Annotated in this window: 48 protein-coding genes and 3 tRNA genes (2 of these 51 only partly in view); 28 read left to right on the top strand and 23 right to left on the bottom strand. The window is 46.6% G+C overall.

Going from position 1 to position 57,671, the window contains the following annotated elements; all coding sequences use genetic code 11:
- From OP864_RS11585 to tatC, 3 genes are all read left to right on the top strand, one after another.
- A protein-coding gene (locus tag OP864_RS11585) for an OmpA family protein (protein WP_270098340.1) crosses the window boundary here: on the top strand, nucleotides 1–957 show its 3' portion. 201 nt of this gene lie to the left of the window's left edge; 957 of the gene's 1,158 nt are visible here — the last part of the coding sequence; its start codon lies beyond the left edge, outside the window; its stop codon occupies nucleotides 955–957.
- 60 nt (nucleotides 958–1,017) lie between these two features.
- Complete coding sequence (locus tag OP864_RS11580) at nucleotides 1,018–1,455, top strand: hypothetical protein (protein WP_270098339.1); 438 nt, start codon at nucleotides 1,018–1,020, stop codon at nucleotides 1,453–1,455.
- Nucleotides 1,456–1,537: 82 nt separating this feature from the next.
- Nucleotides 1,538–2,419 carry a twin-arginine translocase subunit TatC gene (gene tatC, locus OP864_RS11575; RefSeq protein ID WP_270098337.1) on the top strand — a complete coding sequence of 294 codons (882 nt, stop codon included), beginning with the start codon at nucleotides 1,538–1,540 and terminating at the stop codon, nucleotides 2,417–2,419.
- 48 nt (nucleotides 2,420–2,467) lie between these two features.
- Here tatC and OP864_RS11570 read toward each other — a convergent pair whose 3' ends face one another.
- Nucleotides 2,468–2,941, bottom strand: coding sequence for an aminoacyl-tRNA deacylase (locus OP864_RS11570; protein WP_270098335.1), 474 nt, complete (start codon nucleotides 2,939–2,941; stop codon nucleotides 2,468–2,470).
- Between the two features lie 137 nt (nucleotides 2,942–3,078).
- On the opposite strand from OP864_RS11570, the gene OP864_RS11565 reads away from it, so the two are divergent.
- The 6 genes from OP864_RS11565 (at nucleotide 3,079) to OP864_RS11540 (ending at nucleotide 7,780) form a co-directional block, all read left to right on the top strand.
- Nucleotides 3,079–4,248 carry a GWxTD domain-containing protein gene (locus OP864_RS11565; protein ID WP_270098334.1) on the top strand — a complete coding sequence of 390 codons (1,170 nt, stop codon included), beginning with the start codon at nucleotides 3,079–3,081 and terminating at the stop codon, nucleotides 4,246–4,248.
- 188 nt (nucleotides 4,249–4,436) lie between these two features.
- Entirely contained in the window at nucleotides 4,437–5,108 is a 672-nt protein-coding gene (locus tag OP864_RS11560; protein ID WP_270098333.1) for a metal-dependent transcriptional regulator, read from the top strand.
- Between the two features lie 226 nt (nucleotides 5,109–5,334).
- The gene (smpB, locus tag OP864_RS11555) at nucleotides 5,335–5,793 is read left to right on the top strand and encodes an SsrA-binding protein SmpB (protein ID WP_015693213.1); all 459 of its coding nucleotides are present in this window, start codon (nucleotides 5,335–5,337) and stop codon (nucleotides 5,791–5,793) included.
- Complete coding sequence (locus tag OP864_RS11550) at nucleotides 5,786–6,562, top strand: M15 family metallopeptidase (protein ID WP_270098331.1); 777 nt, start codon at nucleotides 5,786–5,788, stop codon at nucleotides 6,560–6,562. Before smpB ends, OP864_RS11550 begins: the two co-directional genes overlap by 8 nt.
- A gap of 49 nt (nucleotides 6,563–6,611) precedes the next feature.
- Nucleotides 6,612–7,097 (top strand): hypothetical protein, encoded by a 486-nt coding sequence (locus OP864_RS11545; protein WP_270098330.1) that lies wholly within the window; start codon nucleotides 6,612–6,614, stop codon nucleotides 7,095–7,097.
- A gap of 17 nt (nucleotides 7,098–7,114) precedes the next feature.
- Nucleotides 7,115–7,780: a hypothetical protein gene (locus OP864_RS11540; RefSeq protein WP_015693210.1), complete on the top strand. Its 666-nt coding sequence runs from the start codon at nucleotides 7,115–7,117 to the stop codon at nucleotides 7,778–7,780.
- A 107-nt stretch (nucleotides 7,781–7,887) separates the two neighbouring features.
- Here the strand turns inward: OP864_RS11540 and OP864_RS11535 are convergent.
- Both OP864_RS11535 and OP864_RS11530 read right to left on the bottom strand, forming a co-directional pair.
- A tRNA-Cys gene (locus OP864_RS11535) sits at nucleotides 7,888–7,961 on the bottom strand.
- Nucleotides 7,962–8,036: 75 nt separating this feature from the next.
- On the bottom strand, nucleotides 8,037–8,708 hold the full coding sequence (locus tag OP864_RS11530) for a DUF6438 domain-containing protein (protein ID WP_270098329.1): 672 nt from the start codon (nucleotides 8,706–8,708) through the stop codon (nucleotides 8,037–8,039).
- 108 nt (nucleotides 8,709–8,816) lie between these two features.
- On the opposite strand from OP864_RS11530, the gene OP864_RS11525 reads away from it, so the two are divergent.
- Together OP864_RS11525 and OP864_RS11520 are read left to right on the top strand one after the other, a co-directional pair.
- A complete protein-coding gene (locus tag OP864_RS11525) occupies nucleotides 8,817–10,103 on the top strand; it encodes an HTTM domain-containing protein (protein ID WP_270098328.1) in 1,287 nt (428 codons plus the stop codon).
- A 204-nt stretch (nucleotides 10,104–10,307) separates the two neighbouring features.
- A complete protein-coding gene (locus OP864_RS11520; protein ID WP_270098327.1) occupies nucleotides 10,308–11,162 on the top strand; it encodes a mechanosensitive ion channel family protein in 855 nt (284 codons plus the stop codon).
- Here the strand turns inward: OP864_RS11520 and OP864_RS11515 are convergent.
- Nucleotides 11,141–12,499 (bottom strand): leucine-rich repeat domain-containing protein, encoded by a 1,359-nt coding sequence (locus OP864_RS11515; RefSeq protein ID WP_270098326.1) that lies wholly within the window; start codon nucleotides 12,497–12,499, stop codon nucleotides 11,141–11,143. The two genes, OP864_RS11520 and OP864_RS11515, sit on opposite strands and share 22 nt — an antisense overlap.
- Before the next feature lie 167 nt (nucleotides 12,500–12,666).
- Between OP864_RS11515 and OP864_RS11510 the strand changes: the two genes are divergently transcribed.
- Nucleotides 12,667–13,776 (top strand): TFIIB-type zinc ribbon-containing protein, encoded by a 1,110-nt coding sequence (locus OP864_RS11510; protein WP_270098325.1) that lies wholly within the window; start codon nucleotides 12,667–12,669, stop codon nucleotides 13,774–13,776.
- 255 nt (nucleotides 13,777–14,031) lie between these two features.
- Nucleotides 14,032–14,553 (top strand): asparaginase domain-containing protein, encoded by a 522-nt coding sequence (locus OP864_RS11505; RefSeq protein ID WP_270098323.1) that lies wholly within the window; start codon nucleotides 14,032–14,034, stop codon nucleotides 14,551–14,553.
- Nucleotides 14,554–14,722: 169 nt separating this feature from the next.
- Here the strand turns inward: OP864_RS11505 and OP864_RS11500 are convergent, their stop codons facing one another.
- From OP864_RS11500 to OP864_RS11455, 10 genes are all read right to left on the bottom strand, one after another.
- The gene (locus tag OP864_RS11500; RefSeq protein WP_270098322.1) at nucleotides 14,723–15,181 is read right to left on the bottom strand and encodes a hypothetical protein; all 459 of its coding nucleotides are present in this window, start codon (nucleotides 15,179–15,181) and stop codon (nucleotides 14,723–14,725) included.
- Between the two features lie 9 nt (nucleotides 15,182–15,190).
- Nucleotides 15,191–15,640: a DUF3592 domain-containing protein gene (locus tag OP864_RS11495; RefSeq protein ID WP_270098321.1), complete on the bottom strand. Its 450-nt coding sequence runs from the start codon at nucleotides 15,638–15,640 to the stop codon at nucleotides 15,191–15,193.
- Nucleotides 15,641–15,702: 62 nt separating this feature from the next.
- Nucleotides 15,703–16,734, bottom strand: a complete 1,032-nt coding sequence (locus OP864_RS11490; protein WP_270098319.1) for an AAA family ATPase — start codon at nucleotides 16,732–16,734, stop codon at nucleotides 15,703–15,705.
- Between the two features lie 58 nt (nucleotides 16,735–16,792).
- Nucleotides 16,793–18,163: a DUF4350 family protein gene (locus OP864_RS11485; RefSeq protein ID WP_270098318.1), complete on the bottom strand. Its 1,371-nt coding sequence runs from the start codon at nucleotides 18,161–18,163 to the stop codon at nucleotides 16,793–16,795.
- Nucleotides 18,163–18,885, bottom strand: a complete 723-nt coding sequence (locus tag OP864_RS11480) for a hypothetical protein (RefSeq protein WP_270098317.1) — start codon at nucleotides 18,883–18,885, stop codon at nucleotides 18,163–18,165. The genes OP864_RS11485 and OP864_RS11480 overlap by 1 nt, the downstream gene beginning before the upstream one ends.
- Nucleotides 18,866–20,740, bottom strand: coding sequence for a stage II sporulation protein M (locus tag OP864_RS11475; protein ID WP_270098316.1), 1,875 nt, complete (start codon nucleotides 20,738–20,740; stop codon nucleotides 18,866–18,868). Before OP864_RS11475 ends, OP864_RS11480 begins: the two co-directional genes overlap by 20 nt.
- A 141-nt stretch (nucleotides 20,741–20,881) precedes the next feature.
- Nucleotides 20,882–21,601: a toxin-antitoxin system YwqK family antitoxin gene (locus OP864_RS11470; RefSeq protein ID WP_270098315.1), complete on the bottom strand. Its 720-nt coding sequence runs from the start codon at nucleotides 21,599–21,601 to the stop codon at nucleotides 20,882–20,884.
- Between the two features lie 422 nt (nucleotides 21,602–22,023).
- A complete protein-coding gene (gene mtaB, locus OP864_RS11465; RefSeq protein WP_270098314.1) occupies nucleotides 22,024–23,370 on the bottom strand; it encodes a tRNA (N(6)-L-threonylcarbamoyladenosine(37)-C(2))-methylthiotransferase MtaB in 1,347 nt (448 codons plus the stop codon).
- 477 nt (nucleotides 23,371–23,847) lie between these two features.
- Complete coding sequence (locus OP864_RS11460) at nucleotides 23,848–24,726, bottom strand: ion transporter (RefSeq protein WP_270098313.1); 879 nt, start codon at nucleotides 24,724–24,726, stop codon at nucleotides 23,848–23,850.
- A gap of 102 nt (nucleotides 24,727–24,828) precedes the next feature.
- Nucleotides 24,829–26,454, bottom strand: coding sequence for an acyl-CoA carboxylase subunit beta (locus OP864_RS11455; protein ID WP_349294456.1), 1,626 nt, complete (start codon nucleotides 26,452–26,454; stop codon nucleotides 24,829–24,831).
- A 410-nt stretch (nucleotides 26,455–26,864) separates the two neighbouring features.
- Here OP864_RS11455 and OP864_RS11450 point away from each other — a divergent pair, with 410 nt between their 5' ends.
- The 7 genes from OP864_RS11450 to OP864_RS11420 all read left to right on the top strand — a co-directional run bounded on the left by OP864_RS11450 (nucleotide 26,865) and on the right by OP864_RS11420 (nucleotide 32,199).
- Nucleotides 26,865–27,332 (top strand): hypothetical protein, encoded by a 468-nt coding sequence (locus OP864_RS11450; protein ID WP_270098311.1) that lies wholly within the window; start codon nucleotides 26,865–26,867, stop codon nucleotides 27,330–27,332.
- 397 nt (nucleotides 27,333–27,729) lie between these two features.
- On the top strand, nucleotides 27,730–28,716 hold the full coding sequence (locus tag OP864_RS11445) for a hypothetical protein (protein ID WP_270098310.1): 987 nt from the start codon (nucleotides 27,730–27,732) through the stop codon (nucleotides 28,714–28,716).
- Complete coding sequence (locus OP864_RS11440; protein ID WP_270098309.1) at nucleotides 28,709–29,206, top strand: hypothetical protein; 498 nt, start codon at nucleotides 28,709–28,711, stop codon at nucleotides 29,204–29,206. Before OP864_RS11445 ends, OP864_RS11440 begins: the two co-directional genes overlap by 8 nt.
- A 26-nt stretch (nucleotides 29,207–29,232) precedes the next feature.
- Entirely contained in the window at nucleotides 29,233–29,796 is a 564-nt protein-coding gene (locus OP864_RS11435) for a hypothetical protein (protein ID WP_270098308.1), read from the top strand.
- Nucleotides 29,797–30,181: 385 nt separating this feature from the next.
- The gene (locus OP864_RS11430; protein WP_270098307.1) at nucleotides 30,182–30,802 is read left to right on the top strand and encodes a hypothetical protein; all 621 of its coding nucleotides are present in this window, start codon (nucleotides 30,182–30,184) and stop codon (nucleotides 30,800–30,802) included.
- Nucleotides 30,799–31,320 (top strand): hypothetical protein, encoded by a 522-nt coding sequence (locus OP864_RS11425; RefSeq protein WP_270098306.1) that lies wholly within the window; start codon nucleotides 30,799–30,801, stop codon nucleotides 31,318–31,320. Before OP864_RS11430 ends, OP864_RS11425 begins: the two co-directional genes overlap by 4 nt.
- A 522-nt stretch (nucleotides 31,321–31,842) precedes the next feature.
- A complete protein-coding gene (locus OP864_RS11420; protein WP_270098305.1) occupies nucleotides 31,843–32,199 on the top strand; it encodes a hypothetical protein in 357 nt (118 codons plus the stop codon).
- 278 nt (nucleotides 32,200–32,477) lie between these two features.
- On the opposite strand, the gene OP864_RS11415 is transcribed toward OP864_RS11420, so the two are convergent.
- The 6 genes from OP864_RS11415 to OP864_RS11390 all read right to left on the bottom strand — a co-directional run bounded on the left by OP864_RS11415 (nucleotide 32,478) and on the right by OP864_RS11390 (nucleotide 42,138).
- On the bottom strand, nucleotides 32,478–35,996 hold the full coding sequence (locus OP864_RS11415) for a protein O-mannosyl-transferase family (RefSeq protein WP_270098303.1): 3,519 nt from the start codon (nucleotides 35,994–35,996) through the stop codon (nucleotides 32,478–32,480).
- A gap of 271 nt (nucleotides 35,997–36,267) precedes the next feature.
- A complete protein-coding gene (locus OP864_RS11410) occupies nucleotides 36,268–37,479 on the bottom strand; it encodes a C1 family peptidase (RefSeq protein ID WP_015693179.1) in 1,212 nt (403 codons plus the stop codon).
- A gap of 468 nt (nucleotides 37,480–37,947) precedes the next feature.
- The gene (locus tag OP864_RS11405; protein ID WP_270098302.1) at nucleotides 37,948–38,490 is read right to left on the bottom strand and encodes a hypothetical protein; all 543 of its coding nucleotides are present in this window, start codon (nucleotides 38,488–38,490) and stop codon (nucleotides 37,948–37,950) included.
- Nucleotides 38,491–38,932: 442 nt separating this feature from the next.
- The gene (locus OP864_RS11400; protein ID WP_270098301.1) at nucleotides 38,933–40,840 is read right to left on the bottom strand and encodes a cation:proton antiporter; all 1,908 of its coding nucleotides are present in this window, start codon (nucleotides 40,838–40,840) and stop codon (nucleotides 38,933–38,935) included.
- A gap of 27 nt (nucleotides 40,841–40,867) precedes the next feature.
- Nucleotides 40,868–41,458, bottom strand: a complete 591-nt coding sequence (locus OP864_RS11395; RefSeq protein ID WP_270098300.1) for a DUF3109 family protein — start codon at nucleotides 41,456–41,458, stop codon at nucleotides 40,868–40,870.
- Nucleotides 41,458–42,138 carry a hypothetical protein gene (locus OP864_RS11390; protein WP_270098299.1) on the bottom strand — a complete coding sequence of 227 codons (681 nt, stop codon included), beginning with the start codon at nucleotides 42,136–42,138 and terminating at the stop codon, nucleotides 41,458–41,460. The genes OP864_RS11395 and OP864_RS11390 overlap by 1 nt, the downstream gene beginning before the upstream one ends.
- A gap of 529 nt (nucleotides 42,139–42,667) precedes the next feature.
- Here OP864_RS11390 and OP864_RS11385 point away from each other — a divergent pair.
- A complete protein-coding gene (locus OP864_RS11385; RefSeq protein ID WP_270098298.1) occupies nucleotides 42,668–43,801 on the top strand; it encodes a PorP/SprF family type IX secretion system membrane protein in 1,134 nt (377 codons plus the stop codon).
- Between the two features lie 78 nt (nucleotides 43,802–43,879).
- Nucleotides 43,880–43,953 (top strand) — tRNA-Met (locus OP864_RS11380).
- A gap of 115 nt (nucleotides 43,954–44,068) precedes the next feature.
- Here the strand turns inward: OP864_RS11380 and OP864_RS11375 are convergent.
- On the bottom strand, nucleotides 44,069–44,701 hold the full coding sequence (locus tag OP864_RS11375; protein WP_270098297.1) for an NAD(P)H-dependent oxidoreductase: 633 nt from the start codon (nucleotides 44,699–44,701) through the stop codon (nucleotides 44,069–44,071).
- A gap of 387 nt (nucleotides 44,702–45,088) precedes the next feature.
- Here OP864_RS11375 and OP864_RS11370 point away from each other — a divergent pair, with 387 nt between their 5' ends.
- The 6 genes from OP864_RS11370 to OP864_RS11345 all read left to right on the top strand — a co-directional run bounded on the left by OP864_RS11370 (nucleotide 45,089) and on the right by OP864_RS11345 (nucleotide 50,971).
- Nucleotides 45,089–45,808 carry a pyridoxine 5'-phosphate synthase gene (locus tag OP864_RS11370; protein WP_270098296.1) on the top strand — a complete coding sequence of 240 codons (720 nt, stop codon included), beginning with the start codon at nucleotides 45,089–45,091 and terminating at the stop codon, nucleotides 45,806–45,808.
- Between the two features lie 365 nt (nucleotides 45,809–46,173).
- Nucleotides 46,174–48,165, top strand: a complete 1,992-nt coding sequence (locus OP864_RS11365) for a peptidylprolyl isomerase (RefSeq protein ID WP_270098295.1) — start codon at nucleotides 46,174–46,176, stop codon at nucleotides 48,163–48,165.
- A 111-nt stretch (nucleotides 48,166–48,276) separates the two neighbouring features.
- Nucleotides 48,277–48,348: transfer RNA gene (locus tag OP864_RS11360), tRNA-Met, on the top strand.
- 104 nt (nucleotides 48,349–48,452) lie between these two features.
- Nucleotides 48,453–49,484, top strand: coding sequence for a hypothetical protein (locus OP864_RS11355; protein WP_270098294.1), 1,032 nt, complete (start codon nucleotides 48,453–48,455; stop codon nucleotides 49,482–49,484).
- A gap of 21 nt (nucleotides 49,485–49,505) precedes the next feature.
- Nucleotides 49,506–50,471 (top strand): hypothetical protein, encoded by a 966-nt coding sequence (locus OP864_RS11350; protein WP_270098293.1) that lies wholly within the window; start codon nucleotides 49,506–49,508, stop codon nucleotides 50,469–50,471.
- A gap of 23 nt (nucleotides 50,472–50,494) precedes the next feature.
- Nucleotides 50,495–50,971 carry a hypothetical protein gene (locus OP864_RS11345; RefSeq protein ID WP_270098292.1) on the top strand — a complete coding sequence of 159 codons (477 nt, stop codon included), beginning with the start codon at nucleotides 50,495–50,497 and terminating at the stop codon, nucleotides 50,969–50,971.
- A gap of 529 nt (nucleotides 50,972–51,500) precedes the next feature.
- On the opposite strand, the gene OP864_RS11340 is transcribed toward OP864_RS11345, so the two are convergent.
- Together OP864_RS11340 and OP864_RS11335 are read right to left on the bottom strand one after the other, a co-directional pair.
- Entirely contained in the window at nucleotides 51,501–55,400 is a 3,900-nt protein-coding gene (locus OP864_RS11340; protein WP_270098291.1) for a hypothetical protein, read from the bottom strand.
- Nucleotides 55,401–55,904: 504 nt separating this feature from the next.
- Nucleotides 55,905–57,671, bottom strand: the 3' portion of a protein-coding gene (locus tag OP864_RS11335) for a CHAT domain-containing protein (RefSeq protein WP_270098290.1). Its footprint extends 720 nt past the window's final position; the window shows 1,767 of its 2,487 coding nt (coding positions 721–2,487); its start codon lies beyond the right edge, outside the window — the gene reads right to left on this strand; its stop codon occupies nucleotides 55,905–55,907.

Below are 57,671 nucleotides of genomic sequence, written 5' to 3'. Positions count from 1 at the left end.
AGTAATGTAGCGGTGCCTCGGAACAAAATGGGGCGGACCAAGGCCAAGACGGGTCGGGGATATGCGGGAGTATATGCCTATACTAGTCGCTATAGTAAAAGAGATTATCGGGAATATGTTCAGGTCAAGCTCAAGCATCCGCTTAAGCGGGGCGAGACCTATTGCATCAAGGCGCAGCTCTATTTGGCCGAGGCCTCTAATCGGGCATTGGGGGCATTTGGGGCTGGGGCCAGTCGTTTTCCGATGGAGCAGGAAGACGAGGCTGTTTTGCAGAATGTAAAATTCACTTATTTATTCAATCAGGACCGTTCGCCCTTGGACCAGCGGCAGTGGGTAGAAGTGCAGGGAGACTATGTAGCAGAGGGGGGAGAAAACTTCTTGATTTTGGGGAATTTTCAGGATGATCGTTCGACCAAAGTGACAGGAGCGATAGAAGTGGATTCTTTTCGCAATCCGCATGTAGACTTTGCCTACTACTTTATAGATGATGTTTGTTTGACCAGTCAGAAGTCGAACTTTACATGTAATTGTGGGAGTTTTGAGATGCTCAATACGCAGCGGCGGGAAAAAATTGTTTTGGATGTTCGTTTGAACCGCAAAGAATACCGCCTCAATCAGGTAGATATTTTGGAGCAGGTTCAATTTGAGCGGGGCAATGCGATATTTTTGGAGGGGGCCAAAGAAGAGTTGGATAATTTGGCCAAGATCATGGAGATGAACCCCAGCTACGAAATTGAGATATCGGGGCACACCAGCAACAAAGGGGATCCCAGAGAAAATCATTTTTTGTCGAAGAAGCGGGCCAAGGCCGTATATGACTATTTGGTGGCCTCTGGGGTGCATCGCAGTCGCTTAAAATATCGGGGATATGGACAGGCGCGGCCCATTGCCTTGAATGATAGTTCGGCGGGTCGGGCGAAAAATGAGCGCATTCAAATTAAGCTGCTGAAAAAGTAGGCTATTTTTTGTAAGTTTGTGGCTTGAAATTATTCCAATCTTTAGAAAGAAGTTTACATCATGCGTAGAAACAACATGGATGATCCCCGCCTAAGAGAGGCGGCTATTCAGAAGCCGATTGAAGCGATTCGTCAAATGTACTTGGACCAAAATGGCTTTAGCGAGCCCATGGTCGATAAAATGAAGGCGCTTCGTCAAATGTACATTGAGTTAGAGCAGCCTACCTTGGTTAAGTCTGTTCGCTTAGTTTATGAATATGCCGAATCGAAAGATTGGACATTCAGCCTAGCGGCTTGGGAGGAAGAGAATGATATCTCTAGCCTAGAGTACTATCTAGACCTTTTGACCAACCCGGGCAATAAATACAACCGCGAAGAGATTCGCGAGCTCAACGACTACCTCAAAGCGACCTTAAAAGGGGAAGAGGTAGAGTTTCGTCCTGGCGCCGATGATGAAGAAGAGGAGGAAGCCACTGAAGAAAATACAGAAGAAGCCTAAACCTTTTTGGCCCAAGGGAGTCTTCTCCCTTGGGACTCTTTTTTCTTTAGGGGGTAGATTTGCCCCTGCTAACTACTAATTCATGGCCTTACTTTCTTTCATCAAGCGAAGGGCCCAGCGCCAACAAGAACAAGATGGCGAAGGGGCCGAAATGAGCTTTGTCGAGCATTTGGATGAGCTGCGGATGCACCTCATTCGCGCCTTTATCGGCATTAGTGCGGCGGCTATTGTGATGTTCTTTGCCACCGAGCTGGTCTTTAAATATGTCATTTTTGGTCCGCTAGACCCCAACTTTATTACCTATAAGTTATTTTGTGGCATCTCGGAACAGCTAGGGACCAAAGCTCTTTGCTACACGCCAGTTAACCCCGAGCTACAAACCTTTGATATGGGGGAAGCCTTTTTGCTCCACATCAAAGTCTGCTTAATTGGGGGATTGATTGTCTCTTTTCCTTATGTGCTTTATGAGTTCTGGAAATTTGTTCGTCCGGGCCTCTATAATAGCGAGGTGAGCGCCACTCGTGGCGTAGTGGGCGTGGGGAGTTTGCTCTTTTTGTTGGGGGTAGCTTTTGGCTACTTCATTTTATCGCCTTTTGCGATCAACTTTTTGGTGGGCTATCAGCTGCCTATGGTCAATGAGGGGCAAAGCATTATTAAGGCCAAGTCTTTTGTGAACTATATGATTATGTTCACCTTGCCTGCTGGCCTTATTTTCGAACTACCTATTATTGTGTATTATTTGGCCCGTATGGGGATTGTCACCGCTGCGGGAATGCGGCAATATCGTCGGCATTCTATTATTGGGATTCTTTTGCTTTCGGCAATGATTACGCCCCCAGATGTCATGACGCAAATTATTGTTTCTATTCCCGTTTACATTCTCTATGAGCTAAGCATTAACATTGCGAAAAAGCAAGAGAAAAAACGAAAAGAAGAATTGGGCATGCTTGAAGATCAGGCCTAAATGACAAAAGGGCAATCGGAGAATTCCGATTGCCCTTTTTCTATGGCCCTAGGCCTTAGAAAGCCGCAAGACTTCTATTTGCAAGAGCTCCTTAAGGGCCAAGGGGGAGAGTTCTAGCAAAATGCCTCTTTTGCCTGCATTGATGGCAAATAGGGGCAAATCTAGCGCCCTTTGGTCCATATAAATGGGTATAGGCTGCTTGAGGCCCAAGGGACTACAGCCTCCACGGATGTAGCCTGTTTTAGCTTGTAGCTGAGCTTGAGGTAAAAGCTCTAGTTGCTTAATGCCCAAACTTTTTTTGAGCCCTTTGAGGTCCAATTGCCGATCGCCAGGCACCAAAGCCATTAAGAGCTGCTTATTGCTGCCCTGCAGGACCAAACTTTTGTAAATCTGGGCCAAGGGCAATCCATTTTCTTCGGCAATTTTGGCCACATCTAGGTTCTCGCTATCGTACTGATATAAAATGCTTTTATAGGGAATTTTTGCCGCTGCTAATAGCCGCATGGCATTGGTCTTTTTCATTAGTTTTACTTTTTTTATTTGATGGGCTAAAGCCAAAATAGCACAAAAAGTTCAAATCGATGGCTTAGGCAAAAAGGCCAAAGCAGCAGCAAACACAGAGATATTTCTTAATTTTGATAGACAACAAATTCACAAATATGCGCCTCTCTCCCATTCTTTTTCTTCTCATTTTTGGTCTACAAGCCTGCGCCCCCAGCCATTATAGTCCCTTCTATAAACTAGAGTATCAGCAGTATGATAAAGCGATGGTTTTACGGACCGACTGCATCCAAAAAGGGCAGCATTTTTATCTGCGCTGGGAGCACCCAAAAAGCAACTACATCCTTGATGTTCAAGTCTATCCACATCAGAGCAAAGAGACGCTTTTGTATCATGAGGTCCTCGATTTTCAGGCCGTGGAGTTGGGGCAGGCCCAAAGCCTAAAGTTAGGCGATTTTAAGGTGGGGGGCCAGCCATTGGTCCTCAAACTACAAATTGCTTCGCCCCAAAAGAAGCTGCTGAGCACCCAACTGTTCTACCTCAATGGTCCAGAGCGACAAATTGGCCAAGAGATTTATCTAGAACATAGCGATGGCCGCCCCTTTCTGGGCAGCTACGCCAAAGCGGAGGAGGTCCTGCAATTGGCTAGCGCCGCCGACTCTATACAGCTTTTTTGTATCGATTTTTTTCCCAAGTCTCAAGCCCCCGCCCCTCCCCCATACAGCGATAATAGCGGCATCTTTTTGGGCCAAAACCAACGCCCAAAAGCCCGATTTTGGGTCAAAAAAGGCCAAGAGCTACGCCTCAGCCAAGAGGGGCTCTACTGGATTCGGAGCGATAGCAACGCCAGCCAGGGCATTTATCTCAACTACTTTGGCGAGGATTTCCCCAAAATTAACCGCATCAAAGACCTTATTCTCGGTAGCCGATATATCACGAAAAATATAGAGTATAACAAAATGAATGAGGCCGAAAATCCCAAAAAGGCCCTAGACGAATTTTGGCTGGCCCGAAGCCGAAAAGAAGCCGTGGCCCGAAAACTCATCAAAAGCTATTATGGCCGCATGGAGTACGCCAACCAGAGCTTTAGCAGCTATAAAGAAGGCTGGAAAACGGATAGAGGAATAATTTATACTATCTTTGGGCCGCCACAACTTATTCGACAAACCAATAAGGAATTGCACTGGTACTATGGCAGCAGCCGCGGCCGCTACCCCGTCCATTTTACCTTTAGTGCCTATGAGGGCCAATGGATACTCCAACGCAGCAGCCAATACCGCAGCGCCTGGAATGCCGAAGTCCTCAACTGGCGAAATGCCATACAATAGTGCCTAAAGGAGGAGCAGAAGTGTTTTTTTTAGGGGCTTCCCCTTCGCTTCGCTCCGGGTCGGGCTGTGCACTGTCTCGCTGTTCGCTCGGCCCTTCGGCGGCAAAGCCGCCTCGGTCTGGCCTGACGGCCAACAGTTACCATCCCTAAGCCAGCGGGCTGCGCCCGCTTCTAGACGCTACAAAATCTATGAATGAGCTAGACCTCTCCATCACAGAAGAAAACTACCTAAAGGCCATCTATAAATTGGCCGACCTAGCCCCTGGGCCAGTATCTACCAACGCCATTGCTCAGGAGGTGCAGATTTCTGCCGCCTCGGTCAGCGATATGCTCCGCCGCCTATCTGAAAAAGAGCTAATTGTTTATGAAAAATATAAGGGGGTCCGCCTCAACCCCCAAGGCAAGCAGCAGGCCTTGGCCCTTATCCGAAAGCACCGCCTTTGGGAAACCTTTTTGGTAGAAAAACTAGACTTTAGCTGGGATGAGGTCCACCCTCTAGCCGAACAGCTCGAGCATATTCGCTCTATAGAATTGGTGGACCGCCTAGATGCTTTTTTGGGCCACCCAAAAGTAGACCCACATGGCGACCCCATTCCAGATGCAGAGGGCAATTTTCATGTGCTAGAGCATATCATTTTGGCCGAGCTAAAAGAAGGGCAATGCGCTCGCATTGTGGGCGTAAAAGAGGATGATGCCGACTTTCTCCGCTATTTAGAAGAATTGGGCCTACAGCTGGGCGTAGAGCTACAGCTCATTAAGCACTTTAGCTTTGATGGCAGCTTGCTGGTCCAGAAAAAAGATGGCCCACAACTACAACTGAGCAAAAAATTGGGGCAGCACCTTTTTGTTCGCCTTTGCTAAAGTTGGAACTTTGCCGAAGGCAAAAAAGTTATGCCCCCGAAATCAAGAAAAAGGCTTTCTTCTGGGTTTTGCAGGCGGCGAAGCCGCCGCAGGCTTAGGGATGGACAGCAGTGGCCCGCAGGGCCAGACCTAGCCGCAAAAGGCGGCGCAGGGCCGAGCGAACAGCGAGCTGCGACACAGCCCGACCCGAGCGAAGCGAGGGGAAGCCCCAAAAAAATAACAACTCATGGAATTTAAGAATAAAATCGAAATCGTCAACCGCAAAGCGCGACATTTATATGAATTTGTGTACACCCTAGAAGTGGGGATTGTATTGCAAGGGACCGAAATTAAGTCTATTCGTCAGGGCAAAGTCAATATGGGCGATGCTTTTTGTCGGGTCGTTGAGGGAGAGCTTTTGTTGGAAAAGCTGCACATTTCGGTTTATGAGCTAGGGACCTACAACAATCATGAGCCTTTGCGGCCTCGTAAGCTCTTGGCCCACAAACAAGAAATTAAGAAATTGCTGGGTCGAGTAAAGGAAAAAGGATTTTCTATTGTACCTTATCGCCTTTATTTAAATGAGCGGGGGAAGGTTAAATTGGAAATTGCCTTGGCCCGTGGTAAAAAGAGTTTTGATAAGCGCGACAGTCTGAAGCAAAAGGACCTCAAGCGTGATATGGACCGCAATTTAAAATATGGATAAGTTTAGCCCTTTTTTACTGCTGAGTTTGCTTTTTTTGCTTGCCTGTCAAGGCGAGGTTGTAGAAGAAAAAGCGGAGCCTAGTTCAGAAGAAAAAACAGACAGTGCTGTATCTCTGGCTCCGGCTGAAGATACAGCATTTTTGTACGCAGAAGCTCGTCGGCTTAGGCAATTAGAAATTCGAGACTCCTTACTTTCTTTAGAGGATAGTGCCTGGGTAGATTTGCAGCAATTGATTCCGCAGGCGGAATATGAAATTCGTTATGCAACGAGCAACAACTTTATGGAATTGCAGGTCTATGATTGTCCGGGCTGTTATACGCGTTTGGCGGTGGCCAAATCCTTAATGAAAGTGCAGCAGAATTTGGATAGTATGGGCCTAAGTCTTAAATTCTTTGATTGCTACCGGCCCTCTTCGGCGCAGTGGGCCCTTTGGAAGAAAACGCCAGACCCTCGTTATGTGCATCCGCCCAAGCAGGGCTCTATGCACAGCCGTGGCAACGCCTTAGATCTCAGTTTGGTGGATAGTTTGGGTCGGGAATTGGATATGGGTACTCCCTTTGATTATTTTGGCAAAGAAGCCTATTGGTCCTATACCCAACATTCGGAAGAAGTGAATAAAAACCGTAAATTGTTGCGGCAGCAGATGCAAGCTGCTGGCTTTTCTACTATTCGGACCGAGTGGTGGCATTTTGTTTATAAAGCCCAACGCTTTCCCTTATCTAATTGGCAATGGTCTTGCCCCACAGATAGTTTGGAGCAAAAGGGCTAAAATGCATAATTCTTGTAGAATTGGCCAAGAACTTAACAAAACGACATTTATGAAACTCTCTTATTTTTTAAGCTTTTGCTTTCTTTTGCTAGCCGTAGCTAGCTGGGCCCAGCCCGATTTGGAAAACCTCAGTCGTGAGGAGAAAAACACCATGCGCAAATGTCCTTTGCACAAAAAGAAGATGAAACTCAGCGATAATTATCGGGCCAACGCCTCTGATTTTCGCCGTAGTGAGGACTATCCATTTGCCTATCAGCTCAATTATCGTCGTTATTGCTCGGTTTGCACCAAGTTGCTGACCAAAGAAGAAAAGCAATTTGCGGCAGAGGAGCGTGCTCGAGGAAACAAGGCCAGCATGCAGCGTTGCACCGTCCACAATAAATTTATGAAGACCAACCCCGAGTTTTCTTCTGTAAAATCGATAAAAGACGAAAAGCGGGATGAGGACATCATCAACGCCAAGCAGTACATGGGCCGTTTTTACTGCCGGGTCTGCTCTAAGGTCTACCGTATTCGCTACAAAGATGAAGAATAACTTTTAATCCCTCTCCTATGAATATTTTTGCCATAATTGCCCTTGTTGTATTACTCTTGATTGCGGGTATTTTCTTTCTGCTTCGCTTTTTGCGCAATGTACAGCCCGATGAAGGCGAGTTAGAAGAAGACTTAGCCAGCCTTAAGGAGGCCATTGCTAGCTTTAAGGGCGGCTTTGTTCCTTGGTCTGCGGGCATTTCTGCCAAAGAGGTAGACCAGGTGGTTGAAAAGAGCAATCAGCGGCAGGGCAAGGGTGTTTTTCTCTCTCCGGAGGGGCAGCCTGTTTTTGCCTATGCTTTTCGCAGCTATATTGGTCCGGGGAAAAACAATTTGGTCTATGTGCTTACGCTAGAGCATGAGTATGTCTTTCGGACCAGCACCAAAGGGACCGAAATTCGGCGAGATGAGCGCCTAGTTGGGCTGCTCCGCCCCAATGGTCAGTTGGTCGACGAGCGAGGCCGAGATATTGGCCGTTTGGAGCGGCGCAATGCCATTAGTGAAAGTCGCTTTTATCTAAAAGAAGAGAATAGCGAAAGAGAGCTGGCCAAAATTGCCCTACCCGATAATATTGGTAAGATAGAAGCCGTAGAAATCACGGGCATGCTTTCGGCGGAGCAAGAACAGCAGCTCAAGGCGGTGGCCAGCTATGAGCTGGTTGAGAACTTGGGCCTCTTTGCTAAATAGCGAGCCGTTAAAGCGAAAAGGGCAGCTGGAAACTCCAGCTGCCCTTTTTTTTGGCCCAACTGCCCTAGGGGCAAAAAAAAAGCAGCCAGCAAAAATGCTAACTGCTTTGGAGGTCGCGGGCGGATTCGAACCGCCGTACAAGGTTTTGCAGACCTCTACCTAGCCACTCGGCCACGCGACCTTTTTAAGGGTATACTTCTCTGTCGAAGCGATTGCAAATATAGGGCAGGGCTTTGGATTATCCAAATCTTTTTGTCTAAAAAATGGTTTTCATAGGGAAATCAAAGCTAGCTTTGGCTAGTGAATCGATACTTTTCTCCAACTGAATCAAGCCTTTAGGGGCATCGTGATAATCTAAAATTATTTTTTGTCCTTGGGGCAATTTTAGTGAAATGGCCTTAAAGGGGAAGCCCTCTAGGGGTTCTTCTCCTTGGGGGTAATACCGTTGCCAGGTTTCAAAAGCGGGGGTCCAATTGGCCAATAAGGTCTGCAATTTTTTGGGGTCTATTTTGCATTCTCTTTTGCCCATGGGCTCGGCAAAGGCGAGGCCTTCATAGAGAACATCTCCATTCGCCCAAAAATAGAGGTGATATTGTGGACATTCTCCGTAGCAGGGGCCGGTCATAAAGCTAATTAGGGGTTGGTTATTGTTCAGGCTGCTGGGCAGAAGGCCCTTACCAAATTGGCTGCCCAAGCCGGTTTCTTGCTCTATCTTTATTCTTCCCTCTCGAGATCGGCGGTAAGCCTCCATTTGCAGGGCAGAATCGGCCGATGGTTTGGCGGCTATGGCTGCTTTTCGGAGCCTCCTGATCTCTGCCTGTTCATCGGCTTGGCGGAGTCGTTCTTGCCAGGCACGTTCTTCTTTTCGGTGTTGGCAGGCCAAGAGTAAAAAAAGAGCTAAGCATAGGATTGGATAATGTGCTTTCATCTGCTAATTTTGGGCTAAAGATAATGATTTTTTTGAGGCTTATTATTTTTTGGGGTTTGCTGCTCAATCAGGCTTTTGCCCTTTATTCTCCACAAGCTTTAGCGTTCTATGAAAAAGGTCCAACACTACTTGGGACAAGCCATTGATATTCGTTCTTTAGTGCTTTTGCGCATTCTTTTTGGCGGCATTGGCGCCTATGGCTTCATCAGCTCCTGGATGAAGGGAGAAGCGGCGGAGCGTTTTCAGGGCTTGGCCTATCGCTTTAGTTGGTCGGGCTATACCCTTCCCTCTTTGGGCGATGCGGCCATTCCCTACATCTATCTTTTTGGGCTATTGGGGGCTATTGGGATCAGTTTGGGGGCTTACTATCGTTTTTCGGTGCTTTTATTTGCCTGTTGCTTTGGGTACTTACATCGTTTAGATGCTAGCAATTTTATCAATCATTACTACTTGATTGAGTTATTGGCCTTATTTTTCTTTTTTGCGCCTGCGCATCGCAACAGCAGTTGGGATGCCTATCGGCGGCCCAAGATACGGCTAGAGCAGCATCCTTTCTTTTGGCTTTTTTGCTTGCGCTTACAAATTGCGCTGGTTTATTTTTTTGCGGGTTGGGCCAAATTGAGTGTAGATTGGTGGGCTGGGCGGCCCTTGCGCATTTGGCTGCTACAGGTCCAGGATACGCCCTTGATTGGGCATTTTTTGGCCTTAGCCGAAACGGCTGTTTGGGGAGGGCGTTTGGCGGCCTGCTACGACCTGAGCATCTTCATTTGGTTGAGTTGGAGTAGAACGAGGCCTTGGGCTTATTTGGGAGTGCTCATTTTTCATGGGCTCACGGGCTATCTGTTTAACATTGGACTTTTTCCGCCCTTGATGATTGGGATGACCCTAGCTTTTTTTCCGCCTAAAAGTTGGAAAAAGCTGCCCCTTCCTTATTTTAAGGGAGGCGAAACGGCTTATAAAAGCTGGTTTGGGCCTATTTTGCTGCTTTATTTTGCTTGGCAATTTATTTTACCCTTGCGACATCATTTCTTTGGGGCCAAAGATATTATTTGGTCGCAGCGTTATTATCGTTATGGTTGGCGGGTAATGTTAGTAGAGCATCAGGGGCAAGTGCGTTTTGAATTGGCGGACAAAAAAGGGAATCGATGGGAGGTATCGGCTAGTGAATACCTCAAGCCCTATCAGATAAAGCGGATGAGCGTACAGCCCGAGGCGATTCGGGAGTTTGCTGTATTTTTGGCCCAGCAAGAGGCCGAAGAAGGGCAAAAACTGGCGGTATATGTAGACGCTTTTGTCAGTTTAAACGCTCGGCCGAGTCAAAGAATTATTGATCCCGAAGTCAATTTGGTCCAAGCGGCCCCATTTGGGCCCTGGCTGCTCCCTTTGGCGAACTAAAGTGGGCCAAGGGCTGTTTTTAGGCGGCGCAGCCGCCGCAAAGGAGCGAAGCGACGCGGCCTAGGGATGGTAACGGGTGGCCGTCAGGCCAGACCCAGGCGCTGCAAGCGCCGCAGGGCCGAGCAGAACTGCGAGCCCGTGCACAGCCCGGCCGCCGAAGGCGGCAGGCCCCAAAAAATTAGGATAGAACAAGAAAAAAGAACAATGAAAATTTTATTACAACTAGTAGGCTGGTTAGTCTTTATTGGCCTTTGGTTTTTGGTAGAAACGGAATGGTTAAATTTGGTCAAAGCGCCTTTTTTGCGCTACCTCAATAGCTTTGCGGGCTTCTACTTCTTTTTTATGGGCTTTAGTAGCCTGATGCAATTTTTGCAATACATTTATCGGAGGCGGAAAAAGCTGGGGGCCGAGCAGAAAGACAACATTATTGCCGGCAGCCACAACATTTACTATTTGGTGATGCTCTTGGCCCTATTCATGACTATTTTGAGTCTGTTTGGGATCAATTTGAGTAGTTTATTGACCTCCATTAGTATTTTTGCGGCCGCCTTGGCCATTTTGAGTAAGGACTACATCTCGAACATTATTAGTGGGATGATGATTGCCTTTTCGAATGAGGTGGACCTGGGCGATGTGGTTAAAATTGGGGAGCAGAAGGGCAAAGTGATGAGTTTGAGCTTGTCAAAGCTGCTCATTTTGAATGATGATGACGACCTGATTTACATCCCAAACAACACTGTTTTTCTGAGTGAAATCGTCAACTATACCAAGCGAGACATCAAGAAAACCAGCATTGAATTTGAGATGGATTTGCAGTATGTTCGGCGCATACCGAACCTAGAGCAAGACCTGATTACGGCCATTGCGAACTATCATGAGTGGATACAAGAAGACAGCTTCATCCTGAAAGTGGAAGAGCTAAAAAAAGATGCCGTCATATTTAAATTTCAGTACATTTTGAAGGAGCCGAATCGCAAATTAGAGCAAGACATTCGCCGTTTGATGATTCGTCATATTGTTCATATTGTCAAAGAGCATCAGAACAATGTTACGCCATAAATGAGGGCGATAATGAGGAGAAGCACAACGCCTAATCCAGGCAGCATACAACCTTTGGGGCTATGGCTGGGCCCTTCTTCATTTTCTTGGGCCGTAGGATGGTGAGAAAAGGCCTCTTGTTCGGCTTCCTCTTGGGGTTCTCCATTGGCCAGGGGCGTACCTTCAATATCGAGTTGCTCCAACTTATGCTTGAGTCTTCTGGGCAAGCTTTTGATCTGCGTATGGGCGGCAAACAAGCGTTGTAGGTTGGGCAAATCGACTAGGCTATCGGGCAATTGCTCGATAGGATTACTCTCGATATGCAAAATCTCTAGGGCGCGGAGAGCGTCTAGAATGAGCGGCAGGCGGTCCAGATCATTGCCTTGCAAATAGGCCATTTTCAGGCGGCCAAGGCGGGCAAAATCAGAAGGGAGGTGTTGGAGCTGGTTATGTTCTAGATGGAGCAGCTCCAAAGAGGCCAGGCCTTCCAACTTGGGCAGATGTTGGAGGGCATTTTCTTTCAGGTTGAGTTGTTTGAGGCTAGCTAGGCGGTCTAGGCTATCGGGCAACTCTTGCAGTTCATTTTGGGCCAACTGCAAAAGCTCTAGGCTACGGAGCTGGCCTAATTGGGCAGGCAGATGGCGGAGCTGATTATTTTGCAGCCAGAGATTTTGCAAGGCAAAAAGAGAGCAAATACTTTCGGGCAACTGCTGCAGCAAGCAATTTTGGAGCTGTAGGGTTTGCAGCTTAGTAAGTTGGCCAATATTGACCCAAATCTGGCCAATAGGATTATCGTTGAGGGCCAAAAAGCTCAGATTGGGCAGCTGCTCCTCCTCCAAATTGGGCAGACTACTTATATTATTATGGCTAAGATCTAGGCGTTGCAGGCTAGACAGGCCCAAAATAGCAGCGGGCAAAGCCTTGAGCTGGTTATTGGAAAGCTGCAGCAACTCCAAACGACTATGGGCCAGAAAATCGGCCGAGAGAGCTGAAATCTGATTATTTTCTAGATAAACCTCCTTAAGATTACTCCATTCATTGAGCCAAGTAGGCAGGGCCGTCAGTTCATTATTGCGAAGGTCCAAAACCTCTACATAACGCAAATTAGCGAGAACAGCCGGCAGGCTGCTCAACTCTCGCTCCGATAAATCTAACTCTCGGATAGCATAGCAAGCCGCCACCTCCTCATGCTGTTCGGCATAATAAGGCAGGGGAATATATTGCCGAAGTTCGGCATATTCCTGTTCCCAGGGTTTTAGATTGAAGCCTTGGGCGCGGGCGCGCAAAAGGGCCATCTCCACCTGTTCGGGTTTGGCGGAGCGAAGTTTTTTCCAGAGCTGCTCGGTTAGAGGTTGCATGATCACGATTTTTGGAGCCAAAACAAGCGCCAAAATAAGGATTCTTCAACGAGCTACCAATATTTATCGCCTGTTTTCTTTTTTCCTTTTTTAGGGTTTACTTTTCCGTTATAAATAAGTATATTGCTTATGTAGACCCTTTTAAGTAATTACCAAACAACAGAGATATGTTAGCAGAAAACGACGACATTCGGAATAGCATCCTCAAGTTGCCCTGCCCAACCTGCGGCAACCAATTGAGCTATTCGGCAGAAAAACAGCTCATTAGCTGTGGGCACTGTGGTTTTTCTAAAGATTTTGACAAGGCCAACGACCTTGTTCGGGAGCAATCTTTGGCCCGAGCGGCCAGCCAGCAAAACCAATATAAGCCCAAAGATTTGGGCAAAAAAGTCATGAATTGTGGGGGCTGTGGGGCCCAACTCATGGTCGATAGCAGTGAGGTTTCGCTGCGTTGCAATTTTTGTGGCTCGGAAAAAGTGAATGAAAAGGCTTTTGAGCAAAACCTCATTCAGCCGCAGGGCATCTTGCCTTTTGTGGTCACAAAACGGCAGGCCAGCGAGAAATTTAAGGACTGGATTAAAAAAGGCTGGTTTCATCCCAACAAGCTGAAAAAACTGGCTGCACTGGGCGATGTGCATGGCATTTATGTCCCTTTTTGGACCTTTGACGCCCAGACCTACACCGAATGGCAGGGGCAGGCGGGTTATCATTATTATGAAAACCAAACGGTTTATGAAAATGGCGAGCAAAAAACCAAACGGGTACGTAAAACCCGCTGGGAATGGAAGTCGGGCCGTTTTCGCCAACCCTTTGACGATGTTTTGGTGGTGGCCTCTAAGGGCTTGCCCGAAAAAATCATCGAGCGCATTTTTCCTTATCGCCTAGAAGAGACCATCAACTACCAAAATGAATTGGTGGTCGGTTGGGAGTCTGAAATTTATAGCGTAGATGTGCAGCAGGGCTACCAAAAGGCCGAGCAGAAAATGATGGAGGACCTTCGCAATCGAGCCCGCCGAGAGTTGGGCGGCGATGAACAGCGCAGTTTGACGGTAGACAGCGACTTTTTCGAGCAGACCTTCAAGCATCTGATTTTGCCGGTTTGGCTCTGCAGTTATCAGTACAATGGCAAGTCCTATCAGTTTGCCGTGAATGGGCAAACGGGCCGCATTAATGGCGAAAAACCCATTTCTACCATCAAGGTGATTATTACGGTTTTGATTGTTGTGGCCATTATTGGGCTCATTATTTTCTTGTCTTCTGGAGGCGAGGGAAATTAGGATTTTTTGGGGCTGCCCCGCCCTGCGGGCGGGTCGCTCCCCTCTGGGCTCGCAGGTCTGCTCGGCCCTTCAGCGCTACGCGCTTCGGTCTGGCCCTGCGGGCCACCCGCCGGGCAGCTCAGCCTGCGGCCCTTCGGGCCTGCAAAACGCAAAAAACGGCCCTAGCCTTTTCTAAATATGCAGGGATATGGCTATCATTGCGAAGCTCCTTTTTTTGAATAAAAAAGGAGCTTTACTTTTTAAACCACAGCGAGCATGAAAAAGAACAAAAGCATTTTGGCCCTAGTAACGGGGGGCACCTTTGACAAGGAGTACGATATGATTACGGGCAAGCTCTTTTTTAAAGACACCCACCTTTCGGAGATTTTCAAGCGGGGGCGGGCCACCTTAGACATTAAGGTGCGCACCTTAATGATGGTTGATAGTTTAGAGATGACGGATTTGGACCGAGACATTATTATTAAGCATTGTCAGAGTACCGAGGAGCAGCAAATTTTGATTACCCATGGCACCGATACTATGGAAGTTACGGCTGCCGCCCTTGCCAGGGCTGGAAAAATTGAGGGGAAAACCATTGTTTTATTGGGGGCCATGATTCCCTACACCTTTGGCATGTCTTCCGATGGGTTTTTCAATTTGGGCAGTGCAATTGCCTTTGTGCAAACCCTGCCTCCTGGGGTTTATATTGCCATGCATGGCGAGTACTTCAATTGGGACAATGTGCGCAAGAACCGCTCTACGGGTTACTTTGAAACCACCAAGGACAAAAAGCATTAGCGGGCCGGAGATCTTTGTTGGGCGGGAACAAAAGAGTGGAGCGGATGAGCGCTGCGGAGCGGGTGCCCCGAAGGGGCAGACCAAAGGCAGGCGCAGCCTGCCTGCAGGGCCGAGCAGACTTGCGAGCCCCGCAGCATAGCGACCCGCCCGAAGGGCGGGACAGCCCCTATTATAAATACTGATACAGATAGAGGTAAATAACTATACACAAGGCAGTTAAAAGCTTAAAAAAGGGGGCTAGGCGCTGATCTTCATATAGTAAATAAAGGGGAATGGCCTCCTTGGGCTTTTTGGGAAAATAGATTAGTTCTAGGCTATCTTCGACATAAAAAAACTGCTTTTCATCGACGCTAGTAAAATTGGGATAAGTAAGATCGATGCTTGCGCCAAAGTCTAAATAGAGGCGATACGTTCCACCAGTGATTGTAAATCGGTCACCATTTGAATCGGTATAATTCAGGCGGGGTTTATGGATACATTTGGCCCATTTTCGGAGGCCTTCTTTCTCTAGGCGTTGTCGTTCGCCCATGCTTTTTGCCCTACAGGTCCAGATCAAAGAAAGGGGAAAAAAGAGGAGCATCCAGATCAGGAATCGGCGAAAGATAGAGCGGCTCAGGGGGCTTTTCATGAGGGGGGATTAAGACGTTCTGAGAAAAGCGACGTACAAAAATAGGCCCAGCATAAAGGTAGTCCCCAAAATAATGACGCTAAACATAACGGCATCTTGATAAATCATTTCGAAGGTATTGGGGACGGCTAAATTGGGTCGACCTTTTTCATGAACCATTTCGACAGATTGGCCCTCATAATAATAGGTCTGCATATTTTCGACTTTGCGTTTATAAATTCGGCCATTTTTGTCTTTGTACTCAAAAGTAGCGCTATAGCTGATCGACTGATCGCCATCATCGTCATAGCTAGTATGAGTTTGGACGCTGACCACCTTTGCATTGACCTTTTGGCCATGTAACTGCAATTGTTGTCCTTCATAAATCGTTTTTAGCTGAAGACTAAGCAAATAGCTCGGCAGCAAAAGGAGGAGCCAAAAGCCGAAGCGTTTGGCTAAATTAGAAGAAAAGCTACGCATATCGAAAAAGTAATAATGGGGCCTAGGGCCCCATTATTTTTTATTATTATCATCAAAAAAAATTAGCGAGGCACCTCGACCTTAGCGATAATATCGGCGACTACATCACTAATCTGCATCCCCTCCATTTCTCTTTCGGGGGTAAGGATAATTCGGTGATTGAGGACCGGATAAGCCACATATTGGATATCATCGGGAGTAACAAATCCGCGGCCATTCATGGCGGCTAGGGCCTTGGCCGTTTGCATAATGGCCAAAGAGGCCCGAGGCGAAGCGCCCAAGAAAAGGTCGGCATGAGAGCGGCTACGGTGGACCAATTCAGCGATATAATCGAGTAATTCGGTTTTGATATGGACCTGTTCGATAATCTCTTGGCACTCTTGAATATCTTGAGCGGAGAGGACTGCTTTAACATCTGCCGCTTGGCGCTTCGTGAAGTCATCTTTAAAGCGGTAGAGAATCTGTTGTTCTTCTTTCAGAGAGGGATATTCTAGAAGAATGCGGAAGAGGAAGCGGTCCAATTGGGCCTCGGGCAGCTTATAGGTTCCTTCTTGCTCGATAGGGTTTTGGGTAGCGAGGACCATAAAGGGGAAATTCATCTTATAGGTCTTTCCGTCTACAGAAATTTGTTTTTCCTCCATCACCTCAAAGAGCGAGGCTTGAGTTTTGGCTGGTGCTCGGTTAATTTCATCGATAAGGACCAAATTGGAGAAAATGGGTCCTTGCGTAAAGACAAAATCTGAAGATTTCATATTAAAAATCGTCGTACCGGTTACATCCGAGGGCATGAGGTCTGGAGTAAACTGAATCCGGTTAAAGTCCACCTTCATACTTTGGGCCAAGAGCTTGGCGGTAAGTGTTTTGGCGATACCGGGCACCCCTTCTAGCAGCACATGTCCACCAGAAAAAAGTGCGATGAGGATGAGATCAATCATTTCATCTTGTCCGATAATTACTTTTTGGACCTCTTGTTTTACTTTTTGGACAGCCTCTTGAATCTTCAGGCTTTGGCTATCGTCTTGTTCCCAGCTTTGCATGCTAGGGCTATGTTCTTCCTCTTTAGCGGGTTGTTCTTGTTCTGGAAATTCTTGCATATTTAGTTCTTAAGTTATGGACTTAGGAGATGAGTAAAATGGGCAATTATCTTTTGGTTTAGGCCGAGGGTTGTTTTCTTCGGGCTTCTTCTGCTTCATAGAATTTTTGGACCAGCAGATAAAAATTATTGAGTGTTTCTGGCGACATCGTCACATTGGGTTTTGCCAACTGAGAAGAAAGGCTATTATATCGTTCTAGAATTTCTTCAATAATTTTATAGTCCACTTCGCTACGTTGTGCGATTTGTTGAGCGGCTAGGTTATCCCAATCTTTAATATTGAGGCCATATCGTTTTCTGAGGTGGCCATGGAAGATTTGCATAATCTTCTCGAAAATCAGTCCATGGCTTTGTCGTTGGAAATAGAGTCGGCTAATTGTTTTGACAAATCCCAAAGAGGTATTATGATTTTTGGGCAGGACCTCAATTTGTTGCTGTCTTCTTTTGGCGCCAAAAAGGGCATAGCTAAAGGCGCCAGCTACGAGCAGCAGCCAAGCCCATCGCAAGGCAGGTTGAGAAAAGACATACTCCATTGGGGTTGGGGGTTTGTCATATCGTTGTGGGCTTCGGGGGTATTCGTAGGGTCTGGGGGTTGTACTTGCGTAATCCCAGATAATTTTTTTGGCTGAAAAGGGTTCTAATAGGCGTTGAAGATAATTATAGCCTACAGTTCCATTTGTTTTTTGCGAGAGATAGAGATTGGTCAGCATAATCGGGTTGCTGTGCCAATAGAGGCGCCCCTCTCCTACTTCCATAGCAAAAAGATAGGGATAGCGCATATCGCTTATGCCACCCTCTAGTTGGTAGAAGCCAGCTTCGACAACGGCGGGTTCATCGCCTGGGCAGATATTATAATCGGGGATGTAGGTCCAGTAATACTCTCCAGTATCCTTGACGCCTGTTTTATAGGCAAAGGGATAAAGTTCTGCATTTTCGCCGTCGTCATATTCATCGGCATAAAAGCCGGCTAGCACTTGCTTGCTGCTCATGCTACTGTGGCGATAGTCGGTAGCCAGGCTATAAAAGCAATGATAGCTTTCAAAGAGGGTATAAAACAAGCTATCAGAGGGTTCGATCGCCACAATCAGGGCGTTTCCTCCGGCTTCCAAAAAGGCTTTTAGTTTTTCGGCATCTTGGGCAGAGTAGTAGGGTTCTCCGGCGCCAATAAAAACATAAAGGCTATTTTCTGCATTGGCGGTAGACAGCTGTTCTTCTATGCGTTTATTTTCATAGCGTTCAAAGCTATCCACGCTTGTTTTAAGGAGTTCTTCTAGCAGTTTAAAATCATAGGGTTCTGTTTCGGCATGCTCCATACTGGGCCACCATTGGTACTTTACTTCTCTAGAAGAGGCAAAGAAGTAGGCTAGAACGCCCAGCAGCAAGACAGCAATAACAATATAGAGCAGGCTCGAATTTTTCTTTTGTTCCATTAGGCATTCGTCTTTTGTTGCTTAGCCTTAGGCGCGCTTGCCTTTTGCAGCATATCATCAAATAGGGGGCGGATGCGACTAAACTCTGTTCGGTCTAATTTTGCGCCCTTAGCGAACCAGAAATACTCATAAATTCGGGTTACTTTTTGGAGCAAAGGGCGGGCGGGATGCGACCAGATTTCTCGGATATAAGCTCCATTTGTTTTTTCCTTCTTCCAGACAATATGTCCGGCATGCAACAAGGCCTGCAAAATGCTCAAATAGTAGAGGCGGAGGGCCAAAGAATAGTTTTCGGCCTGTACGGCATCCTCCAAAGGCGTTTTAATATTGGCCTCTTCCAGGTTATCTTCTATCTCTTCTAGGAGATAAGCCTCATCTTTACTAATTTTTTGGTTGGCGCCTAAAAGGCCACCCCCCACTAGGCGGAAGACGATAAATACCAATAAACCAATCACTACTGCAAAGAGACTGTACTTTAAGACGTTTTTGGTAGAGGCGGACATAGAGGGGCTTTTCTCAGGACTATCTGCATATAGCTCATCCTCAGGCTCCTCTTCTTCTGCTTCTTCTTTTACCTTTTCTTTATTATAGTCGTATTGCTTAGAAATTCGCTCCCAATCGGCTCGATCTAGATCCTGTGCTTGTCCAAAATTGGGACTTAGGCAAAAGAAAGCCCCCAAAAGCAATAGGCGATACAGCCAGCTACTCCCTTTCCATTCCATAACTTTTCTTTTGCTGGCCCAATTGGCCAATATGATCAAATAAATCTTCTGCGGCCACGGTCTGCTTATAGCTTCGCTCGCCAATGCTCATCACCAAAAAGACCAAGGGGAACATAAAGCAGAGCGAAAAGGCATGCAAAAAGAGATTAAAACTGGTATAGTAGAGCTGTGCCCCCTCCTCAGAGATAGGCAGTAGCGTCATAAAAGAGTTAAAGTAAAAATCGACCAAGGGAGCTGTTGTGAGAAAAAGAAAAATAAAGCTCATCAGTACGCCCACTACATAGTTCCCCATCATCGAGAGGTAGTTTTTGCCCAAATGCTTAAACCAAAGCGGAATGCTCACAATCAGGTTCTTCTGCTCATTATAACTAACCGCTAAGCCATGGGCCAAAATGGGAATAACAAAGAGCAGATAAAGGAAAATCATGATGTAGTAGTCCTCATTGCCATAACTAATAAACAAGAAGTTCATTAGGGCACTTGCTAATAAAGCATTGGGATATAGCAAGGCATGTTTGGCCCAACTCATTGGCCCATTGGCCTTAGCCGAAACGCCAGAAAGTGCAATGTGCAAAATAACCGACATGGCCCCAACATTGAGCAACCAACGTAGCCCCAATTCTTCTAAAAATAAAAATTGAGCAATATGGTAACCCGTATAGGCCAATGCCTCGAAAAATGAGAATAGGAATCCAGCCTGATGAAACTCAAAGTAGTACTCCATCTTAATACTCACAGCCGTATAAACAAAGGCCATAGCCGCCGAGCCCAAAGCCAAACGAAGCAGTTGCTGACGATATAGCTTGAAGGCATCCATAAATACTTGGCCCTGATTCTTAATCATTTTGAGGTTGATCGGAACCTCCTTGGCCACCGGCAACTCTAGCTCACCTTCCTCCGCCGTCTGCTGTCGACGACCCACCCGCCAAGGGTACCAAACAAAGTAGCCCCCCATAAATACAAAAGAGGCAATAATCAAAATGGCCCGAACCACATAAGAGGCATCGCTATAACGAGTGATATAGCCCTCAATAAAGGCCGCCAATATAATCAAAGGCACAATGGCCATATAGATACTCAAGGCCCGCCTAGCCGCCAATTGCAAGGATTGCAAGCGACTGTAGGTACCCGGAAACAATAAGGCCCGACCCAAATGTAGGCCTGCCGCTCCAGCAATGATAATACAAGAAATTTCTACGGCCCCATGCAGCCAAATGGTCAGGATAGAGTCCCAATAAATGCCCTCCCGAATAAATAAAAACTGAAAAGCACCCACCATAATCCCATTCTGAATGAGAATGTAGATGGTCCCCACACCAAAAAGTAATCCCAGTATAAAGGTCCCAAAAGCTACCCGCAGGTTGTTCCAAGCAATCCGCATAAACATGCCCGTCTGATCCTCATCCTGATAGACAGACATCGGCTCGCCCTTACGAATGTTTTCATAGGTCATCTCAACATAACCATCACCCAAAATGACTCGGGGAAAATCAGGGTCCATAATCGATGAGAATACCCCAATGCCCACCGCCAAAATAAAGATGGCAAAAGACAATAGAAAATCAACTCTAGACTCATAAATGAGCTGAGGCAGGTCCTTGGACCAAAACTGTAGAAATCGCTTCCAGCGACTCTTCCGGTTCTTATAAATGCTGTCAAATACAGCCTGCGATATATTGTTGAGGTATACCCGCACCGAACGGTTGGGGTAAAAGGTCCGAGAATAAGATAAGTCATCGGTCAACTCCGTAAATAGCTCACTCAGCTTTTCAGGGTCTTGGTCCTTAGAAGCCAATACTTCCTCAAACTCTATCCACTTGTCCTTATTCTTTTCTATAAATTTAGTCTCACGCATGAGGGGGATATTTGTAATACAAAAGACAGTAAAGCCAATTGCTTTCTGTTTAGGTTCTTAAAGCTAACTATTTTTTTTGCCTTATTCAATGAACCCTTCTAAAAACAATAAGGCCAGCAGCCATAAGCCCTAACCTTCCCCTCAATTTCCCCCCATGTTGCGCTCCGTCAATTCCCCTTTATGGTAGTATTCTACCTTTTCCAAAACTCCCGACTCATTATAAAATTTCCACTCACCATGACGCAAGTCGCCCTCCCAGGCCTGTATAAATTCCCCGCTTTCCATGCTCCCCTGCTCTTCCCAATAGTCTTCATAACTGCGGTCCTTGATACCCGGCCACCAATAGTCGCCCTCGCTCTTGATCTTCCCATTAGTATGATAGCTCTTCCACTTCCCTATCCGAGCCTCTAGCTGCTGCTCCACAATCTGACCCGATACAATCATCTGGGTCTTGCGACTCATAAAACGCCCCTCTTCTCGCAAACGCCCCGAGGGATAGTAAAACTTGGCCGCCCCATTCAAGCCGCCATCTTTATAATGTAGTTCACTGGACATGTTTCCGCCCGAATGCCAACTCTTCCACTGCCCCGTCGCTCGCCCATAACGGTCATAGGTCCCTATCCGCTTCCGACTCCCATCACTATAGTAGCTTTTGTACTGCCCAATGATTTTCCCGCTCTGTATATACACTTCCTCTACTAAGGTGTCTGCATTGTACATCTTGCGCAAAAATAAACTGTCGCCCCCCTTTACAGATACTAAGCTGTATTCGCTCGTCAAGGCCAATCGACTGCTGTCGCTCTGTGCCCCCAAATAATAGGGCAAGACCAAAAAACACACTAAAATATACTTATACATCATACTTTTTTTACTCACAACTGCAGGAAACTAAGCCCTGCACTCAATTTGATAATTTACTTTTTCCTCATCCACTAAACGTAAAAATAAATGTCTTCGCCTCTTCTTAAGCGCAATAAGATGGCCAGTTATTTTCTCCATCCAGCCAACTGGCCCAAAAGTTATGCTATTCTGCTGCTGTTTTCTTTTTGATTTGGGGCTGCCCCGCCCTGCGGGCGGGTCGGGCTGTCTCGCAGCTCGCTATTCGCTCGGCCCTGCGCAAAATTTCGCTACGCTCATTTTGCTCGGTCTGCGGCTTCGCCGCCCTGCTGCCCATCCCTCAGCCTGCGGCCCTCCGGGCCTGTCCCATCCAAAATTGGCCCACGCAAAAAAAATGGCTAGCCGTAAATTACGACTAGCCATTTAGCAATATGGATCCAAAGCTATTAGGCGGGAAGTAGTTCTGCCTCTACCACCAATTCATCGGCTAGGTATTCCTCTTTCTTCAATTTAATCGGCTGCAAGCTGTTGATCCACTCTTCTTTATAAGGCAAGGCCACTTTGACGTAGTTGCGGGTAAACCCAAACATTTTTCCCTCTTGCTCCTTGGCCTCCAATAGGACCAGCTCTTCCTGCCCCAATTGCTGCTGATAAAAGGCCAGTTTCTTTTTCTCCGACAAAATCCGAAGCATCTCGTTGCGCTCTCTGCGAATATGCATGGGCACTTTGCCCTCCATCTCCGCCGCAGGCGTATTGGCCCGCTCCGAATAGGTAAAAACATGCAAATAAGAAACAGGCAAACTCCGAATAAATTCATAGGTCTCCTTAAAGTCTTCATCCGTCTCTCCCGGAAAACCCACAATGACATCTACCCCAATACAAGCCTGAGGCATTTTCTCCCGAATCCAAGCCACTCGCTGCGCATACAATTCTCTTTTGTACCGACGACGCATCGCCTTGAGCTGCTTGTTGTTGCCCGATTGTAAGGGAACATGAAAATGTGGCAAAAACCGCTTAGATTGGGCCACAAAGTCAATAATTTCTTCGGTCAAAAGATTGGGCTCTATAGAAGAAATCCGAAAACGATCAATGCCCTCTACTTGGTCCAATTCCTTGATCAAATCAATAAATAAGGCCTCTTTTTTAGGCTTCATCCCCTCAATGACCTCAGTGCCATTCCCAAAATCCCCTAAATTCACCCCCGTGAGCACAATTTCCTTAATGCCCATCTCGGCAATTTTATGCGCATTGGCCACGGCCTGCGCTACCGTATCGCTGCGGCTCTTTCCTCTAGCCTGCGGAATCGTACAAAATGAGCATTTATAATTACAACCATCCTGCACCTTCAAAAAAGAACGAGTGCGGTCGCCAAAAGAAAATGAATCTATAAATTCATTGGCTTCTTGTACTTCTCCCGCATAAACCATCCCTTTTTCGGGCGCCTTGCTCAAATCATTCACATAATCGAGAATCCGAAACTTTTGGGCGGCTCCAAGGACCAAATCCACCCCCGGAATATCGGCAATTTCCTGCGGCTTGAGCTGCGCATAACAACCAATGACCACCACAAAGGCATGCGGCGCCTTGCGCAAAGCAGAACGCACCACCTTCCGACACTTTTTATCCGCAAAGTCGGTCACCGAACAGGTGTTGATGACATAAATATCAGCCCCCTCATTAAAGGGAACTTCGCCATAGCCCGCCTCTTCAAAAAGACGGCCAATGCTAGACGTTTCAGAGTAGTTGAGTTTGCAGCCTAAGGTATAAAAGGCTACAGTTCTTGGAGTTGCCAAACTGCAAATGTTTTATAATCTTCCAATGAAATCAAAAGGACTTGCCTTTTGGGCCCCGCTCTTTGCCGCAGGGCCAAGCGCAAAGATACATAAGTAGAGCAAAACGGCCAAGCCTTCTATTCGCTCCCCTTGCAGCTAGGCATAAAAAAAGGAAAGCTCCCTAAAGCTTTCCTGATATAGTTGGTTTTTGTGCCTTTGAATTGGGCCGTTTATTCGGTGTTTTTCTTTGGTCATTTAACTAACTCACCCTTATAAGACCTAAAGGGCAAAAAAGTTACAGCTTTTTAGAAGAAATGTGACAGATCTTTCTTTTTTCTGCCGCCTAAACGCAAAAAAGGAAGTGGCCCTGGCCTAGCGATGCGAAAGGGGGCGGCGCAGCCGCAGACCAAGGCCGTCAGGCCGCAGGGCCGAGCGAATAGCGAGCCCTGAAGCGTAGCGCCCGCCGCAGGCGGGAGGCCCCAAAAAACCAAAAAACACCTAATCCTTTTGCTCCTCATCGGTATCCTCTAGCTCTTCTGGCAAAACGCCCTTAGCCTCTAAAAGGGCGAGTAGACGGTCCATTTTACTGTGCATTTTTTTCAGTTCCTGCTCCACATCCTCAAATTGCTGCTCGGTTTCATCATGGTCACTGACCATGGCATCCACAAAGATCGAGTTGACGATAGAGAGGCCAAAAACGCCCCCCATAATGAGCATAAAAATAAAATAGGCCTTGGTAAAAAACTCGGCCACTGGCGAAAATTGGGCCTCCTCCACCAAAGCGTCGGTCACTCCGTTCCAGCCCTCTACCGTAAAGACTTGGAAGATGACATAATAGGCCTTGAGCGGATTGCCAAACATATTGGGCGCCGCTTCTTGGAAGAAAAAAGTGGAAATAATGGCCATGATAAAGACCAAAACAAAAAAGCCGACCAAGACCATAAAAGAAGCCTTTAGGGCCTCGCTAATCGAGCGGAAAATATGCTCCACCTGCGGAAAAAACTGGATAAATCGAAAGAACTTAAAGACCCGCAAGACCCGCAGCACCATCAAAAAGCTCACATTCACATAATCCGTTAGGTCCGGAATAATATGGACCAACAAGGAGGGCAAAGAGAGCAAAATCAGCGTAAGGTCAAAGCGGTTCCAATGCGAACGCAGATACTCCTGCAGGCCATAATGTCTAGCCTTAACAAGCAGCTCGGTCAGGAAAAGAACCGTGAGCAGATCGTCCAAATAGGTAAAAAGCTGCTCATAGCCCGTATCGGGAAACCCCTGAAAAAAGATAATCACCGCATTGAGGCTAATTAGGGCCAAAATGTTGCGGTCATTGAGAAATAGACGACTAAAAAAAGTGGTTTTTTTGGCGGTGCCCATATTGCTTTTTTCGATTGAAGGAGGTGTACTGTATGTAAAAAATTTGCTGACTCTCTTGTCGAGAGCCAGCAAATTTAATGATTTCCTATATTAAGCTAAGGATTATGTCTGAATAATGCCGGGGTTAAATTTAGCCACAGGCGCATTGTTCGCCGCCTCGATACCCATCGAGATCACACGACGAGTTTCTAGGGGATCAATGATAGCATCTACCCAAAGGCGAGAGGCGGCATAATAGGCCGAGCTCTGCTTTTCGTAGCGGGCCTCGATTTTCTCGAGCAACTCCTGCTCTTTCTCTTCGCTTAGCTCTTCGCCCTTAGCGGCCAATGAACTCTTCTCGATTTGGAGCAATACTTTGGCCGCTTGCGAGCCACCCATCACCGAAATCTTGGCATTGGGCCAAGCCACAATCAAACGAGGATCGTATGCCTTGCCACACATGGCGTAGTTCCCTGCCCCATTCGAGTTCCCCATCACGATAGAGAACTTGGGTACGGTAGAATTAGAAACGGCAGAAACCATTTTGGCCCCATCCTTAATAATTCCACCATGCTCCGAACGCTTACCCACCATGAAGCCCGTCACATCATGCAAAAAGACCAAGGGAATCTTCTTTTGGTTACAGTTCATGATAAACCGAGCCGCTTTATCGGCCCCATCAGAATAAATAACGCCACCAAACTGCACTTCTCCTTTGGCATTCTTTACCACTTGGCGGTTATTGGCGACAATACCCACGGCCCAACCATCTATACGGGCATAGGCGCAGATCATGGTTTTGCCATAACCCTCTTTATATTGCGTGAGTTTAGAGTCGTCAACTAGGCGCTCAATCAGCTCTAGGCTATCATAAGGGCGACTGCGATCGAAGGGGAAAATTCCGTAAATATCTTCTGGATCTTTGGCGGGAGAGGCTGGTTCAGCTCGGTTGAAACCCGCTTTATCAAAGGCCCCCTGCTTGTCAATCAGGTCCTTGATGGTATCCAGACAAACATGGTCATTGGGCACCTTATAATCGGTTACTCCAGAGATTTCGCATTGGGTAGTAGCCCCCCCCAAGGTCTCTTTATCCACCTGCTCGCCAATAGCGGCCTTGACCAAATAAGGACCCGCCAAGAAGATAGAGCCCGTGCCATCAACAATAAGGGCCTCATCCGACATGATGGGCAAATAGGCCCCACCAGCTACACAACTGCCCATGATGGCCGCAATTTGAGGCACGCCCATGCTCGACATCACGGCATTGTTACGGAAAATACGCCCAAAATGCTCCTTATCAGGGAAAATCTCGTCTTGCATGGGCAAATATACCCCCGCAGAATCTACCAAATAGATAATTGGTAGGCGGTTTTCCATGGCGATTTCTTGAAAACGAAGGTTTTTCTTGCCCGTAATCGGAAACCAAGCGCCTGCTTTTACGGTCGCATCATTGGCCACAATCACGCATTGGCGGCCTTTCACATATCCAATTCCACCAACAACTCCTCCCGCAGGGCAACCCCCATGTTCTTCATACATCTCAAAGCCAGCAAAAGCACCTAGCTCCAAAAACTCACTATCTTTATCAATCAGGTAACTGATGCGCTCTCTAGCGGTCAATTTCCCTTTGCTATGCAATTTGTCAATGCGTTTTTTTCCTCCCCCCTCATAAATGCGCTCCAGCAAATGGCGCATTCGCGAGACCTCTAACTTATTATCGTCCTCATTTTTATTAAAGGCTAAATCCAATTTGGTCATAGACTATCGTTTATTGGTTCGCAATTTCGTTCTTCTTTGGGGCAAATATATAAGAACTTGCTCAAAAATTATCGCCTTCCTGCTTGAAAGCTGCTTTTTATCTTCTGCTTCTGCCTAGAGCGCTTCTGTTTAGTTGTTTTTTTGGGGCCTCCTGCCTTCGGCAGGCGCTACGTTCCGCAGCTCGCTATTCGCTCGGCCCTGCGGCGCAAAGCGCCTTGGTCTGGCCTGACGGCCACTGCTGCACATCGCTAGGCCAATGCGAGCGAGGCCCTTTGGGCCTTCAAAGGCCTTCGGCCCAGCTATTTGCGCCTAGTTATTTTGGACCAAGGTCCTAACGCTTTAGTAAAAACGCTATATTAAACTACAGTCTTTTTATTCACTTACTTAATATCCTCATGAAAATGAAAAAATCTATTTTAAGCCTAGCCCTATTCGCCCTCCTATTTACCGCCTGTACCTCTGGCGGCGACAAGCCCGCTATCGAAGAAAATCCCCAAAGCAATAGCACAACAGCCCAGGAAACCACCCCCGAAGAAACCACCCCCGAAGCTAGCCCCGAAGCCAAGCAAACGGGCGAGTTTCAGTTTGTCACTTTCGAGCTCGTTAGTGATGCCGCTGTCTATTTCTTTAAAGATACCCAAGGCGAAACCCTTGAGTTTTTTGGCAATGAAGACCCCAACTATCAGTTTGCCCAAGAACTGCCCGAAGGCCAAGCCAATATGGATAACCAAGGCTGGGACGGCAACCCCGAGCTCAAAGGAAAATGGTTTAAGATTCAATACCAACAGAAAATGGCCGTAGTCGGCAACATTGATATGCCCAAAGAAATGGCCAATGTTATTGTAAGCGCCGAATTGATTGAGCGCTAGGTCTTAAGGCAGATTTCGCTTTGCGAAAGCTGCCTTCTTTTTGGAAAGCAATATTTTTACTTACTTAATAGCTTTTTTATATAAAAAAGCTATATTTATTCATTCTTAAACCATATCCATAAAGTAATATGTACGACGACAGACAGACAGACAGACAGACAGACAGACAGACAGACAGACAGACAGACAGACAGACCATGTCAATCAGTTAAATCCAGCCGAGAATATCCATGTTCTGGGACAGGATATAGCTAGAGAAGCTCTTTCTTTAGAAGAAAAAGAAGAAGGCTTTTTTTGGTTGACAGAGCCGTATTATTTTTCTCCAAACATTGCCACAGAAGGATTTGACGATGCCTATCTCCATCGCTTAGAAATGGGACCGACAGGCCTAAAAGAAATGAGCCTTTTAATTTCGGGCTTTTTCCAAGAGCATATGCCTTTTGATCCTATTCCCCAAATAGAACTAAAAGGACAATTAGATGGAAACTGGGAAGTTGATATCCCTCAATTTACTGACCTTTCCCAAGGCTTAGATAAGGAACAGCTCCACTTTAACTGGGAGGAAGGAAGTGATTTTGTAGAAGAGATGCAGCAAGCTTTGGCGGCTGGCGGGCAAAGGGAGCCAGAAGAAGAAGATTATATAGATAAAGGCAATGCCACAGAAGAACAGTTAAAACGAATTGAACAACTCCGTAAGGATAGCCCCCTGTTCAATGAGATCTACGAACGCTTAGCAGCCTCTGGCCGTATCTATACCTTAGAGTACCAAGCAGAAGTGCCTCCTTCTGTCGGAGGCCGTTTTACAGCCTATGGCTATTATAAAGAAGGAGAAGCAGGCGTTATATCTTTTGCTGAAGATTATACGGACCATACCATTTTTGAAGAGTTCTTCCATGCCTATCAAGACTTCTATTATGGGGGGTATATAGATGATTATGGACATCAAGGCGAGGGAGATGGAGATCGCTCTATTAGAGAGTGGGAGGCTGAAGCAAAGTTTGCGGTAGGTGTAATGGAATTGCAAAAATTAAGAGCTCAAAAAGATGAAGACAAAATTTCTATGGAAGAAATGTATACGGATGTATTTGATTGCCTTGAAACTTTTGCAACGTATAACTTTTCTTTTAATAAAGAAGGGAAAGCTTTTGCCTATTATTTAACCTACCACAGCAAAGTAGATGCTGCAGACTTTGCGCCAATCATAGATGAGGATATCTTGTTATTAAACAACAAAAACACTTTAGAGAAATATTTTGAATACTTGAAAAACCTCGAAAAACTATATGAATATGGAATGGTTTCCACAAACTCATACAAAGGAGAACAACGAAAATTAAAACCAGAAGCTTACAATAGCCTTTTAACTCCCTCTAGCAATGAATAACTACCTTTTAATTCTATTTTTTTCGCTCTCTTTTAGTTGGCTAGCTCAGGCGCAGCAGGATAGTACAAGGAGCTTGTTTATATATTATCCTCCTATGCCTGGATACAGAGGTACCTCTATTTATATTGATTTCAATCTAGAGGAAGAGGGGCTAAAATATAACTCAGAAGAACGCTGGGAACAGATAAAACAACAGCCACTTTTTTACGTATTCTTTATCAAAGAGAATAACTCCAATGATTCTATTTATCGAGTTTATAATATTATTCCGATCTGTGAGGAGGAAAGCAGTTGTAAAGACTGTAATAGTCTTGGCAACTCTTTAGCCAGAGTATTGGCCGATAAGAAGTTTTATTTTGAATTTCAATGGACTTCGGAAAAAGAGAAGAAAAACTATATCTATGAGTATGGAGATGATTTTTCAGACTTTATCTTTAAGCTTAAGCTGTCTGAGGAGCTGCCTTGGCCTTTCCGTCCAGAAAAGGAGTGATGCTAGTATGATATCAAACAAACAATATGTCCTCAACTAAAAAACCATTCAAAATCATTAACAAGCTCCTTGATTGGGTGTATAACATCGATTCTTTCCTTACAATAGCCGTTATAGTAATCGCTATTATAGCGGCTCTGCTTTTCTTTTTGTTGGGCCGTTGGGATTATCTAATCAGTAGGGAGGATTGTGAACAGTTGGTGATTAACAAAATTCATTTTAAGGGGACGCTCTTAGCTAAAAAGAAGGGACGACTAGGGCAGTTTAGTAGCTCTATTCATTTTATTGTGATCGACTCCTTTGGGACGCCTAAACAACTGATTTTACCTCCTGCTGGGGATACCCTAAAATTTTGGAGGAAGGCCCAAAAGGGAGACCTAATCATTAAGGAGGCTTGGAGCGATGAAATTATATTAGTTCAGGAGGGCCAAAGGGAGGCTTTTCCTTATCCGAATAGCCCCAACGCCTTTAAGTATAATCTCTATGAATATGGCTTTTTTGATTTGGCAGATACGGCTTATTATTTCTGCTTAGTTAATGATAAAGCCAAAAGTAGTCGGGATATGAAGCTGTATGATATTGATTATTAGAAGCTGAGGCCCGAAGGGCCGAAGGCCATGCAGGCTTTGTTGGCCCCCAAGGCCAACAAGGCCTGCCCCCAGGCGGAGGCGGCTTTGCGGTACCCCTTTGCCTGAAATGCAATATATTGAGGGCTAATTTTAGCTAAAGCACAAAGAAAAAAGTGGCCAGCCGCCTACCGCCGGCCGGGTCCAATCAGCCCAAAGGGCTGTCTAAACAAAATGCCATTTTTAAGGCGGCAAAGCCGCCGCAGGCCCATTTCGGTAGCTTAAAACCCACCGCAACAATGGTATCGCTTTGCGATGATATATCGATGAGGGTTGAAACCCTCATTAAATTTAGCCCCGCGGCCAGCTTGCTGGCCGCGGGCCCCAAAACCGCAGTAAAAGTTACCCTATGAAATTTCTATTTAGTGGACTCTTTTTGCTTTTGCTGCTGTCTTGTGCCGAAGAAAAGCAGACCAAGCAAGCAAGTCCAATTCGTTATTTACAAGTTTCTCCTGCAGACTGCCAGCCGCATCCTGTTTTAGGGCTAGCGGTTTTTATAGATAGTTTGCGGCTGCCGCTAGAGCAGCATAATTATCAGCAGGAGTTAGCGGCTTTTCAATTAGAAATTTTGGCCGAGAGCCTCCCTAATAAATGGTACTATATATCAACTGAGCAAACTGATTTTCCTCATTTTTACCTCTCTTATTTGGGGGAAATTGTCAGTGAAGAGCAAGATACCTTTAAATTTGTTCAGCGACTGGTTTCAGCATCTATGGAGTGTAGGGTGCATAGGAGTTATGCAGCGCTTTATTGTTATGCTGCAGATAATCGCTTATTGGGCTATTATCAGCTATCAAATTACACTGATTTATTGCCCAAGGGCATTTTGGGCCAATCCCTAATTTTTGAGCAAGATTGTGGGCACTACAGCCTCAGTTTTGCGAAAGGGATTCCTTCGCGAGGTATTTATGACAGCTGTTCACTTTCTGGTTTTTATCCTTTACATCCTGCTTCAAATCTGGCCCAATGAAATGGTTTTATCTAGTTTGTCTCTGTTTGGCTTTTTCAGCTTGTCAGCCTAAAAAGGAGCCACCCAAAGTCGTAACCGTTGAGTTGCCCGCTCATTTTTGCGAAAACAATGAGTTATTTGAGCTAGCCTTTAGTTTAGATACTGTTGCTTCAGGGCCTTGGGCAAAAGTTCTGGCTGAGGGCATCCCCAATAAGTGGTATCTTATTCCACAAACTGAGGATAGTAGTTTGTATTTACATTATTTGGGGAGCATTCAGGGGCAAGACAAGCTCCACTTTATACATAGCATAGCTAGCCAAAGTACTCAACTTGGAAGCAGCAGCCTTTCTGTTTTTAATAGCCAGCATCAGCTGATTGGCCGCTATCTACTTGGCCCTTACCCTAAGCATAGTTTTAGTTTGTTGGGAAACCAGCTTATTTTTTCGGCCCCTAGTTTGGGCATAAAAAGAAAGAGCATTTCTTTTCAGAAAGCTTGTCCTGACTACCTACCACTTGATCAACCTATTCCCTTAGAATAACCTTTTAATTCTATTTTTTTCGCCTATGTTTTGGGGCCTCCGCTGCGGCTTCGCCTTGCGGCGCTACGTTCCGCAGCTCGCAAGTCTGCTCGGCCCTGCGGCGCAAAGCGCCTTGGTCTGGCCTGACGGCCACTGCTGCACATCGCTAGGCCGATGCGAGCGAGGCCCTTTGGGCCTTCAAAGGCCTTCGGCTGAGCTATTTACGCCCAATTATTTTGTCCTGACGAACAACTCAACTTTAACTGGAAGGAAGTGATTTTGTAGAGGAGAGACAGCAAGCTTTGGCGGCTGGCAGGCAAAGAGAGAAAATAATACAGAAAAACAGGATGTTTCTGAACTAGATGCGCCAGAGAAAGGGGCTTAATGCAAGAAAGATATTGGCTTAAAAAGTGTTTATACTCAAATTACAGCAATACCTGTCCTAATACTTCAAAAAATAATTATTGAAAACGTCAGAAAAAGCAGCAGAAGCATCTATTAGGAATAATATAAATCATTATTCATATTTAATACCCTCATAAAATGATGCGATCTATTTTATATTGGGCCTTATTCGGCCTATTATTTACGGCCTGTAGCCCCAATGCCCCTAAAACAAGTAGTCCAGAGCTTCAAACTGCAACACTTCAGTTTATCGATTTCAGTAGTGGTGATGGCCCTAGCCTCAGTTATAACTTTAAAGATTCTAATGGTTTACCCGTATCTTTTCGCTGCAATGATGACCCTAAGATCTCTTTTTATAAAGGCAAATGGCTTAAAATTACGTATATTCCTAGAGAGGGAGTAGTGAGTTGTGATGGTAAAAGAGGGATAGAAGACTGTATTGTAAAAGCAGAGCTGATTGCAGATTCAATCAAAACGGACTTCCCTACCCCCTAGAGACTTTATGATATAGATTACTAGGCCTGCTTTCTGCCTTTAGCCACCAAAACGCAGAAGGTCCATTTGGCCCAGCGCTGCGCAGGGGTGGCCGAAGGCCAGACCAAGGGCGAAACGAAGTGAAGCCCGAAGGGCCGAACAGACCTGTGAGCCCCGCAGCATAGCGGCGGCCAGCTTGCTGGCCGCGGGCCCCAAAACCGCAGTAGAACAGTTCTTATAGGAGCATAAAAAAAGCCAGCCTCTAGCGAGACTGGCTTTTTGCATCTATGGCAGAAGCCCTAAGAATCTACAGAAATAGATTCGGGAGCTTCCTCTTTGTCTTGCTCAGGGGCAGGCTGAGGAGCTGGAGCCGGCGCAGCAGCAGCAGAAGCTTGCTCAAAGCCCAAAGGCGTAAAGAGTTCATTGTACGTATTGAGGAGCTCTTGGTTCCCAATTTGGCCAGCTAGACGCTTCACCAAATTACTTTGTGAGATGGCCAAAGAAAGCTCATCGCTAAAGACGGTGGCCATTTCTGGATTATCCGTATCCTTTAGCAAGGCCTCTTTCTGAGCCTCCAACTGTCCTACTTCATTGTTCAATTGTACCGCCTGCTGATAAAGCTGTTGCTTTTGCGGGCTATTTTCGGGTGCTTGGTTCATCATCTGCACCATTTGCTGCAACTGATTCCGTTTTGCATCAAACTGTTGCTGTAGGCTGCCAAACTTCTGGGCAAATTCGCCAAGGCTGTAAGGCGCCACAAACTGAGCATAATAGCCCATCTTGTCAGCTAGGGTAAGGCTGAGGTCCTTCAAATGAGGTACGGCCTTATCGCCAGCTTGAAGATTGGCGTACATCTCTAGGGCCTGCAAGCGGCTATAGCCCTCATCTAAGGGGAAGTTCATATGAGGAAAGCCTTCAAAGAGCTTATCCAAAACATTCAATGCTCTTTCCTTATCGCCAGCAGCGGCCAATTCTCTGGCCAGACGAACCATGGCAAACTGAGTAGTTTGGACACTAGGCGCATAGCTTTCATCTACAAACATCTCATGCTGATCAAAACCACCCCAGCTAAAGCGTTCAACTACATTGCGGTACATACTATCCAGCTCGATGCGGCCCATGCCCATAGCTCCCGCATAAGAGTTGGGGCTAGGCGTTTTAATGGGCACAATACGCAGCGCCATCCCTTCCATTTGCAGATAATCCTTAAAGCCACCCAATTTTTCGGGGCGAACAGTCACTGCAAAATAAATGGGACGAGTCCAGCCATTGGCCATATTGGTTCCTACAATATCCAAAAGCGCAATTTCATCCTTGAAAACTAGGCGCTTATTGATTTTGAAGCTAATCTGATCTGCAATTTGCTCATCCGTTACTGTAGAAGAAACAGCCTTATTGGCTCTCACCGCTTTTTTGTCTACCGGAATCACAATATTATCCGTAGGCAAATAGCTAGGCGCCTGACCCGAAGGATGATTTTCGCCCATAAAGCGAACGGCATCCACCAAATTCATGGGGCGGCCAGAAGCTTGAATAGGCAGGGCATTTCTGGCCGTTCCTCGATAAGCAGCCTCCGAAATGGTCATGGCAATAGCAGGCGACTCATTCATCGTTCTGCGCAATTGGTCAATGTACCAATCTACGGCCAAGAGGCTAAAGTTAACCACCCGCACATCGGTTCGAATGCCTTCTACTTCTTGAGCATACCAAAGCGGATAAGTATCATTATCGCCATAAGTGAAAATCACAGCATTGGGCGCACAAGACATGAGGAAGTTAGTCGCATAATCACGAGCTCCCGTATGCTTTGCTCTAGAGTGATCGTCCCAGTTCTCAAAGCCCATGATAATAGGGGCGGTAACAACTAGGGCAAGGGCAACAGCTGCGCCAGCCTGTCCTTGGCCCATAAAGCGTTTGAGCTCGCTATAAATAGCGGGAACGGCCAAGCCAATCCACATACAGAAAGTAAAGAAAGAACCAACGAGTACATAATCCCGCTCACGAGGCTCACTAGGAGGCTGATTCGAGAAGACGATAATCGCCAAACCGGTAACAAGGAAAAGAATACCCAAGGCTAGGGCATCTTGTGGACGTCTGCGGATGTGGAAGACCAAACCGATCAAACCAAAAATAAGGGGCAATAGATAATAAGTATTGCGGCCTTTATCTTGACTTCTCGATTCGGGTAAATTAGACTGCGGAATCAAGCGCATGCCATCTAGAGGACCAATACCAGAAACCCAGTTTCCTTTGGTGGGATCATTTTCATAGAACCCTTGCTTGGCATTTTGGCGGCCCGCAAAGTTCCACATAAAGTATCGGAAGTACATCCAACCAACCTGATAGCGGAAGAAGAAATCCAAGTTGTTCGTCATATCGGGCTTTTCGCCATCGGCCAGATGGAGCCAGCGACGATACTGCGCTTTGCGCGCCTCGTCCATATGGCCCAAACGAGGGAAAAACATCTGGTCCGATTTCTTGTATTTGTAGCCTCCTTTTTCGGCCACTACCTCATAGCGGAAACCATTGCCTTTTTCTACAGGACGGTAAATTTTATCTCCTGCTTCATAGCCAATATTTTCGGCGGCAAAGTGAGGACCAAAAGAAAGCGGACGCTCTCCATATTGCTCCCGGTTGATATAAGATAACAAGCTATAAGGATCAGAGGGCTTGTTCATGTTGATCGGCGTATTGGCCGCAGCGCGAATAACGATAGAAGAATAGGTAGAAAAACCCATCAAGGCTACTGCAAACATCATGACGCCCATCTGTAGATAGTAGTTCTTTTTGCTTTCAGCATAGTAAATTCCAGCAGCCACTAGGCCAATCAAAACCAAAACAAAAAAGATCATTCCGCTGCCTAAAGGAAGGCCAAAATTATTGACAAAAGTAAAGTCAAAACCAGCCGCAATTTCAGGAAGTTTCGGAATAAATATGGCCTGCATAAACATCAGAATCGCAAAGCCAATGGCAAAAGAAAGGCCCATATTCCGCCAGATCTTACGCTCAGCGGCTGGCGCCTGAATCGCAGAATAAATATAAATAGCAGGTACAGCTAAAGCAAAGATTACATGCAACCAAACGGGCAAAGTAGAAATAAACTGCACCCCAACCAGAATCGCAAAAGCCAAGACGTTGTACATCATGTTGCTGCTAAACTCTGTTTCTCGGACCTGACTCTTTTTGTAGTAAAACAAAAGCGCAATAAAGGGAATCACGAGCAAGCTCAATAAGTGCACCCCAATCGATAAGCCAATCATGTAGGCAATAAAGACCAACCAACGGTCCGAACGGGCATTGTCGGTAACGTACCAACGCAAAGCCGACCAGATCACCAAGCCCGTAAAGCCCGAAGACATGGCATATACCTCGCCCTCTACGGCAGAAAACCAAACAGAGGTGGCAAAAGTAGTAGACAAGGCGGCCACTACACCAGCACCCAAAATAGCGAGCTTATCTCCCATGCTACTCACCTGCGCCCGATGGCCCAGCAAACTGAGCTTGGCCAAAATGGTAGTGGACCAAAAAATGAATAAGACCAAAGCCGCAGTCGATAATCCCGACATCGCATTTAGGGCATAGGCAATATTGGCTTTATCCGCCGAAAAAGTATCGGCCACAAAAGCAAACATGCGCCCAATCATTAAAAATAAAGGAGCACCGGGTGGGTGAACCACCTCCAGTTTGTAGGCGGCAGAAATAAACTCACCGCAATCCCAAAGACTGCCCGTGGGCTCGGCCGTGAGTAGGTAAACTGTGGCAGCCACAGCAAACATGAGCCAACCCGTAAGGTTGTTCAAAAACTTAAAATTATTCATCTTTTTGGTTTGGCAAAATCAATGTTCTAGCAAAAATACTAGCGTTTTGCAGGTTTGAGGGATGCTAAATAAACTGTTTTATCCAGATAGACAGGCCCTAAGACCTATTTCATCAGTTGGCAAATTTAGTAAAACTATTAGGGCTTGCAAAAGCCCCCCCTTTTTTTTAAGTCCTATTTAAGGGCAAAGCAGCGATTAACTAGCCCCTTTAACCCAAAAGAGGCCCAAACAATTTTGCTCGGGCCTGCAGATAGTTCCTGTCCAGACAGTTTTATTTGATGCCTAGTTTCTTTTTGATCTTTTTCGGAATTCCATCCTTATGCACCATAATATTGGTGGTTTTATAACGGAAGAAAGCCTCCGAAGCATAGAAGTAGCCATCGCAATCATTGGTTTTTCCCCAAGAGTTTTTCACAATGTAGTACTTCGTTCCCCGCTGATCTTCTACCATACCCGTAAAGTGCATGCCATGATCATCGGTTGTTTCGTAGTTGTCAAAAGCCTCCTGACGCATTTCCTGCGTAATAGCCAATTCTTCTACGGGCTCATCAAAGGCAGAACCAATTTTCTCTGCCCCCGCATCACTAAAGTTGCGGTTGTCACGGCCCTTAATGCGAATTGTGCGCTCATCTTTGGGCACAATCGCCAAGCCATCGCGATAAGAAAAGCCTTTTTCCGATACATCACTGGCCCAAGCTACTCCAAAGCCTTTTTCCAAAGCATTGTTGGTAATCTCTACTAGCTCGTCCAAAGGGACATTATAGGTAGATCCAAAAGCCCAGTTATCCGGAATCTCCAATACAAATGACTCATAAAAAGGATGATGCGTAAAAGAGGTAATCACCACATAATCATCCATATCTAAACCCAATTCTTTGGCATAAGACTCCGGCGTATAGGTTTTGCCCTGATACTCAAATTCCTCGGGTACCTCGCCCAAATAAGCATCCAAGACGCCATTGATGGCCTTTTTCCAAGAGGGCGTAAGCTTTTTCTGAGGGGCCTTAATCACCTCTTTGACCATGGCCTCCAACATATTGTTGAGCTCCGAGTGGTTGTGCGTTTCCATACCATACTCCAAGCCCTGATAAACCTCCTGAGGCACAATTCCATAACGCTTAATCACATAGGGAATGTCATGAAAGGCACCACCTGGCCCAAAGTTAAAGTTGCCGTGCATCCGCACATAGTTTACGGCCTTATCCAAATAAGCCCGACGAGCAATGTACATCTCCGAAAGATTGTGCTTGCCCTTTTTCATCCGCAGCAATTCCGACTCAAAAAAGGATAGAGCCGAAAAACTCCAACAGGTCCCCGTGCGGTTTTGGTTCTGCACTTCGGTGGCCTCAATATCATTGAGGAGCGTAAAAATATAGCCCCCGTCTTTTTTATTGCTCAGCTTGGTATTCTCCTGAGCGTAAATTGTCGAGCAGCTCAATAGGGCCCAAATAAAGATCGAAAGGGCCGTCCATCTATACGTCATAGTTGTTCCTGATTTTATTTTATCATAAAATTTGCCCCTTAAGATAAAAAAGTAGACAAAAAAAAGCGATTCGGGAGGCCACCGAATCGCTTTAGTCGAGTTGTTTAACTCTCTTTTCTTGAAAAAAACCTTTCACTAAACCATTAAAAACTAATTTCTTAAAGTCAAAAACTAAGCCAAATAGCAATTTCTCTTTAAGTTTTATTTCTACTGTTTTTTTGGGGCTGCCCCGCCCTTTGGGCGGGTCGGGCTGTGTCAGGGCTCGCTGTTCGCTCGGCCCTTCGCCGCTTTCAGCGGCTTGGTCTGGCCTGCGGCCCCCCTTATCCATCCCTCAGCCGGCGGCTTCGCCGCCTCTAGGCCCAAGAGAGAGTCTGTTTAAAATTTTGTGTTTCCTCTTTTGCTGCCTAGGGACAAGCCCCTAGGCAACTATTGGCCAAATCCTAACAAGCTAAAGGCCCAAATTTTATTCTAATACACAAAATCATGAACAGTCCCTACAATTGCCATTTCACAAATTGCGAATAGCATCCCCCGCTTTACAATTGCCGTTTCACAAATTACGAATAGCATCCCCCGCTTTACAATTGCCGTTTTACAAATTACAAATAGCATCCCCCGCTTTACAATTGCCATTTCACAAATTACGAATAGCATCCCCCGCTTTACAATTGCCGTTTCACAAATTACAAATAGCATCTCCCACTTTACAATTGCCATTTCACAAATTGCGAATAGCATCCCCCGCTTTACAATTGCCATTTCACAAATTGCGAATAGCATCCCCCGCTTTACAATTGCCATTTCACAAATTGCGAATAGCATCCCCCGCTTTACAATTGCCATTTCACAAATTGCGAATAGCATCCCCCGCTTTACAATTGCCGTTTCACAAATTGCGAATAGCATCCCCCGCTTTACAATTGCCATTTCACAAATTACAAATAGCATCCCCCGCTTTACAATTGCCATTTCACAAATTGCGAATAGCATCCCCCACTTTACAATTGCCATTTCACAAATTGCGAATAGCTTAGCCCCTTTTACAAATGGCCTGTAGGATCGATATATATACCTGTAGGTTGAAACCTACAGCATACAAAAGCGGCCATACTAAGCACAATAAAAATGAGCCGATGGTTAAAACCATCGGCCCATATCATTTATAGCAAACAAGGGCTTTAGCCCGCCAGTTTGCATAGACCCGCAACCATGGGCTTCAGCCCATGGCCCAAAACTCCCAAGCCACCAAAGAAAAAAGCTAAAAGGAAAAAGACAGATGAGCGGCCTAGCGATGTGCAGCAGTGGCCGAAGGCCAGACCAAAGCGCTTTAGCGCTGCAGGGCCGAGCGAATAGCGAGCTGCGCAACGTAGCGCCCGCCGCAGGCGGGAGGCCCCAAAAAAAAGACAGTCCCTAAACAGAGACTGTCTTTATTCTATTGCAGTAAATTTATGGCCTAAGCTTCCTCTAGCTCCTCGACCATTTCGGTGCTGGGGGCTTCAATTTCTTTGCCCATATAAATCAGCGTATCGCCTGCTTCGACCTGTTCATTTTGGGGTTGGTTGGCCCGCACAAAATGGAAATCGCCATCGGGTTTACGGATAAAGAGCGGAATTGTATTGCGGCAGCTCAGTTGGCAAATTTGTTCAAACTGCTCTTGAGACTGCAAAACATACTCTCGGATATTCGGATAGTCTCGGGCCGTTTCCAAAAAGTTGATATAATCGGTTTTGATATCAAAGGCGGCCTCATCGGCTAGATCAATTTGGCCCTGGCTTTCGGCCTGAGAGACAATGCGGAACGTGCCATTTTCGCCAAAGACCTCTTTATAGCGTTTGCAGGCCACATCATTGACCGCCGTGCTGGGGGTAAGGGCCAACAAATAGCCCATATCGAGGAGCTCCAGCTCCTCCTCCAGATTGCCCTCAATAATATCCTGTTCAATGGCTTTGAGGCCCATATCTTGGGCTTCTTGGACCAAAGTTGGGGAGCGATCGACCAAGACCACATGCCGCCCATGGTTCTGTAAATAGTTGGCAATCAGTCGAGCGCCAGGGTTGGCCCCCACAATAAGCAACCCATTAGATTGCTGTAGGGTAACGCCCAGCAACCTAGCCACCAAGCGGGCCGTAGTAGCATTCAGCAAAACCGTTCCCATCACAATCATAAAGACCAAAGGCGTAATTAGTGCGGCCTCCTCATAGCCATAATTGGCCAATTTGAGCCCAAAAAGCGAGGCAATACCCGCTGCCACAATTCCGCGAGGGCCTACCCAAGAAATAAAGAGCTTTTCTCGGAGATCTAAGCCACCTTTGGCCGTAGAGGCAAAAACAGAAAGCGGGCGAAGGACCAAAACCACCACAGCAAAGAGCGCCCAATAGCGCCAATCGGCCAAGAGCAATAGCTGCTCGCCATCAATATTTGCGGAAAGGACAATAAAGAGAATCGAAATCAGCAAAACGGTCAAAGACTCTTTAAAATAAAGCAGCTCTTTGAAGTGGGGCACCTTGAGGTTGGCCAGGGTCATGCCCATCACCACCACGGTTAGTAGGCCCGACTCATGCACCACAATATCGGAAAGGGCAAAAGCGCCCAGCACCAAGGCCAAAGAAACCACATTCAATAAATAATGCGGAATCATATCTCTTTTGAGCAATTGATAAAAGCCAAAGCCCGTACCGATGCCAAAAGTAAAGCCCACCGAGATAATTCCCATAAACTCCTTAAAGGCTTCTATTCCAAAAGAGCCCTCCGACTCATGCGAGATAATAAAATCAAAGACCAAAACGGCCACCAAAGCCCCAATGGGGTCAATAAGAATTCCCTCCCATTTGAGGACCGTCGAGATATTTCGCCGCAGGGGCACATTGCGCAAAATGGGCGCAATGACGGTGGGGCCAGTAACAATGACCAAACTCCCAAAGAGGAAAGCAATATCATAAGGCAGGCCGATGATAAACTTAGCGGCCAAGCCCGCACCAATAAAGGTAATCGCCGAGCCTAGGGTCACTAATTTACCAATAGCGGGTCCTACTCCTGTTACTTCATGGCGGTTCAGGGTCAGTCCACCTTCAAAGAGAATCACCCCAATAGCCAAAGAGACAAACCAGAACAGGACATCAGAGGGAAAAAGTCCCCCATTGCCTTGTGGGTGTCCGTGTTCATCCAGCAAAAGATCTTTGCCATTGGCCTCAAAGAGGTAATCAAAAACGGGTTCAATAAACTTGTGGCCGGTCCAGATTTCGGCAATAGGGCCCACCAAAAGGCCAATTAAAATCAGGGGGAGGATAGCGGGCAGGCGCAGGCGCCAAGCTACCCATTGGGCCAAAATTCCCAAAACAATAATTCCAGCTAGTGCAATCATTTGCAAATATTAGTAGGTGAGAGATTGCTAGGTCTGTTCGCCCGTTTGGGCATGATAATCAGCCATAGCTTCTAGTTCTTCATAAAAATGGGGACCAAAGGCCTTTATTAAAGGCTCTTTGAGAAACTGGTAAACGGGGACCTTTAATTCTTCGCCCAAGCTACAAGCGGCCGAGCAAATATCCCAGTGGTCGTAGTTCAGAGCCAAAAAATCGGGTAATTGCTTCGTTCGAATAGGATAAAGGTGGCAAGAGACCGGTTTGAGATAATCAATAATGCCCTCTTTATGGGCCTTTTCAATCCCGCAGCTGGCACGGCCATCCTCCTCATAATGAATAAAGGCACAGGGACCGCCATCAATTAAAGCGGTGGCCCAGCCCTCTTGCTCTTCGCTATGCGTGGCCACGCCCTGCTCTTCAATGGCGGCTTGGCCCGCAGGCGTCAGGCGATCTTTAATGAGGGGATAAATGGCTTTGAGGGTCTCTACCTCGGCTTCTTCTAGAGGCGCACCAAAATCGCCCTCCCAACAACAAGCGCCCTTACAGGCATCTAAATTACAGACAAACTGCTTATCGAAGACATCCGAGGTGACCAAATATTTTTCTGCTACTATATACATTAGTCTACAATTTCAATTTTTAACACTTTGCGGTAATATTCTAATTTAATCACCTCTACTTGCCCATCTACTTTCTGAATCACGGTACTTTTATGTACCAAGCGCAGGCTAGCTGGGCCCACATTTAGGCCCTCTAGGTGTTCGGGGCGAATCTCAAACTGGCTGCCGCGGGTCAAGCCCACATGATTCACCGTTTTCGACTGCCCTTTGCTATCTTCAAACAAAAGGACCAAACTTTCGGCCTGCCCCAAAGGCTGCCCTTCCCAGGCCAACAAGCCGCCAGTAGCCAAAGATATCGCTGGCGTTTTTAGAGCAAAATTACTATAGCTAGGGAAGCAAATCGTATCGCTTGCGCCCGCATAACTAAAGTGATAACAGTCCTTAAATTTAGCAGGACGCTCATGGTAGCGATACTCCCAACCAATTTTAGGCAACTTTTTGGGCTGCATAGCTTGCCCCTCAAAATACAATTTATCTGGCAGAACCAAGCTGCCCGTATCTTGCTGAAAGCGGGCCTCGGCCTGCAACTCTTTGCTATCTTCTAAATAGCGAACATAATAATAGGTTCGGTCTACAGTAAAAGCCGTTTTCTCTTCTTGGCTTTCTGGCTCTGCCTTGGGCTGACAAGCCGCCGCCAAGAGCAAAAACATAAAAAAATGAATAGCTAATTGTGTTCTCATATATTAATGCTTATTTTTTGGGGCCTCCGCAGCCAAGCTGCGGCGGTTATTCCCGTTGGTCATCGAACTGCGTCCTAAAGGACTTGTTGTCGTTTCGGGGCTCGCTGCTCGCTCGGCCCTTCGCCGCCTGCGGCGGCTCGGTCTGGCCTGACGGCCACCCCTTCACATCGCTAGGCCAAATGGCCCAAACCCATTAAATGAACGCTAGACAAAAAAAGCCCTACGGCCTATTTTGCGGGCCCAAATTACAGACTTTATTCCGCTTTTAACAATTGCCTGAGGCCATCTTTAGCAGCAAATTAGCTAGAATGGCCGTTTGACCTAAAAGAATGGCATTTCTTTAAAAGAATTTTAAGGCCGCTTACAAGATTTTGTATAAATCTCCGTTTTAAGGTCTAAGACATCTTTCACTCTAGGAAAACAATATTTTTCAGCCACATTAGTTTTTGTACTTTTGTTGGCCATTTTATTCTACCCATCTAAGGACTAATAGCCTTAAAGGTTTTACCGATAAAATTTTAAGAGACGCATGAAGCTTATCCGACCTATTTCGGCCCTCTTGCTCCTGGCCTTTTTTTGCAACTTACAGGAGGCTAAGGCCCAAGACCCCCGCTACTCGCAGTATTATTCTGCCCCTGCCCGACTGAGCCCCGCCCTAGCCGGCGTTATGGAGTCGCAATACCGCTTAGGTATCAATTACCGCAGCCAATGGTCCTCTGTTTTGGACAAACCCTATAATACCGCCTCTTTTACCGCAGAAGGCAAGTTTGCCGTCGGTAAAGAAGATTTCGTTGGGGTCGGCTTCAATGCAATGCGCGATGTCGCTGGCGCCTCCTCCTACTCTATTACAGATATCGGCCTAGATGTGAATTACCAAAAACTCCTTACTCAAGGACGTGGCCGACTAGGAAAAGAACGCAGCTCTTACCTCATTGCCGGAGGTCATCTCGGTATGGGACAAAGAGCAATCGATTGGGACCAAAATACCTACTCTACCCAATATGATAACGAGTATGGCAATGGCTACTATAACCCCAATATCAATAGCGGCGAAAATATGTTGGCCGTTCGCGATTCTAGAATCTATGCCGACCTTCATGTTGGCCTAATGTGGTACGGGACCTTCGGAAAACGTCAGTCTGCCTATGGCGGAATTAGCATTTTCCACCTCAACCAACCCGATATCTCTCTCTTTAACCGCTCTCCCGTAGATACTTCTGGAAATACCTTTGCCGGACCAACCGAAAAGCTCTACAGCCGCTTTAATATCCACGCAGGTGGAGAGGTTCGCCTAGGTGGCCGCCGCTCTGCAATGAGCCTTTTGCCAGGCGCTGTAGTCATGATTCAAGGCCCCTCTACCGAAATTAGCACTGGGGTGAGCCTTCGCTACCAAGCCCCCAAATATGACGATTTTGCCTTCCGCTTTGGCCTATGGAACCGCCTAGCCAACCAATATGTTACCGATAACTCTAGCTCCTTGGGCGTAGATGCCATCATCTTTATTGTGGGCCTAGATGTCAACCAATTCCAATTCGGCTTTAGCTATGATGCCACTATGTCCACCCTTGCTACGGTCAATAATAGCCGTGGGGGTATGGAGGTCTCGCTAATCTATAACTTTGGCGATAATGGCCGAAGAAGAACAGGCTGTCCTACTTTCTAAGAAAATATTTAGCTTTTTTCTAGAAAAAATTTGGAGAAAGAAAATATTGCCCTATATTTGCATCGCACTAGGGCAAAAGGCGAGATAGCTCAGCTGGTTAGAGCGCAGCACTCATAATGCTGAGGTCGAGGGTTCGAGTCCCTCTCTCGCTACTTCAAAGGACTAATGGTTTTCCATTGGTCCTTTTTTTATGCCCCTACTTCAGGGCATAAAAAATGCGCTATGGATACTTTTATCCATAGCGCAAATCTTTTTGGTCCAAAGCCCTTAGTCAATTCTATTGACTAATTTATTCAGGGGCTTTCTGACCTTTTTCAAATTGACCAGCCAGTCGTTTTCTGCATCTCGGTAGCCTACGGGCAGCATCACGCAACTTCTCAATCCTTTTTCTTTTAAGCCTAAGATTTCATCTACCGCCTCGGGCTCAAAGCCTTCCATGGGCGTAGCATCTAGGCCCAAAAAGGCAGCAGCGTTAATCGCATTGGTAAAAGCAATATAAGCTTGTCGGGCCGCATGCTGAAAATTCAATTCGGCCTCTCTTTGCGGATAAAATTTAAGCAACTGCTGACGGTAATTTTCCCAGCCCTCATTCTTAAAGCCACGGATCTCATTGGTCAGATCAAACATATAGTTGATGCGTTCCTCCGTATAGGTATCCCAGGCGGCAAAAACAAAAAGATGCGAGCAATCGGTCACCATAGACTGGTTCCAAGCTACAGGTCTAATTTTTTCCTTCACTTCTTGGTCCGTAATCACAAAGACCTCAAAAGGCTGTAGGCCACTAGAAGTAGGCGACAAAGAAATGGCCTCAATAATTTGGTCAATTTGCTCTTCAGGCACTTTTTGGCCATTCATGGCCTTGGCGGCATATCGCCATTTTAGCTTATCTAATAATTCCATTGGATGGTTTGTTTTGTTTTCTGATCGAGTAATTTTTTTTTGGGCCTCCGCAGCAAAGCTGCGGCGCTACGTCCAGCAGCTCGCTGCTCGCTCGGCCCTGCGCGGGCTGCGCCCGCTGGGTCTGCGGCTGCGCCGCACTGCTTCCCATCGCTAGGCCGCTCAACGAAAGAACTTGCTCTAGGCAGCAAGCTTCAGCACTCTTATCGCCCGCGATACAAATTTACGCTAATTTTTTTCTTGGCCAAATTCCCCTAGGCTCCTTTTCTATTAAAAAAGCGTTAAGGCCTTTTGGGGAAAAGAGAGGGCGTTTAGCTTTCCTAAGTCAGTCAAGTTCTTTTGCTATGAGTTCTGTATATTGCGCCATCTAATTGACCAAAAAGAAAAAATATGTCAACTTGTCGCTTAAGCGTAAATTTGAACAAGGTGGCGCTAATTCGCAATGCGCGGGGCGCTAATTTTCCTAACTTATTGCAAGTGGCCCTAGATTGCGAAAAATTTGGGGCGGAGGGAATCACGGTACATCCTCGTCCAGACCAGCGTCATATTCGCTATGATGATATTCCAGAGTTGCGGGGAAAAATTGCCACAGAGTTTAATATTGAGGGCAATCCCACTCCTGAATTTATGGACCTTTTGCGGAAGTATCCTTCTGATCAGGTCACTTTGGTTCCCGATGCGGCTCAGGCCTTAACTTCTGATTCGGGTTGGGACACTTTAGCTTTTGCCTCATTTTTGCAGGAGGTGACCGAAGAGCTAAAAAGCTTAGGGACCAGAGTTTCTATTTTTGTAGATCCCGACCCCAAAATGATTGAGGGGGCCAAAAAACTAGGGGCCGATCGGGTAGAATTGTATACAGGGCCTTATGCCCATGAATACAAGGCAGATCGGGCGGCGGCCATTGCCCCTTATGTCAAGGCGGCAGAAGCGGCGGCGGCTGTAGGCATTGAGCTCAATGCTGGGCATGACCTCAACCTGATCAATTTGGCCTATTTTAAGCAAAACATCCCTAATTTGCTAGAGGTATCTATTGGGCATGCTTTGACCGTAGATGCTTTATATATGGGTTTTCAGAATGTGATTCCGCTTTATAAGAACTGTCTGCGCTAATTGGTCCAGGCAGGCGGCTTGCCGCCTGCTAAGGCGCGCAGCGCCTCGGCTGAGGGATGGATAAGGGGGGCCGCAGGCCAGACCAAGCGGGCAAAGCCCGCGCAGGGCCGAGCAGACCTGCGAGCCCTGACACAGCCCGACCCGACCGATATCATGAGGGTTTCAACCCTCATTTTGTATAGCTTCGCAAAGCGATACCGCTTTGCGCTGGGTTTCAACCCGGCGGAAGGGGCAGCCCCAAAACCAACAGCTAGACATAGTTCTATTTTCTGAAAATTCTTTTTTTGCTAGAACTCCTTTAACTTTGTGGCGCTGAAGCTAGAAGAGTTTCAATTTGTTCATAACTATTATATATTTCAAGACCTATGATGAAGATGCATAGCATAATGGCCTTCTGCCTATTTTTTTTGGCGGGGCAAGTTTGGGCGCATCAACCCAATTCTGGGGTACCCTCCTCGGAGGATGACCCTATTTTATTTACGGTAAAAGGCGTAGAAGTTCGTCTTTCTGAGTTTACCTATATCTATGACAAAACCAATGGTGAAAAGGCGGATTACAGCAAAAAATCATTGGAAGAATACCTAGACCTTTACATCAACTTCAAGTTGCAGGTGGTTAAGGGCCAAGAAATGGGCTTGGATAAAAAGCCAGAGGTTTTGCGGGAGCAGAATCAGTACAAGCGGCAGTTATCGAGCAGTTATTTGACGGATCGGGAGATTACGGAAAAGCTGGTTAAAGAAGCCTTTGATCGGGCGCAGGAAGACCGTCGTTTTTCTCAGATTTTCATCAAATTGGATGAAAATGCGGAAGAAACGGCTGTTAAAGAGGCCTATGCTCGGATGAAAAAACTGCAGCAAGAAGTGACTGCAGAGAACTTTGAGGCCATGGTGAGCAAGTACTCTGAGGACAGCTACAGCAAGGAAAAAAAGGGAGATTTGGGCTTTTTTACGGTTTTGCAACTGCCTTATGCCTTAGAAAATGCGCTTTATTCGACCAAAAAGGGCGCTGTATCGGAGATTGTTCGGACCAAATACGGTTTGCATTTGCTCAAAGTAACAGAAGTTCGCCCAGCTTATGGGCAAATTCAGTTGGCCCATATTCTCATCCGCCCCAAAAAGGAAGGTGGAGAAGAAAAAGCCAAGGCAAAAATTGACTCTTTGCATGGGGTCCTCAAGGCGGGTCAAGCGACCTTTGCCGAGCTAGCGGCCAAATACTCTCAGGATAATAGCTCAAAAACAAGAGCGGGCATTATTGGCTGGGTAGGCATCAATCAATTTGATGCGGCTTTTGAGAATGCGGCCTTTGGTTTGCCCAAAGATGGCGTTTATGGAGAGCCCGTAAAATCTGAATCGGGTTGGCATATCTTGCGTCGGGTAAAATCTATGGATAAGAGCAGCTACCCACAGATGAAAGCCGAATTGACGGCTAAGGTCAAGAGAGATCCTCGTTTTAAGTTGGTAGAAACTGCCCTAGTGAATAAAATTAAGGAAGAAGCGGGCTACCAACTAGACGAAAAGGTCTATGCGGAAGTCATTGCGGCTTTGCGCCAGGACCAAGCCTTTATTCAGGGCCGTTGGACCCCCAAGCCCGAGCTGCTCAAAAATGAGAAAGTGGTCTTTACTTTAGGCAACCTCAATGCAAGCGTAAAAGAATTGATTCAGATGGCGCAACGCTCGCCCAACGAGCGCTTTGCTATGCGTCCCCGCCGCCATGAAGATGCACTAGAGCGAGTATTGGACAAACTAGTGGCCCAAAAAAGCTTGGCTTATGAAGAAACTCGTTTGGAAGAGAAATATCCAGAATTTAAGGCCTTGCTTCGCGAATATGAAGAGGGTATCTTGCTTTTTGAAGTAAAAAAGCAGCTCATCTGGGACAAAGCCTCTAATGATGAGGAAGGCCTCAAAGCCTTTTACGAAAGCCATAAGGAGGACTATCAGTGGAACGAAAGAGCCAAGGTGACCTTTTATACTCTTCGTTCTGTAGACAAAAAAGAGATCAAGAAATTGCGCAAAAAGGCCAAAAAGAAAACGGCCCAAGAAGTCATGGAGCTCTTTAATGCCGATAAGGCCTTGGTCCAAACCACCGAAGCCACCTATGAAAAAGGACGCAATGCAGAAGTGGATGCAATCAAGTGGAAAGCCCGCAAAATGAATAAAGGCTATACCAAAGATGGCTCTTACTACTTTATCAAAATTGAGGAAGTGATTCCCGCTAGCAACAAAAGTCTAGACGAAGCCCGCGGTTATGTAGTGGCCGACTTCCAAGATCAGCTAGAAAAGGACCTCATCCTCAGTTTGCGTAAGGAATATGAAATCAAGATCAATAAAGAAGTTCTTGATAAAATTGTAAAAAAATAATTGATGGCTAATCCATTGATTTAAAGCAAGCTAACAGGCTAAAGTGAAATCACTTTAGCCTGTTTTTTTATTTGCATTTGGAAAACCCAAATACTCGCCTTATATTTGTATCGCAGAGTGGAGCAGTGGTAGCTCGTCGGGCTCATAACCCGAAGGTCGCAGGTTCGAGTCCTGTCTCTGCAACAAAGTTCAAAAGAGCTGTCTTTTAAAGACAGCTCTTTTTTTTTGGCCTATAGGGAAGAAAGCTTATTTTAGGACAATAATCCTCATTAAACGTAAACCTCCCTATGAAAAAGCATGCTAAACTGCTTTTGGCCGCTTTGGCCCTAAGCCTATTTTCTTGTCAATCCTCTGTCCCCAAAACAGCCGAAGATGGTCAGGCAGAAACCGCCGCCTCTCCTACTCCCGAAAAAGAAAGCAGCCTACAAGCCGAGGCCCTGCAAGAAGCGCCCAAAGAATACTGGAAAGAGCTGAACCACCGCGGCCAATGGTTTGAAGGCACCCTAAAAGATATTCCGATCTGGCTATACCTTAGCCGAGTAGATAGCTACAGCGATGGAGATCACTCCTATGGCATTCATTATGGCTACAACTCTAGCCAAGGGGCCAGCATCTACCTAACAGGAAAAGGCGATCCTAGCAATATAGAAGTAGATCTTCAAAAATTTGAAGCTGGCGAACTGGTCGATGGCGATCAACTTACTGGCGAATGGGCGAATGTAGAAGGAAAACGCTTTCCGATGCAGCTCAAGGCGGTTGGCCATGAAAAATATAGCCAAGCCAAAGACCTCATGGCCAATTTGGCCGCTCTTCGGCTCCCGATTATAGATAAAAACTACTATGAAGGTCTAGATATTGAAGAGCATATTAAGCCCCATTATGTCAATAAAAACTTTGGGCTATGGGTCCCCAACTTTAAAAGCCTGCTCGGCGATAAAACAGAACTCCTAGAGGAGGAATCGGCTGTAGTTTGGGGCAAAATTGTTCAGCCCAATGGCGAAACCCTCTTACTTTATACGGCCACTGGAGTTATGCCCGAGTTCTGCCGCTTTATTGCAGGGACCTATCTAGAAGACCCCAAAAATATGCTGGCTGCAGCGCTCTTTGATAAAACAGGCCGCTGTCTTTGGAATAGCAATATTGGTAATGCTGGCGATGATCCTTATTATATGGACTTTAGCTTCTCTATCAAAAAAGTTAATCGCATTGGCGTAAAATGGACCACTTACATGCGCGGCGAAAGAGGCGCCCGCATGATCGACGAAGAATTTGAACAAGTTTTTGATGTAAATAGCAAGGGCCTAGAAGGCCTAGATTAACTCAATCCTAATATTTATCCCATGAAAAAGACTTCCCTATTGCTTTTGGTCGCTTTGACCTTTAGCCTTTTTGCCTGTACATCTTCTACAGAAAAAACAGCAGAGCAAAATCCCACAAAAGAGCAAAACAAAACACAAACTGAGTATTGGAAAGACCTGCATCGTTCTGGACAATGGTTTGAAGGCAGCCTAAACGGGCAACCAATTTGGGCCTATCTGGCTCGGCTAGAAAAAAACAAGGATGGCAGCTATCGCTATAAGCTGCATTATGGCCAGCAAGGCAAAGTCTTCTCTCTTTCGGGAGAAGGCTCGGCTAGCGATATGCGCCTAAAAAGTGGCGATGAATCCAAAAAAATGACGCTTAGCCTTAGTGGCGATCAATTAAGCGGAGAAGATGGCCAAGGCGCAAAGGTTCAGCTAGCAGGCAAAAGCCATGAAAAATATGCGCAATTGTCTGATTTGCTGGCCAACTTGGCCCAACTTCAGCTTCCGCTAAAGACCGATTACCACAAAGGCTTGGCGGTTGCCTCTCTCTTGAACAATTATGCAGAAAAGAAAAATTTTGGTCTGGCGGTCCCCAACCTAAAAAGCTTATTGGGGGCAAAAGGCGATATACTCAAGCAGGATGCGGCTGTAGTTTGGGGCAAAATTCCGCAGGCAGACGGGCAAAGCCTGCTGCTCTATACTGCTGCGGAGGTCCAAGAAGCGGCCTGCCCCGAAATTATGGACGATCAGCAAATTGTGTCGCCGGAACAGATGCTTACGCTTGCCCTCATTGCCAAAGATGGAAGTTGTGTTTGGAATGCCGCCTTGGGCAATCTTCCACTTATTTTTGAAAACTATGTGAATCTCGAACTGAACATCAGTAGCCCCAATAGCATTCAGCTCAAATGGGATAGCAATATTCCGAGCATGCAAGGGCAGCCCGCCGATGAAACCTTTAAACAAAGCTTTAGCATCAGCCCTCAAGGCCTAACAGCCCTTTAATCAAAGTACTCAAGCCCTATAATATGTCTACTAGCTCCTCTTACGATAGCCTGATTCAATCCTCTGCCTCTTCCGATTGGGAGCGGGCCTATTTCTATTATGTAGCCCGGGGCGAAAAAAGCATTGATGAATGGATTATTGATTTTTTGGCGGCCCATATTCAGCTTCCAGAAAACCGAAAATTCAGTTTATTTTCCTCACATACCTTTTTCAATGCGGCCATCATGAGCTTGCCTATGCAGATTTATAGCCGGCATGAGGGCCGAAAGCGCATTTTGGGCCTACAAATAGCCGATAGCAGCCAAATTCAGGCTCGTTTTGCTGTTGAGATTGAGCCTCAGCCTCAAAATGCTCGCTTTCATTCTACGGGCAATCCTTTGGTAGATGAGGAAAATTATCGGCTTTGGGAGGAGCTCCTGTTTTTTCAGATGTGCCGCCGCTTACTCTACGATACTGGCGCAGTGGATTTTATTGTGCATGAAATTAGGCAGCATTATTAACGCCCTAAAAGGTTCCTTTGATGAAGGAGCCTTTTTTTTTGGGGCGTTACTCCTTACAGTCGTCGAACGGCGCCCTAAAGGGCTTGTTGTCGCTGCGGCTTCGCCTTGCGGCGCTACGCTTTGGGGCTCGCAGGTCTGCTCGGCCCTGCAGCCCTTCGGGCTTTGGTCTGGCCTGACGGCCACCCCGCCGCATCGCTAGGCCATTTGCTGTAGGTTGAAACCTACAGTAAGGGCGGTATTGCTGCGCAATGTTTTTATGGAATGCGGGTTTAAACCCGCATTGATTTACATCTTTTGGGCCTATATCTATTTTCTGCGTCTTGCAGGCGGCGAAGCCGCCGCAGGCTGAGGGGCTGTAGCAGGGCCGCCGAAGGCGGCAGACCAAAGCGGCGCAGCCGCTGCAGGGCCGAGCAGAGAGCGAGCTGCGCAATGGCACGACCCGAAGGCCGCAGGCCGAAGGGGCAGCCCCAAAAAATAAAAAAGGCCCAAAACCGTAGTTCTGGACCTTTAGTATTTAGAAGAATATAGTCTACACTAGATTATACTCATCATCTTCCGTCATCAATTTGGCAGAATTGCTAAAGTTGCCTAGCAACTCGCCCAAAGAGTTTCCTTCGGTATCTCCTTTGGCATCTAAGATACCAATATCCCAGCGGGCCAACTCAATGATTTCTTCAGTTTCCCAGCCCAAAATGTGGCCATTTAGCACTAAGCTCAAGCTAGTATAAATTTCGGCCAAGGCGCGGTAATCAAAAGTGATTCCCTCATGCACCATCTCTACAGACTTGGTATCGGGATTATAAGTAATGGCCATACCAATACCTGCGCTAATATCGAGATCGGTATTAAAGGCTGCGCGAATAGCGGCGCCAGCGCCAGCCACCCAAGCATCTACCTCTACCCCAGCCTGAATATAGACAGACAGTTCGCCATCGGCATCAATGCCGCCCATGAGTTCCCAAACATCGCTATCCTTATTGCCCTGGGCCTGAATATTGGCGCCTAGCTTAATGCCGGCATCAATGCCAATTTCGCCAGTAGCGTTAATTCCAGCCACAATAGGCACCGAAATGCCCACGCTAGTCGGAATACCAAAATCGGCTAATTTGAACTCCTTAGAGCCGCCCAATTTGGCAGAAAGGTTATTGATATCTAGTTCTCCCTCCATGCCCATAGCTTGGAAAGGGATCTTGGCAAAGTCCAAAGAAATATCTTCGGCCTCAAAGCCATTTGCTCGGCTCACATTAACGCCTGTAGCCACTACATTAGAGCCTTTAAGCGCATTGATTGCCATAGCCCCCAAGCCACCAAAGGCAGGGAACATCTCCTTGAGGGTCTCATAATCGGCATCCTCACTAATGCCCAAAGTGACCTCACTAAAATAGAAACCGTTTTCTGTCAGTTTAGAATCGGCCCCTACCGTTAGGTTCACAATTGCATTATCTAAAGAAAGGCTATCTAGAGCAGCCTCCACATTTCCGTCAGAGAGAGAGACCTCCAAAGAAGCCGCGGCACTTCCGGTTGTGCTATATTTGGGCAAATCAATATTGAGAGAAGCCACTGCAGTAAGTGTTGTACTACTGCCATCTTTATTGAGTGTACCTTCATCTAGCGAAGCCACAATTCCTTCGCGGATATTCCACTCATAGCCCAAAGTGACCTTAACATCTTCAATCTTCAAGTCGCCATCCTCCATAGAGATCGACTCGGCTTCCGTTTTTAGGCCATCGGCAAAATTGGGGAAGCTAAAGGCAGGTGATTTAACGACAAATTTATTTGAAGCCGCCTCATAGCTCATTTCCTTAGAGCTTGCCTCAAAGCCAGCAAAACCAGCATCAAATCGGCTATTTCTGATTTTAATCCCTAGGCCTGCATTAGAAGCATAATTGATATCTACCTGTCCAGAAGCCTCTACACCAGCCACTTGGAAAGCCAAGCCTGCGCCAATAGAAACGCCCCAAGTACTGCCTGAAAAATCTACGCTCGACTCAATATCGCTAAGGGTAGCCGAACCGCCAGCCAAAACAATATCGCTAGCTAGATTTACTGTTCCATTACCGGATACAGCGCCGCCAGCGGCCACATTAAAGTTTTCGACCAAGACAGAAACGCCAGTACCGGCCAAATCGGGAAAGTCTGCGCTCATGCTATCAATAGACAAGCCGGCACTGCTATATACTATTCCAGAAGCCGAGGCAGTCAAGCTACTTGCAATTGGACCAAGATTTTGTAGGTTCAGATCTACGCTATCAATGCTCAATTGGCCATTTTCATAAGCCACATTAGCCGTTTCAAAGCTAAACAAGCCAGCAGAAAGTTGAAGGCTAGGCAGCTCAATGGTAGACTGTCCATTTTCGTAGGTATAATCTACTTCGGCAGAGCCATTGATCGTGCCCAAAGCCACTGCAGCATCGGCGCCAAAGGCCAAGTCGAAGTTTTCGCCATTTTTACTCAGTAGGCCATCAATAGCGCTTACCGTAAAGCCGGGCAACAACTCCATAGCTCCGCTAGAGCTAACATCAATCGTTTGAAAGTCAAAACCAGATTGATTAAACTTAATGCCCGTAGCTGTAGCCTGCAAATCTCCACCTTCTAACAATTCTGAGGCGGTAATCTGTACCTGATCGACATTCAGCTCATCGGTTTCAGAAGAATAGCTCACGCCAGTACCACTAAGGCCAACGCCTGCAATTTCTGCATCAATTTGGCCATTGAGCAACTCCATTTCTGTTCCTTCAGCCCCAGCAGAGACCTTAAGCTCTCCAGAAGCCGTTGTATTAGGAACATTCAAGCCAATAGTACCCTGAGTTTCCGTTTGCCAGCCCGTTTCGGCATAGTCAAAAGTAGAGCTAGGGTTAGTAACCGTCAAGGCTCCACCCAAAAGGCTAATTTCTCCAGCCAAATCTAGGGTTCCGCCTTCTACGGCCAAGCTATCGCCAAGGGTGATTCCCGCAGCAGTAGCCGTAGCGGCTACTCCGCCAAACTCTGGCAAACTAGCACTAAAGTTAGTAACGCGCAGGCCTGCTTCTGTAAACTCCATCCCTTCACTACTGGCCACAATATCGCCAGCATTGCCAATATTGCGGACCGTAATTTGAGACTCGCCTAGAGTCGTTTGTCCAGCAACATGACTCAAGCTTCCTACAGAAATACCCAAAGCAGGATGCCCCAAAGCGATGCTTTGCGCTTCAATAGAGCTTCCTGTACTATTATAATAATATTGTAAAGCGCCTACAGTTCCTGTAGCTGCGCCATAATTCATTGCAATTTGTTGGCCCTCTGCATCAAAAGCAAAGCCCTCGCCTTCCTTGCGTAGTTCGCCAGATAGGCTACCTACAGAAAGGCCTGGCAGCAAATCTACAGGCGCCAAAGTATTCATCTGAATACTGTCAAACTCAAAGCCATTAGGGCCCAAACGAAGGCCATTTCCTGTGCCTTGCATCTGAAACTGCTCCAAGTCAGCCAATAATTCGGCCGTAGCAATATTCAACTGATCAGAAGTAGTATCATAACTAAGACCATTTCCAGAAAAAGTAAAAGGCCCCACAGTAGAGCTCCAACTTCCTCCTTCTACCGCCAAATTTGTGCTTTCTCCATTGGCCGTATAACGAGCCAATAAGCCCGTCACCTGATGTGCGCCATCCTGAAAATCAGCATTGGCCGCCACATCCACCATCCAGCTATCAGAAGAAAGATTAACCGCACCCACCAAGCCAGAAACCTGAAGTTTCCCGCCCAAAAGCGCCAAAGTAGAATCCTGACGCAAAACGCCAGCTCCAGTCGCTCCAGTGCTCGTAATATTCAAATCGGTAAAGTCAGCCGTCATGCTTTGGCCCAAAATCTCAGGCAACTGCAAGCCAGCACTAGCAATCTGCAAACCTTCAGGCGTCAAACGCCCTCCAGAAAGCTCCATGCCCTCGCCACTTACACTATCAAAGCTTGCATCCACAAAGCTCCCATTACTATCTAAGTTGAGCTGTACGCCAGCCGCCGTAAAGGCATGCCCCATCAGTTCACCAGAAGCCCCGCCAGCAGTCACCTGCCAGTTGCCATTGCTGCCCGATAAGCTAAGCTGCGCATTCGTAATTTCAAATTGTTGGCCCATCGCCAAGCGAGCAAGTTGTACTTGCAGACTCTCCAGTCCGCCACTGCCCACTGCTACATGGTTGAGCGTCAAGCCCTCCGTTTGCAAACCACCTAAGTTCGCCTGCAAAGGATAAGCGCCATCAAAGCTCGCTCTATAATTATCCCCCTCTTTCATCACCTGAATGATGCCAGGAGGAATTTCATTGTTATTTTCAAATAAACGCAAAGATGCGCTCATGTTCTGAGTCGGATCTCCAGAAGCAGATTTTAATTCAAAAGGTCCGTAATTAAGGTTTACAGGCCCCATGTTTTCCGCTAAGGATTCTTGAGTTTCTTCAGCCATAGTATTCGGCAGATATTATAGTGCATGAAAAGTTCGGTTCCAATCGGCTTCTAAATTAGGCTTTTTTTTTAGCTTTTTCAATTTTGAAGCAAAAAAATCCCCGCTTTGTCAGTTAATACTTTTAGCCAGCTCTTAAGCTTAGCTTCAAGCCCCAATAACAGCCGCTAATCTCAGTATTTACAAGCATTTAGCGCCTTTGGCCTTTTCGCTATCTTTTCATTTAGCAATAACTTTAGCCCCCTTAAAGACTTAACCATAATTTGCCTTTTTTGGGGCTGCCCCGCCCTGCGGGCGGGTCGGGCTGTGTCGCAGCTCGCTGCTCGCTCGGCCCTGCAGCGCTTCGCGCTTTGGTCTGGCCTGCGGCCACTGCTGTCCATCCCTCAGCCGGTCGTCGCTTCGCTCCTCTTGGGCGGCTTCGCCGCCCTGCCGCAGAACACTAAAGCCCAAAACAAAAAGGGAGAAGAGCATTTTGCTCTTCTCCCTTTAGAGTATATACAGGCCCAATTAAGCCGCCTCTTCTCGATTTCCTCTTTTGTAAAACAAAAAGTAGTAGGCCAATAATAAACTAGCGGGTACCGCTAAGGTCCATAGCCACAATACCCAATTGCTACCCGACTGCAAGGGCTGCGTTTGGCCCAATTGCACAAAAGCCGCCCAAAAAGCGGGATGAGCAGACCAGCCCTTGCTGTTGTCCAAATAGGTTATTTTGGCCTGCTGCAAAGCCATGGCTTTTGTCATGCCCGACTGCAAGTTCTTGTAGTAGGCCTCCATAATATATGCCGTGCTCTGATCATTCACCTGCCACAAACTCATCAGCAAGGAAGGGGTGCCCGCATAACGAAATGCCCGAGCCAAAGATAAACTCCCCTCGCCAGTTTGCAATTTTCCCTCGCCTGTCTGACAAGCAGAAAGCACCACTAACTCGGCCCCTAAATCTAGTTCCGCAATTTCATGGGCCTGCAATAAACCATCCTCTTCCGAGTTAGCACTAAAAGCCATGGCCGACAACATAGGGTTATGGTCATTGAGCAAACCATGCATGGCCAAATGCAAAATCCGATAGTTTTTGGCACCCTGCTTAAATTCACTTTCTTTGGCCCCCGCACTATAGTCGCCGCCCATCAGTTGGGCCAGCTTTTCGGCCTCCAAATCCGCAGAGGGTAAGGGAGAAAAACTACTGCCCTCATAGTTGGCCGCCATAGACCAAAATAGCTTTTGGACAGAAGAGCGGTAGGCCTGCTCGGCCTGTACCCACAACTCTGCCGAATAACTATAACTAATGGGGTAATTGCGGACCAAATAAGATAGCTGCTCAAAGTCCTCCCCTTTTTGGTCCATTAAAAGCACCTCAAAGGGCAATAAGGCAAAACTCCCCTCATTGATAAAGATTAACTCCTGCCCCTGAGCAGGCATCTCTTTGGGAAACAAAAACTGATACAGCGCATGAGCCTGCGCCTTAAAATCGGCAATGTCTTGCTGCTTTAAGCTATTATAATTGCTTAGCATTTTGCGCAAAGACATGATCTGTTGGTCCAAACTATCTTGCATGATTGGCAAGCGGACCAAAGAAAGGCGCTGCTGGCTCAACTCCATCCGGTATGCTGCCGAATCTGATTGCAAAAAGATGAACATGCTTCTTTTTGGTCCCAATACATTTTGTATGGCCTCTACCGAAATGCTGGCCTCGCTATAGTTGAGCTGATGGTAGTCGGGAAATTGTTCTCTCAGCTCATCCTGAAATTGGCTGTAGGCGATCTGCGCCTGATTATACGCTTTTTGCGCAGCCGCTTCCTCCGCTCTATCGGCCTCTAGGAGGGCCAGTTTGGCCGCTTTTTGTGCCTGCCGCAAGTCTTCTTCTTTTTTGGCCCAATCTGCAGGGAGTTGTAGCAGACTGAGCTGCTCATTTTTGCGCAGCTTGCTGCGCAAAAGGGCCGCCAAGCCTTCTTCGGCAAAATATAGCCCTTGCTGAAAAGGTTGGGCCGACTTCTTCTCGGCATAGGCTGCAGCCGCAGCCCTTAGGCCCAAATCGGCCCATTCTCCCTTATAGTCTAGGGCCGTATAAAGATCATTTTCATCCTCAAAGCGCAATAAGTAGCGGTTTTGCATGGCCATGGCCGTTTGCGCAATAAGTAATTGCCCTTGAGGGTCTTGGCCCGCCAAAATATCATAATAGGCCCAAAGTGCATCCCAAACTGGGACTTCAGAAATATAATCGGCATTCAAGATGGCGGCTTTCCAGTTTTCATCTAGTTTTTCGCTTAGGTTGGGCAG

It is taken from the genome of Saprospira grandis, from assembly GCF_027594745.1.
GTDB classification, from domain to species: domain Bacteria; phylum Bacteroidota; class Bacteroidia; order Chitinophagales; family Saprospiraceae; genus Saprospira; species Saprospira grandis.
Note: the sequence above shows the minus strand (reverse complement) of the source record. Positions and strands in the feature narration are given on the sequence as shown.

Bases quoted from the DNA above. Each gene is read 5' to 3' on its own strand.
- OP864_RS11375 (WP_270098297.1), bottom strand. From the start codon at position 44,701: ATGGAATTATTAGATAAGCTAAAATGGCGATATGCCGCCAAGGCCATG.
- OP864_RS11530 (WP_270098329.1), bottom strand. From the start codon at position 8,708: ATGAAAGCACATTATCCAATCCTATGCTTAGCTCTTTTTTTACTCTTG.
- OP864_RS11340 (WP_270098291.1), bottom strand. From the start codon at position 55,400: ATGGCTGAAGAAACTCAAGAATCCTTAGCGGAAAACATGGGGCCTGTA.
- OP864_RS11540 (WP_015693210.1), top strand. From the start codon at position 7,115: ATGAATATTTTTGCCATAATTGCCCTTGTTGTATTACTCTTGATTGCG.
- OP864_RS11445 (WP_270098310.1), top strand. From the start codon at position 27,730: ATGAGCCTTTTAATTTCGGGCTTTTTCCAAGAGCATATGCCTTTTGAT.
- OP864_RS11420 (WP_270098305.1), top strand. From the start codon at position 31,843: ATGATGCGATCTATTTTATATTGGGCCTTATTCGGCCTATTATTTACG.
- OP864_RS11480 (WP_270098317.1), bottom strand. From the start codon at position 18,885: ATGGAATGGAAAGGGAGTAGCTGGCTGTATCGCCTATTGCTTTTGGGG.
- OP864_RS11395 (WP_270098300.1), bottom strand. From the start codon at position 41,458: ATGTATATAGTAGCAGAAAAATATTTGGTCACCTCGGATGTCTTCGAT.
- tatC (WP_270098337.1), top strand. From the start codon at position 1,538: ATGGCCTTACTTTCTTTCATCAAGCGAAGGGCCCAGCGCCAACAAGAA.
- OP864_RS11450 (WP_270098311.1), top strand. From the start codon at position 26,865: ATGAAAAAATCTATTTTAAGCCTAGCCCTATTCGCCCTCCTATTTACC.
- OP864_RS11430 (WP_270098307.1), top strand. From the start codon at position 30,182: ATGAAATTTCTATTTAGTGGACTCTTTTTGCTTTTGCTGCTGTCTTGT.
- OP864_RS11440 (WP_270098309.1), top strand. From the start codon at position 28,709: ATGAATAACTACCTTTTAATTCTATTTTTTTCGCTCTCTTTTAGTTGG.
- OP864_RS11425 (WP_270098306.1), top strand. From the start codon at position 30,799: ATGAAATGGTTTTATCTAGTTTGTCTCTGTTTGGCTTTTTCAGCTTGT.
- OP864_RS11470 (WP_270098315.1), bottom strand. From the start codon at position 21,601: ATGATGTATAAGTATATTTTAGTGTGTTTTTTGGTCTTGCCCTATTAT.
- OP864_RS11410 (WP_015693179.1), bottom strand. From the start codon at position 37,479: ATGACGTATAGATGGACGGCCCTTTCGATCTTTATTTGGGCCCTATTG.
- OP864_RS11560 (WP_270098333.1), top strand. From the start codon at position 4,437: ATGAATGAGCTAGACCTCTCCATCACAGAAGAAAACTACCTAAAGGCC.
- OP864_RS11400 (WP_270098301.1), bottom strand. From the start codon at position 40,840: ATGATTGCACTAGCTGGAATTATTGTTTTGGGAATTTTGGCCCAATGG.
- OP864_RS11345 (WP_270098292.1), top strand. From the start codon at position 50,495: ATGTCTACTAGCTCCTCTTACGATAGCCTGATTCAATCCTCTGCCTCT.
- OP864_RS11550 (WP_270098331.1), top strand. From the start codon at position 5,786: ATGGATAAGTTTAGCCCTTTTTTACTGCTGAGTTTGCTTTTTTTGCTT.
- OP864_RS11385 (WP_270098298.1), top strand. From the start codon at position 42,668: ATGAAGCTTATCCGACCTATTTCGGCCCTCTTGCTCCTGGCCTTTTTT.
- OP864_RS11565 (WP_270098334.1), top strand. From the start codon at position 3,079: ATGCGCCTCTCTCCCATTCTTTTTCTTCTCATTTTTGGTCTACAAGCC.
- OP864_RS11370 (WP_270098296.1), top strand. From the start codon at position 45,089: ATGTCAACTTGTCGCTTAAGCGTAAATTTGAACAAGGTGGCGCTAATT.
- OP864_RS11580 (WP_270098339.1), top strand. From the start codon at position 1,018: ATGCGTAGAAACAACATGGATGATCCCCGCCTAAGAGAGGCGGCTATT.
- OP864_RS11510 (WP_270098325.1), top strand. From the start codon at position 12,667: ATGTTAGCAGAAAACGACGACATTCGGAATAGCATCCTCAAGTTGCCC.
- OP864_RS11405 (WP_270098302.1), bottom strand. From the start codon at position 38,490: ATGGCAATTGTAAAGTGGGGGATGCTATTCGCAATTTGTGAAATGGCA.
- OP864_RS11485 (WP_270098318.1), bottom strand. From the start codon at position 18,163: ATGGAACAAAAGAAAAATTCGAGCCTGCTCTATATTGTTATTGCTGTC.
- OP864_RS11355 (WP_270098294.1), top strand. From the start codon at position 48,453: ATGAAAAAGCATGCTAAACTGCTTTTGGCCGCTTTGGCCCTAAGCCTA.
- OP864_RS11570 (WP_270098335.1), bottom strand. From the start codon at position 2,941: ATGAAAAAGACCAATGCCATGCGGCTATTAGCAGCGGCAAAAATTCCC.
- OP864_RS11415 (WP_270098303.1), bottom strand. From the start codon at position 35,996: ATGAATAATTTTAAGTTTTTGAACAACCTTACGGGTTGGCTCATGTTT.
- OP864_RS11475 (WP_270098316.1), bottom strand. From the start codon at position 20,740: ATGCGTGAGACTAAATTTATAGAAAAGAATAAGGACAAGTGGATAGAG.
- OP864_RS11505 (WP_270098323.1), top strand. From the start codon at position 14,032: ATGAAAAAGAACAAAAGCATTTTGGCCCTAGTAACGGGGGGCACCTTT.
- OP864_RS11460 (WP_270098313.1), bottom strand. From the start codon at position 24,726: ATGGGCACCGCCAAAAAAACCACTTTTTTTAGTCGTCTATTTCTCAAT.
- OP864_RS11545 (WP_270098330.1), top strand. From the start codon at position 6,612: ATGAAACTCTCTTATTTTTTAAGCTTTTGCTTTCTTTTGCTAGCCGTA.
- OP864_RS11495 (WP_270098321.1), bottom strand. From the start codon at position 15,640: ATGCGTAGCTTTTCTTCTAATTTAGCCAAACGCTTCGGCTTTTGGCTC.
- smpB (WP_015693213.1), top strand. From the start codon at position 5,335: ATGGAATTTAAGAATAAAATCGAAATCGTCAACCGCAAAGCGCGACAT.
- OP864_RS11525 (WP_270098328.1), top strand. From the start codon at position 8,817: ATGAAAAAGGTCCAACACTACTTGGGACAAGCCATTGATATTCGTTCT.
- OP864_RS11435 (WP_270098308.1), top strand. From the start codon at position 29,233: ATGTCCTCAACTAAAAAACCATTCAAAATCATTAACAAGCTCCTTGAT.
- OP864_RS11365 (WP_270098295.1), top strand. From the start codon at position 46,174: ATGATGAAGATGCATAGCATAATGGCCTTCTGCCTATTTTTTTTGGCG.
- OP864_RS11350 (WP_270098293.1), top strand. From the start codon at position 49,506: ATGAAAAAGACTTCCCTATTGCTTTTGGTCGCTTTGACCTTTAGCCTT.
- OP864_RS11515 (WP_270098326.1), bottom strand. From the start codon at position 12,499: ATGCAACCTCTAACCGAGCAGCTCTGGAAAAAACTTCGCTCCGCCAAA.
- OP864_RS11520 (WP_270098327.1), top strand. From the start codon at position 10,308: ATGAAAATTTTATTACAACTAGTAGGCTGGTTAGTCTTTATTGGCCTT.
- OP864_RS11390 (WP_270098299.1), bottom strand. From the start codon at position 42,138: ATGAGAACACAATTAGCTATTCATTTTTTTATGTTTTTGCTCTTGGCG.
- OP864_RS11500 (WP_270098322.1), bottom strand. From the start codon at position 15,181: ATGAAAAGCCCCCTGAGCCGCTCTATCTTTCGCCGATTCCTGATCTGG.
- OP864_RS11490 (WP_270098319.1), bottom strand. From the start codon at position 16,734: ATGCAAGAATTTCCAGAACAAGAACAACCCGCTAAAGAGGAAGAACAT.